Source organism: Aquaspirillum soli, assembly GCF_054781915.1.
This window is the reverse complement of the sequence record NZ_BAAGTM010000016.1, coordinates 1-40,556: the sequence shown is the minus strand read 5'-3', so window position 1 is coordinate 40,556 and position 40,556 is coordinate 1. Positions and strand designations below refer to the sequence as shown.

The window sequence follows — 40,556 nt, the reverse complement described above, 5'->3', positions numbered from 1 at the left end:
ACAAGCGCTCGAACAACCGGCGCAAGGCAGTGAAAGCGCTGGCGGCGGAACACCGCCGAATTGCCAATCGGCGCAAAGATTTCTTGCATCAGACCAGCGCAAAGCTGGTAAGCCAATGCGGCCTGATCGCCACTGAGCAATTGAACGTCAAGGGTATGACCGCCAGCGGTGGCGAATACAAGAAGGGATTGAACCGCAGCATTCTGGACACCGCACCGTCCACCTTTTTAACCCTGCTAAAGAGCAAAGCGGAAGAAGCTGGCTTGCAGTGGTGTGAAGTGCCGACCCGTCAGGTTAAACCAAGCCAGACGTGTCACCGGTGCGGTGTCCAGCGTAAAAAAACGCTCGCGGAGCGCATTCATCGTTGTAGTTGCGGGGCTGAATGCAGCCGCGACGAAAATGCGGCGCGAGTGATGTTGAATTGGGCGCTGACAGGTAGCGCCTCCGGTCAGGAACTGGCCGAGGTGGGGAGCGGTGGACGTTTCGCCGTGCTGAACCACGAAACTCACGCTGTACCGGCGCTAGCCGGTCAGCGGGAGTAGTTCATCAACTGTAAGAGTATTTAATGTCTAGCTTGAGGCAATGCTAGTGGCTGTCATAGGACGCCCTAGTAAATACCCCTGCAAAAAATCACATCCCTCGGTGGTGAGTAGGGCTTGTTGAGTTGCTGTCTCGACTCCCTCGGCAACGACCTTCAAACCCAAACTGTGACCCATTGCGATGATGGCTTTGACCAGTGAACGGCTGCGGTCGTTCCCTTCTATTTGTGAAACAAAGCTGCGGTCGATTTTCACGGTGCTGAGTTTGAAACGAGAAAGGTAGCTAAGAGAGGAATAACCGGTGCCAAAGTCATCTAGTGCTAACCCAACGCCAATATCATGTAGTCGCTGTAGCAAAGCCGGCATGTCAAATCCCTCACTAGCAAACAGTGTTTCGGTAAGTTCCAGTTCAATTTGATTCGCGGCAACACCAAACCGGTTAAGGATAGCGACCAAATGCTGATCAAAGTCCTTTTGCATAAATTGACGTACGGATACGTTAATACTGACGACTGGCGGTGATTGCATTTCGTTTGACCATCGGGCTGCTTGTTGGATGGCTTCATTGAGTACCCAATCCCCTAAGTCGAGAATCAAAGCCGATTGTTCTGCAATGGGAATAAATCGTGCAGGAGAAACTGCCCCTAATGTTGGGCTATTCCATCGTAATAAAGCCTCAACCTTGACCAGTTTGCCACTGTGTGCATCAACAATCGGCTGGTAAGCAAGCTGTAATTGCTCTGGTTGGTGTAATGCTAAACGCAGTTCGGATTCTAAGCGCAAGGCAGATGCCAGTTTTTCATCCATATCTGGCTCAAAGAAACACCATCCCCCTCTTCCACGCGCTTTGGCTTCATACATCGCCATTTCCGCGTGTTGTAATAAATTAGTAGGAGAATCCCCTTCCGAACCGGATAAGGCAATGCCAATACTGGCGCCAATCATCACTTGCAATGTGCCTTGTCGAATTTCTCGACTCAATTGTTGGCACATGCTCCGTGCGCGTTCTTCAATTGCTAAGATGTCGCTGTTTGATTGTATGTCTGAAATGACTAATGCAAATTCATCGCTATTGATACGGCCAAGTACATCACGATCTTGAGACATTGTCCGCAGCAAGTTAGCCGTTTTCTTGATGACTTTATCACCCTGTGCGCGCCCCATCATATCATTGACATGTTTAAGGTGATCCAGATCAATTAATAGAACGGCACATTGTGTTTTTTGGCGTTCACATTCCCATAAGATGGTTGCAAGCTTGTGTTCTAGGTGCTGTCGATTGGGTAGACCGGTCATGTCATCCGTGGTGGATAGACGCAGTCGTTCTTGTTCTGCCTGTCTGCGTTCTGTGAGATCGCGAATTTGTCCAATGAGTATCGTTTGGCCAAAGTTCTTAAATGCTGAAACGCTAATTTCTGCTGGAAAGGCAGCGAGAGCAGACATGGGTTGAATCATTCTCTCTAATGCGATGGGTTTGGTTAACGCATCGGCTTGCGCCAATTTTTTCATTTCATGCAACATCGACAACGCTTCATCATGATCGTTGGCCAGCAAGGGGAGGGGTTGCCCAACTAATTTTTCCGGCTTGGAAAAACCTGCCATTTTGGCAAAGTGATCATTGCAAAATAACACCTTGCCTTGAAGATTGCTTGCAACTAAGGCATCGGGTAAGTGATGCAATACCTGTTGTAACCAACGATGAGACTGTCGTGCCGCGATAAAAACCAATCCTAAGGCTAAAACTAAACTCATACTCCAATTGAACACGGTATAAAAGAGGGGTTGGGCTAGGGTGGAACTGGTCGTGGGATCGACAATTGCTGGTACGATCAACACCATCGCTTTAAGAATAAAAATGATGCCTATCCAATATTCTTTTTGTTGTCGAGCGAAGGTAAATCCCGCCCAGAGATAAATCATCATCATCAATAAGCTCACCAAAAACCGAGCAATATCTTGGCTCATGCCAAAGCCGATGATGCCAATTGTTATTGTCATCAAGATGGTTTGTTGCCCGATGAAACGCCATTTTTGTATGCGACCGATGAGGGCTTGAGTACCTGCCAGCAGTAGGACGAGAAATAGCGCTGTACTGACCAGCGATACTAAGGCTAAAGGAAACCACTGTGAGTGTTGGTATTGATAGCCGGTCAAGCTGGCCACACCGAGGTTGAGATGTGCAATACCCCACAACAAGGCTGCGCGATTGAGACGATCACCGATCCAAACCATGAAAAATGCCAAGCCTAGAATACCGAATAAGATCGAGGCTAAGTAATAGTAATAAGGCATGGTTAGATCATCCCAATGGTTTGAAGAATCAAAATTCTCTTCCTGTTTGGTTGCTTTTACGATCAAAAAATCAATCTTTGTTAATTTTGTTATTGATTTCATTTTTTATCAATAAAAATTTCCATTACCTCTTTTAAGTTTTTGAGATGAAATGATTTTCCTTTTGAAATTTTTTGCTTTGTGGCCATCATCATCTGCTCTGTGACAAGAGGTGTGATTTTGGTTTAACTAATTTTAAATACTTGCCTTATATTAAATAGTTTTTTTGGTGTTTTTTTGCGATATTTCGCCCACTTTTGTTGTGAGACGTGGCCGAAAAATATCGACCTGTCAATCTGATGCACAATTTGCGGTTATTGTGAGCGGTTAGAGGCGAGTGCTTCGCCTCAAATAGTGCCGTCTCTATTCTTGTTTGAACGCTCTTTTTAAATAAAATTTCTTTTTATTTTCAAGTGTTTATTTTTAATACTGCCTCTCTCGCACCTAATTGGTGCCAGCAATTTTGCGACATTTAATAAACTTCTATAGAATGTCAAAAACAACAAATCTCTTTGACGGGCTTGCGCTGTGACTAAGAAAAGTTTTTTTCTTGACAAAGTGGCGTGAGTTTTTTGTCTAACTGCTCTATTCTTCCTCCGACGCACTCCCGTTCGTTTGCTAAAAGGATACCCCGCATCATGGCGCTTGTTAAAAAAACCCTGACTTCTTCCGCTCCCTCTTCTTCCTCCGACCGTCGCACCAGCCCGCTTGCCAGCCGTGAAGCAGATGCCCAGCGCAAACGTGCTCGTACCTTGGCGAAACAACAACAAGCGGCAGAACGAATTTCCTCTGCCACGACTCAGCTTGCCTCGGGCATTAACGAAGCTGCTTCGGCTGCAGAAGAGCTCAAACGGGCCGCTGACCAAATTGCGACAGGGGCAGAAGAAGCCTCGGGCGCTGCGCAAGAATCTCTTGCTGCTTTCCGCCAAGTTGGTGTGGCATTAGGCCGACAGTTAGAAAGCGCCAATCTGTCACAAACCAAAGTTGATGCCACACAAAATTTAATCGGTAAGGTATCGGGTGAAATTACCACCTTGATTGGCAATGTGGGGGTGGCGGCGCAACGCCAAGCAGCCTCGGTGGACATGGTTGGAGAGTTGGAAAAACAAGCAGCAAATATCGGTGATATTGTCAAAGCCGTGGCGCGGATTGCTGACCAAACCAATTTATTGGCGCTAAATGCAGCCATTGAAGCGGCCCGCGCAGGGAAACATGGCAAAGGCTTTGCCGTGGTTGCGGATGAGGTTCGTACCTTGGCCGAAACCTCCGAGAAAAGTGCCAAACAAATTCAAGATTTAGTGGCGCAGATTCAAACTGAAGTCAAAGTGATTTCCGAGGGAATCAATACTTCGGCCAAAGATGTGCAGCAGGAAATGGAGAATGGCCGTGTGATTACCAGCCAGCTTGAGCAGATTCGCGCCGATACCACGGAGATGGCACGCGGTATTCAAGAAACTGCCGCAGGTGCTCAACAATCGAACGCCGCAGCCCTGCAAGCGCTAAAAGGTACTGAAAGTATTGCAGCAGCGGCTGAAGAACAATCAGCAGCCACAGAAGAAGCAGCAAAAACCATCGAAGAACAAACCCAAGCCTTGTCCGAATGTGAACAAGCGGCACAAAACTTGTCCGAGTTGGCAGAAGAGTTGAAAAACTCGACCGACATCAGCAAGAGCGCAGAAGAAGTGGCTTCTGCTGCAGAAGAATTATCCTCGGCTGTGCAAGAAATCAATCGTTCTAGCACGCAAATCATGGCTGCTATCGACCAAATTCGTAAGAGTGCACAAATCCAAGGCACCGCCACTGAAGAATCTGCTGCTGCCATTGGTCAAATTGAAAAAGGTTTGGAAATCGGTCAACAACGTGCACGCAATGCCAACGAAAAAGTGGAATTGATGATGCAAATGCTGACCAACAATAAAAACAGCATTGATCGCTTGGTCGAAGGCATCCATCGTTCGGTCGGTTCTTCTCGCACCAGCCTGAAACAAATCAAAGAGTTAGAATTGGTGTCGCGTCGGATTGATAAAATTGTCGATGCCATTACCACCGTCTCGATTCAAACCAATATGTTAGCCGTGAATGGTTCGATTGAAGCGGCGCGGGCGGGTGAGTTTGGTAAAGGCTTTGTGGTGGTAGCAACAGACATCCGTAACTTAGCGCATGACTCAGCAGAAAATGCAGATCGGATTAAAGATTTAGTCAAAGCGGTACAAGATCAAATTGGTATCGTGTGGCGTGATTTAGAAGAAATTATCAGCGCGGCCAGTTCCGAAGCAGAAAAAGCGAAAACCGTGACATCGGCTTTGGTATCGATTGAAAGTGATCTATCTGAAGTGGGCCGGAGTTCGCGTGACATTCTGAGTGCTGCGACTGAAATTGCTGCTGCCATTACCCAAGTTAAAACCGGTGTTGATCAAATTGCCGCCGCCGCACAAGAAGCCGAACGTGCTTCCGATGAAGCCGCTGCCGCTGCTAAACAACAGGCACAAGGCGCAGAAGAATTGGCTGCTGCGATTGAGGAAATTGCATCTTTGGCTGACGAGCTGCAAAGCGCGTAATGCCTCGGTGTGATCTGACTCAAGGAGCAGCAAAGTATGAACCATGATGAAAACGCCGTCCTCGCGCCGCCGCTGGCGGATGGCGAGGATGTAGACAATCATGATGCCGAACATGATATTCGGCAGTTTGTGATTTTTTTGTGCGGCAATGAAGTCTTTGCTGTCGATATGACGCCGGTACAAGAAATTATTCGAGTGCCGGATGTGGTGCGGGTGCCTTTGGCTCCACCAACCTTAGATGGGTTGGCGAATCTGCGGGGCAAGGTATTACCCATTATCAGCCTCCGGCGCATTTTTGGCTTTGAGGAATGCGAACGCGATGATTCCAGCCGTGCTGTGGTGATCGATCAGGGTCAACCACTCGGTTTTGTGGTGGATCGCGTGAGCAGTGTGATTGGCGTAGAGCCTGCTCGGGTCGAGCATGTTGGTGCGCTAAGCACCACCATTAACACCGATCTCCTCGCTGGTTTGCTGAAAGATGTCGGTGGCTATCCGATGGTGATGGTGTTGAATTTTGAACGCCTGATCAGTAAAGAGTTTGCTGATATTGCCAACTTATCGCGTTCGATGGGACATGCTGCGTTCAGTGCTGCACAAGAAGACGCTGACGAAGAAGAAAATAGCGATGAACTGCAGCTGGTCAGTTTTGAGGCCGCCCATCAGGAATATGCAATCCCAATTGAGCATGTGCAAGAAATTGTGCAAGTGCCTGAACATATTGTGCATGTGCCTCGTTCTGATGCCTATGTCCTCGGTGTGATGACCTTACGCAATCGCTTATTGCCCTTGGTGTCATTGCGTCGCATGTTCCATCTACCTAATCAAGACATGGATGAGCACAGTCGGATTGTGGTGGTGGGGATTGCTGGGATGTCGGTTGGTGTGGTGATGGATAGTGTCAACGAAGTTTTGCGCGTGCCGCGTGACCGTGTTGATACCATGCCCAAGCTGTTGGCAAAAGAAGGTCAACTCTCTGATATTTCAGCGATTTGCCGTTTGGAAGGGGGCAAGCGTTTGGTGTCGATTATTGCCACCGATCATCTTTTCCGCCATTCCGCCATTCAAGAGGCTTTGAATAACGTGAACAGTAAACAAGACGCTTATCTGCAACAACATCACGAGCAAGACGAAGAGCTGGCTGATGATGAAGAGCAAGTGGTGGTGTTCCGCTTGGATAAGGAAGAATTTGGGGTACCGATTGAAAGTGTGCAAGAAATTGTGCGGGTGCCTGATGAATTAACCCATATTCCAAAAGCGCCTCCTTTTGTCGAAGGGGTGATCAATCTGCGCGGTTCCGTGCTACCAGTGATTGACCAACGCCGCCGTTTAGGTCTGTCTACCATCGAGCGCAGTGATCGTCAGCGCATTATGGTGTTTTTACTTGATGGCGTACGCACAGGCTTTATTGTCGATTCTGTCGCGGAAGTTTTGAAAATCCATAAATCGGCGATTGAACCAGCACCAAGTCTGTCGAGTGAACAAGCACATTTGATTGGTCGTATCGCCAATTTGGAAACCCAAAAACGCCTGATTCAGCTGATTGAGCCCAACCGTTTAATCAGTGGCGAAGACCGCGCACAACTGGTTTCCTTGTCCTAGCTTTGCCTCCCCCGCTTTGCCGCTGTGAAGTGGGGGATATCAACACACTATAACGACTATTTCGTCTCTGACCCAATGCGACAGAGGCGGCAACCACTTGGATATTTTTCATGATTAAGCTGCTCATCGTTGATGACTCGGCCCTGATGCGGCGTCAGCTCACCCGTTTGTTTGAATCTGAAGGCGATTTCATCGTGCGCGTGGCCCGTAATGGCCGTGAAGCAATTGAAGAAAACCTGTCTTTTCAACCAGATGTAATCAGTCTTGATATCAATATGCCAGAAATGGATGGCCTCACTGCCTTATCGTTATTGATGGCGCAGCGGCCCGTGCCGGTGGTGATGGTGTCGTCGTTAACCGAAAAAGGCGCGTTGGCAACATTCGAGGCATTGAATCTAGGTGCTGTCGATTTTGTGACAAAACCCGGCGGCACCATCTCTTTGTCATTGCAAGAAGTGGAAGCGGAGATTGTCGCCAAAATTCGCTCGGCAGCAAAAGCGCGGCTGAAAAAAGGCCGTGGGCGTACTGTTGTCGCTGCGCCACCCCCCGAACCTGCGCCAACGACCCGCACTTTCCCATCACGGTTGGTGCGGAATGGTGTGGTGTTGATTGGTGTATCAACCGGCGGCCCGCGCACCTTAGAAGATATTTTGCCCTTATTGCCAGCCGAATTTCCGTGGCCGGTGGTGGTGGCACAGCACATGCCGCCCAGCTTTACCCGTCCCTTTGCCGAGCGCATGAATAATTTGTGCGAATTAGAGGTGAGCGAATTAAACCGCCCCACCACGTTGCAAGCAGGACAGGTGTATATCGCCAAGGGTGGGGCAGATGTGGTGTTGAGTGATCGTACTGGCCGCTTAATGGCCAATCCACGCCCAGAAAATCCACAATTGCTATGGCACCCTTCGGTTGAGCTATTAGGTCGTTCAGCGTTAGAGCATTGCAATCCAGAGCATGTGATTGCAGTGATGCTAACCGGCATGGGTGATGATGGGGCGGAGTCGTTCGCCGAACTTAAACGGCGTGGGGCACGCACTATCGCTGAATCAGAACAAAGTGCTGTGGTATTTGGGATGCCGGCGGCGTTGATTGCGCGTGACGGGGCATCCATCGTGTTGCCATCCGATCAAATTGCGAAACAACTGCTGTCTTGGTTGAGCTGAGAATAAGAGGGGATAAGAATGGCACTGATTAAAGCACAAATCATATCGGATGCTGGCGCTGAGGCTGGCTATACCTTAGAACAACTCCTGCAAGCGTTACAACACGATGAGGCAAGCTGTCGCCGGCAAGCTGCACGCGATTTGGTTGCCTATCCTGCTGCCAGTGCCGCCTTATTCAATCAACTGGCTCAAGAACAAGATACCAGTGTGCGCGAGGTGATTTTTACCTCGCTGACGCGAATTGGCAATGAAGAGGCCGTTGCTGGCCTGATTACCTGTTTGCGTTCTGAAGATGCCATGTTACGTAACGAAGCCATTGAAGCAATGAAGCAATTACCGCAGGAAATGGCACCGATTATGAGCCAACTATTACACGATCCTGATTCCGATGTGCGTATTTTCGCGGTCAATGTGTTGGAGTCGTTATGCCATCCCGAGGTGGAAAATTGGCTCATTGAAGTGATTAGCCAAGATTGTCATGTCAATGTCTGTGCGACTGCGGTTGACTTATTAGGTGAAGTCGGTTCGCCTCGTGCCCATGATGCGCTGCAGGCATTGAAACAACGCTTTGCTGGTGAGCCGTATATTCAATTTGCTGCTGATATTGCGCTCAAACGCATTGCCCACGTTTAAGGACGACATGCACGATGGCTGATTTGACCTTAAGCGACGATGATTTCTTTAAGTTTCGCGAATTTTTTTATCGCAAAACTGGCATTTTATTTGAAGATTCAAAACGTTATTTTGTTGACAAGCGTTTATTAGAACGTATCGCTGCCACCGGCAACGATAGTTTCCGCAGCTATTTTATTATGTTGCGTTTTCAAGCCTCTGGCGAAGAGTTACAGGCGCTGGTCAATGCCATGACCGTCAACGAAACCTATTTCTTCCGTGAAGACTATCAATTTGATTGTCTGACTCGCTCGATGCTGACTGATATTATCACCCACCGTGATCATAACGAGCCGATCCGCATTTGGTCGGTGCCGTCGTCTTCGGGTGAAGAGGCTTATACCATTGCCATGTATCTGCTTGAAGCATGGCCGTATTTGTCGGAGTGGGATGTCGAGATTATCTCATCAGATATTGATACCGACATTATCAACAAGGCAAAACAAGGTCTGTATTCGGCACGCTCGGTGCAGCATGTACCGGCGGATTTGCTACAAAAATATTTCCGCCGCAAGGGGGATTTCTATCAAATCAATGACGCTTTACGCGAAGTGGTCGAATTCACGCGAGTGAATGTGATGGACCCAGCGGATATGCGTTCTTATCGCAACTTTGATGTGATTTTCTGCCGTAATTTATTGATTTATTTTGATGACTTGTCCAGAAAGCAAGCGGCAGAGGCGTTTTATGATGCGCTCCGACCGGGTGGTTTTATTTGTTTAGGGCATTCTGAATCGATGAGCCGAATTTCATCGCTGTTTCGTGTGCGGAAATTCCCCGAGGCCATCGTCTATCAAAAACCACATGAGGGTAAGCGATGAAACAAATCTTGGTGATTGATGATGCTGCCACGGTGCGGATGTATCACCGCAGTATTTTGGAACAAGCCGGCTATCAGGTCGAAGAGGCAGTGAACGGTGTCGAGGCACTTGAAAAAGTCGCCCGCCACACCTTTGATTTGTATTTGGTCGATATCAATATGCCCAAACTCGATGGCTATGGCTTTCTGCGTGAATTGCGTAGCAAGCCGATGCCACAGGCACCCGCCATCATGGTCTCAACCGAAGCGGCGGCCAACGATCAAAAACTGGCCTATATCACCGGTGCCAATCTATATCTGATTAAACCGGTGCGCCCTGATCGTTTGCTTGCTCATGTCCATACCCTGTTGGGAGTGCCTCAGTCATGACGCCCTTGCTCGAACAATTCTTATCCGAAGCCCGTGATTTTTTACAGGGAATCGGGGAAAAACTGCTGCAACTAGAAGACCGTCCCGACGATAACAGCATCATGGGTGAACTGTTTCGCTTGGTGCATACCCTGAAGGGCAATAGCGGTTTATTTGAATTTCCTGAAATGACCCGCGTGCTGCATGCGGCAGAAGATTTAATGGATGCGGTGCGCGACCAACAAGTGCCCTATTCCGCGCCATTGGCCGATCAATTGCTTGAAGCGATGGATTTCGTCACAGAATTATTAGATGAAATTGAACAAGCAGAGGCCATTTCTTCTCATCGAATGCCACAAGCGCAGCATTTTGCCGAAGCCTTGCGCAAACTGCTCCATGCCGCCAGCGAGGAAGCCCCTGCGGTTCCCGAACCTGCCGCCGCACCGACGACAAATGCCGTGGTGGATAGTGTGTTGCAACATCAGCAACAACGTTGCAGTGTGATGCCAGATGACATACGGCTGGCGCTTTATCAGCGAATGATGGCGGGGGAAACACCGCTGTGGGTGTGTTATCAACCCGAGGAAGAATCGTTCTATAAAGGCGAAGACCCTTTCTTCCAAGTGTTACAACTTCCGCAACAAGAATGGCAATGGGTGACCTCTCGCGAGCCGTGGCCAGCGGTGGAAGAACTCGATGCCTATCGTTGTATCCTGAGCTTTGAGTGGATCAGTGGTCAAAATGAACTCGAATTGCGTGAACATTTCCGCTATGTCCCCGAACAGCTGACATGTACGCCGTTGCTGGCAGAGGCTTTGTTGCAAGTCAGTGGTGAAAGCGAATTGCGCCCAGAATTGGCCGAATTTATTGGTCAGTTACAGCCACTGTTGGTACAAAAACAGTTTGCTGAAGCGGTGGCTGCGATTGAACGCGCCTTACAGCTTTGTGCCCAAGATTTGCGGATTAGCTCGGCTTTGCGTTGGTTGGCCGTGGTATTGACACATCAACCCCAACGGCACGATTTAATTGAACAGCTGTTGGCTGTGTTGGCAGAGGAAAGCGGCAGTGTATTAGAAACCGTGTTGGCGGTGACACCACCGACCCCTGTACCAACGCCCACCCCCACCGCGTTGGAACAACACGCCGAAGACAGTGCTTGGTCTTTCCATGTGGTGTTGGAAGCACAACGCGAAATTTTAACGTTGCCCGACCGTCCTGCTTGGTTGGCGGGTCGCTTGCAATCGGTTGCCCAGAGTTTGGCAGCCGCCTTGCAAAGTATGAATCTGCAGGAACAACTGCCGGCTTTAGAACAGGCTTTACAAGCAGCATTAGCCCAGCAATCCCCTGCCCCATTGCTGTATTGTGTTGACCACGTCTTGCAAGGGCAAGAGCCGCATAGCCTTGAACCCACTGCCGCCGTTATATCACCACCGGCGTTGCCATCCGCTGCCGTGGTACCACAACAAGCCCTTCCTGTAACTGCAAAGCCAGGGTCAGAAGACGACAATAAGCCGTTGGCACGGCGCAATGAAGAAACGCCCTATACCACACCGCGTACACTCAAAGTCGAACAAAGCAAAATTGATCGCCTAATGAATTTAATCGGTGAGATGGTCGTGGCAAAAAATGCGCTGCCTTATTTGGCAGGGCGAGCAGAAAGTGTGTTTGGCAGTCGCGAGTTGTCACGCGAGATTAAAGCGCAATACTCGGTGATTAACCGCATTGCTGAAGAAATGCAAGACGCCATCATGCAAGTGCGGATGATGCCGGTTTCGTTTGTCTTCCAGCGGTTTCCGCGTTTGGTGCGGGATACTGCCCACCGCCTTGGTAAAGAAGTGCATTTGGTGATGGAAGGCGAAAACACCGAAGCCGATAAAAACATTATCGAGAGCTTGGCCGACCCGTTAATTCACATTGTGCGTAACAGTCTCGACCACGGTATTGAAATGCCTGCTGAACGGCAAGCGGCAGGTAAGCCAGCCGAAGGCCGGTTAAGTATCCGTGCCAGCCAAGAAAGCGACCGTGTCATTATTGAAATCGCCGATGATGGGCGCGGTATTGATCCACAGGTTATCCGTCGTAAAGCCTATGAACGTGGCTTGATTGATGAAAACGATTTGGAACGCTTAACCGATCAACAAGCGATTGAGCTGATTTTTGCCGCTGGATTCTCCACTGCTGAAACGGTGACCGACCTATCGGGTCGTGGAGTCGGCATGGATGTGGTGCGTACGGCGTTGGCGCGGGTGAAAGGGGGCGTCGAATTATCGAGCGAAGCCGGCAAAGGCACCCGTTTGCGCTTATCGTTACCGCTGTCGATGGCGGTGACCAATGTGATGATTGTTGAATCGGATCAGCAAGTGTTTGGTGTGCCGATGGATGCGGTGGTCGAAACCGTGCGCGTGCCGCGTGAGCAAATTCGTTGGATTAAACAACGGCAAACGACTGTATTGCGTGGGCGAATTGTGCCATTGGTGTCGTTGAATGAACTATTGGCTTTGCCAACGCCGCAACGCATGAATGCCGATGGTGAATACGCCGCGCTGGTGGTGCGAATTGATAAAGACCATCTCGGCATTTTAGTGGATGATTTCCGTGAGACCGTTGACATTATCCTCAAGCCTTTAAGTGGGGTATTAAGTGGGTTGGCCGGTTATGCCGGTTCTGCGTTGTTGGGGGATGGTTCGGTGTTGATGGTGCTCGATCCGAAGGAGCTCGTGTAATGGCGATCAGTTTTCGTAAAAACCTTGCTGTGGTCAGCGATACTCTGGGTGTAGAAGACGCTGATGCTTTATTAGAATGGCTACAAAAGCAGGCAAAAGGTAAAATCGATCTTTCCGCCTGCACCCATCTACACTGTGCCAATTTGCAAGTTTTGATGGCACTGCGCCCGAGCATTCATGCTTGGCCTACCTATCCACCTTTGGCGCGTTGGTTACAAGCCGCCCTACTGTAAGGAGAATGTTTCCATGACAAAAACGATTATGATCGTTGACGACTCTGCAACCATGATTATGAGTTTGCGTAACAACCTAGAAATTGCTGGTTTTAAGGTGGAAAGCGCCCAAGACGGTTCACAAGCCTTAGCACGTTTAAAAGCAGGGGTGAAGCCAGACCTGATTATCACTGACATCAATATGCCGAATATGGGGGGGCTGGAGTTTATTCGTGCCGCCCGTGCCCTGCCAGGGTTCCGCTTCATACCCATTTTGGCCTTGACCACCGAAAGCCAACAAACCAAACGCGATGAAGCGAAGAAGTTGGGGGCAACGGGTTGGTTGGTCAAACCTGTTGGTGGTGCAGACTTGTTAAAAGTCATTCGCCAAGTGTTGCCGGGAGCCTAAACACGGTGAGGGCTGATACAGCAAATTCATTCTCAAACTCGCCAGAGCCGCAGACCTCTTTCGAAAAAACCCGCCGTTTGCGTCGCAATATGGCCGTGATGACCTCTGGCGTGAGTCTTTTCATTGGCGTTTTATTTTATCTGACCCACGATATATTCAGCCGGCTGGCGCTTGATGTTGGGATGGATCCCACCTTGCTGTTATCAATCATGGTGGTTATCGCGGTGCTGGCAACAAACTTTGTTGCCGCTAGGGTGTTTTTGCGGCGCAATTTTCGCTTGGCAGGCGGGTTGGGAGAAACGCTAGATTTACTGGAAACAAAACAAACGGCGCTTGAGAAAAAAGAACAGCTATCACACGAGTTGATTCAACAAACCACTCAACTGGACAGTATGTTTCATGCCAATTTACAGCGCGCTATTGATGACAGTGAATCTTCAGCGCTACAAATTATGTCCGATGTGCGACAGCTGAATGATATGGCAGTGCAACTGGTGAATTATCTACAAACCTCGAATCTGAACGCCCATAATATGGAGGACGAGATTCAGACTGGGGTGGACTATATTCGCGATATTGGCCGCTTTGTGGAAGAGTTACCGGACAAAATTCGCCACGATATGTCGGCTATCCATACTGCCTTACAGGATATTAAACGGCTAGAAGGCTTGGCCGGTAGTATCAAAGAAATCAGTGATCAAACCAATTTATTGGCGCTGAATGCGTCGATTGAAGCGGCACGTGCCGGTGAAGCCGGACGTGGCTTTGCCGTGGTGGCGGATGAGGTACGCAAATTGGCGGTGCGTTCGACCACCGCAGCCAATACCATCGAAGCCGGTTTAAATCAGGCATTATCTGGGGTTGAACGTAGCCTATCCTTAAATTTGCTAGGTGACTCAAATAAACAGCTGATGCAAGCGTCGAATGCGGTGTCAATTATTAACCGCTTGCAAGAAAACTACGATGACATGCGGCAGTTCTATAAGACCTTGTTCACAGTGGTGAATCGCCACAATGTCAATATTGCTGAGCAAATTGGCGAGGTGATGGGGCTGTTGCAATATCAGGATGTGATCAGTCAACGCCTGGGGCGGATGCAATCGGTGTTGCAAGCCAGATTAACCAGCTGTGAACAAGCCGAAGACTATGATCATCACTTCGATCATGCGCAACTGCTTGAACAGTGGCAACAACTGATTACCGACTATCGAGAATATGAGTCACATCATACTCACCCGAAAGATCAGCCAACACGCGGTGGGGCTGCGGCCTCAACACCGAATATTGAGCTGTTCTAACTGATTTGCCTTTTTGGATGGCTGCTAATGGATACCTCTTCTTTGCTGAAACAAGCACTCGATTATCGTGCGGATAGTCTGTTACAAGACTGGACATCGCATGTAATCGCACATTGGCACAGCCAGCATAGCCTAAACGACTATGAACAACATAATCTGCAACAGCGGATGACGGTGATTGTTCAAGCGCTGACGCCGATTTTGCTGCGTACACCGGTTGAGCGTTTTGAATTTGACCCCGAGTGTGCCTTAGCCGAAGAAGTGCGGTTGTTGGTCGGGGAACAAGCCCGATCAGGCATTCAACCAGCACAAACCTCGTATTTAATCATTGCCTTAAAACAAGTGCTGACACAGCGGTTGATTGCTGTGGCCCCCTCGGTTGCTGAACTCTCCGCTGCTTTGCTGTGGCTCGAACAAGTATTAGATCGTTTGGCGATGTTTAGCTTTGAGGCCTTTGTTGAAACCCGAGAGCGGATTATTGTGCAGCAGAGCCTATCACTGATGGAGCTCTCGACGCCGGTATTACGTTTGTGGCACCAAGTGTTACTGCTGCCCTTGGTTGGGGTGTTGGATACAGCGCGCGCGCGCCAACTTACCGAGCGTTTGCTTGAAGCGGTCACTCGACATGAAGCCTTGGTGACCATTATTGATGTCACCGGCGTACCGGTGCTTGATACCAGCGTGGCACGTCATCTGATGAAAACCATTGATGCCGCCCGTTTATTGGGCACCAGTATTGTGATGACCGGTATCAGTCCTGAAGGGGCACAAACTTTAACTAAGTTAGGGATTAGCTTTTCGGATGTTACCAGCCGCGCTTCGTTACGGGCAGGGATTGCCGAGGCGTTATATCTGGTAGGCCGACGTATTTCACCGATTGGGCAAAATGGGGATGTGAAACCATGAAAATCCCCATCCTGCGCCTTGGGCGCATTTTGTTGGTGTCGATACAAATCGACCTAACCGACAATGATGCCATGCAGTTTCAGTCCGACTTGGTCAATTTGGTGGCGGAAACCGAGGCGTTAGGGGTGGCGATTGATATCACTGCCCTCGATGTTGTGGATTCTTATATGGCACGAGTGATTAACGATACCGCGAGTATGGTGCGTTTGCTTGGGGCCGAAGTGGTTATCTGTGGCATTCAACCGTTTGTGGCGTTGACTCTCGTTGAGATGGGGCGCGACTTATTCGGTGCCGATTGTACTTTTAACCTCAGCCAAGGCATGGATAAGCTTCATGCCAAGATTGCGTTACGGGCTGATGCACGTTATCTCGAGGAAGACGATGCTTGGCCCTCAGCTCAGTGAAACCCTGCCCATCAATAATGCGATGGATATTGTGAGTGCGCGCCGCACAGCGCGTTCTTTGTGTCAACAACTGGGTTTTAGCAATGCCGATCAAACGCGGCTTGCCACCGCTGTCTCAGAACTCACCCGCAATGTCATTCAATACGCAGGTCATGGGGAATGTCTTATTGAAGACTGCTCGGATGAACTTTCGCGCCGGATTCGAGTCTGTGTTCGAGATTGGGGCCCCGGTATTGCTGATGTAGAACAAGCATTGCAAGATGGTTTTAGCACCAGCGGTGGACTGGGCGCTGGCTTGCCCGGGACACGGCGTTTGGTCGATGAATTTACCATTCTCTCTGATCATGAAGGTACACGTGTTACTATCGTATTGACCCGTCCTTATCGTATGCGTTAAGGATGACGTTGATTGCACTGCCAGCATTAAGAAGTTTATCCATGTGTTTTTATGCACCTGTCTCTGTCGAAGACCCCCATCTTGTGAAAGTGCCTGTGAGCAGTGAAATTCATATTATGGAGGCCTCTCGCCGCGCGCGGTGGTTAGCCGAAGAAATGGGGTTTAATCGCATTGCGGCCTATCATATTGCAACGGCAGCATCTGAATTGGCGGCCAACTTATTTTTTCATGGTCGGGGTGGCACGCTATCAGCCTTTATGATTCAAGACCCTGCGGTTGGTTTGGTGTTGTTGGCAGAAGACCAAGGGCCCGGTATCGCTGATTTAGCATTAGCACTGACCGATGGTTACAGTACAACAGGCAGTTTAGGCTGCGGCTTGCCGGGGGTGAGGCGGTTGATGGATCAATTTGATATTTGCAGCGAGCTTGGTGCAGGATGCCAAGTACAGGCAGTGAAATGGTTAATTCGACAATAACCACACCTCCATTAAACGGCCAATTTGCGTGGGCCTGTCGTCCCCAATACGGTGAAACCGTGTGTGGCGATGGCGTCGGCTGGTGGCCATCGGCACAGGGCTGGGTGTTTGCTTTAGTCGATGGCTTAGGGCATGGTGAAGAGGCTCGCATTGCGGCTGAATCGGCATTGCTTACGGTACAACAACAACTGACACAGCCACTCACCACATTATTCACTGAATGCGATCAGGCGTTGTTTTCGACCCGTGGCGCTGCGTTGGCGGTGGGCCGTATTCAATGCCACGGCAGCCAATGTGAATTTGAACATGCGGCAGTGGGTAATATCCGAACCGTACTATGGCGTGATGGAAAAGTACGGCGTTTTGGCGCGGCACGCGGCATTGTCGGGGCGGGGTTTTTCTCGCTGTATACCGAAAAAATGGGGCTGCAACGTGGTGATTGGTTGCTGTTTTACAGCGATGGTATTGCTGAGGCAGCGCCATTGACGCAAACCTTACCCGACCGTGTGCCAGACCAGCCATTGGCTGAGCAATTGCTGGCGCAATGGGCTGATGGTAAAGATGACGCTGCTTTATTGTTGTATCGGCATGAATAAAACCTTATTAGCACAACAATACAGTCACATTGTGCAGCGCGTGGTGCTGCAACAGGATCCGTTGGCGATTGAGATGGCGTTGGCGGATGCCGCCGAACTTGGGCGGGTGTTGGTGCAACAAGACATCCCACCAGAAGAACTGACCGAGTTTCACCATCTCGCCCTACTTGAATTGACCAAACGCTTTCCTGCTTTGACCTTGGCCGAGGCGGCACAGCAACTGACGGCACCGTTAATGGAAGCGTTGATGGCTTACAGTTTGGCGTTCCGGCAACAGTTAGAACACCGTGCTCAAGAAATGGTCAATGCGCGTTTAGAACAGTCCCGCCGGTTAGAAGCGGTGGGCACATTGGCCGCTGGGATTGCCCATGATTTTAATAATATCGTGGGCGCGATTTCTGGTTTTGCTGAGTTCTTGGCAGAAGATCTACCCGAAACCACCCCCCAACACGGCTATTGCCAACGTATTTTGCAGGGCAGTGCCCGCGCCCGTGATTTAATCAACCGCCTGTTGACGTTTGCCCGCACCATGCCGAATCAAAAACAGCCGGTTGACGTGGTGCGTGCGGTGCATGATGCCGTGATGTTGTTGCAGGCCTCGTTGCCGCCCAATGTCGAGTTGCGTTGGCATACCACACTGCCTGCTGCGTGGGTGATGGCGGAACCGTCACAAATTCAACAGTTGATTCTTAATTTGACTATTAACGCGGCGGATGCGATGGCGGGGCAACAGGGCCTGATTGACATTCAGCTAGATGTCGCCTCTCCAACCGCAGATGACGCTTCTCTACCCACTTTGCGTTTAACGGTACGCGATAATGGGGAGGGGATGAGCCAAGAAGTGCAACAGCGGGTGTTCGATCCCTTTTTCACCACCAAAGCCCCCGGCAAAGGCAGTGGTTTGGGGCTGTCGGTTGTGCATGGCATCGTCAGCCAGCTCGGTGGTATGATTCAACTCCAAAGCCGCCTTGGAGATGGCAGTGAGTTTATCTTAGATCTGCCTCAAATCGCTGCACCGGCGGCTCACTCGGAAGGCGGCGAGTTTTAATGAAAGAAGGCATGATGGCACGCGTGTTGGTAGTGGATGATGATGAGCTGTTTCGTAGCATGTTGACGGAAATGGTCGGGCGCGAAGGACACCAAGTGTCCACCGCCACCAACGGTCATGAAGCCCTAAAAGCTGTCTCTTTACAACGCCCGGATGTGGTGATTACCGATATTTTAATGCCAGAAAAAGATGGTATTGAGCTGATTATGGAATTGGCCCAGCTCGGTGCTTCTATTCCGGTGATTGCGGTGTCTGGCGGACGACGGGCGATTAGCACCGACTTTAACCTCGAGTCGGCGCGGCTGTTGGGGGTGTGTGCCACCTTGGGTAAGCCTTTTTCTCGTGAAGCGCTGCGCCAAGCGTTGCAGCAGGCTTTAATGCACTGATGTCAGCCCAAGTTTTAGTGGTCAGCAACCGCAAAGGGGGGTCGGGTAAAAGCACCACCTCGGTCAACCTTGCCGCGCATTGGGCCACCTTGGGGCTGCGGGTGTTGTTGATCGATTTAGATACCCAAGGCCATTGTGCAGTGGGTTTAGGGCTAAAAAACATCCCACCCCACCACACCATCCATCATATCCTCACTGAAAACAACGCCGATTTATCAACGGCTATCCTGAGCACGGGCCGCGAACGGTTGTGGTTGGCCCCTGCCGATCCAATGTTTGAACACAGTCGGGTGGCAGGTGATCAATTATTGTTGAAGCGGTTGTTAAGTGCCGAGGCGGTGCAGCAACACTATGATTTCATTATTCTCGATACGCCGCCTTCTCTCGATTTTCTGCTACTCAATGCCCTGTCTGCTGCAGATTGGGCGTTAATTCCTTTTCTTCCCCATGCCCTCGCCGCCGAAGGCGTGCGACAGCTCTCGCGTATTTTGTTTAAAGTCGCGATGCAGCAAAATGCCAATCTGCGTCTTGTCGGCTTATTGCCGGTCATGTTGGACAGTCGCATTGGCCTACATCGTACTATTTGTGACGAGATGGCTAAGCAATTCGGCAGTCAGCGGCTGTTGGCCGGCATTCGCAATGACATCAAGTTGGCTGAGGCGTTTGCGTGTGGTAAGCCGGTGTTAGAACATGCGCCGGCTAGCCGAGGGAATGCCGACTATCGACAGTTGGCCGAGCAGTTATTGTTGTTGTTTGAGGCGCAAGGACGGGGCCGTTAATGCGCGATGCTGGTCGCTAATAGACAGCTCCGTTAGAATCACCGCTTTATCTCTCATCTTGATGGCGTAATTCCTTCTTATGTTAACTTTCCAAGACATCATTCAAACCTTGCAGGCCTATTGGGCGCGGCAAGGGTGTGCATTGTTACAGCCCTATGATATGGAAATGGGGGCGGGTACTAGCCATACCGCAACGTTCTTGCGCGCCATTGGCCCAGAACCGTGGCATGCCGCTTATGTGCAGCCTTCACGCCGCCCGAAAGATGGCCGTTACGGTGAAAACCCCAACCGCTTGCAGCATTACTACCAATATCAAGTAGTACTCAAACCCAGCCCGAGCAATATCCAAGACTTATACCTCGATAGCTTGCGCGAATTGGGGATTGATCCTTGTGTGCACGATATTCGTTTTGTCGAAGATGATTGGGAAAACCCGACCTTGGGCGCATGGGGATTGGGTTGGGAAGTGTGGCTGAACGGTATGGAAGTCACCCAATTTACCTATTTCCAACAGGTTGGCGGCTTAGACTGCAAACCGGTGTTAGGTGAAATTACCTACGGTATTGAACGTTTGGCGATGTATTTGCAAGGCGTAGAAAACGTCTATGACTTGGTGTGGGTGGTGCGTCCTGATGGCAGCAAACTGACCTATGGCGATGTGTATCACCAAAACGAAGTCGAACAATCGCGCTACAACTTTGAACACAGCAATGTCGAGTTTTTATTCGCCCAGTTCACTCAGTTTGAAGGCGAAGCCAAGCGGTTGTTAGAAACCGGTTTGGCCATTCCCGGCTATGAGATGATTTTAAAAGCAGCACACACCTTTAACCTGTTGGATGCCCGTGGCGCCATTTCGGTTACCGAGCGTGCTGCTTATATTGGCCGCATCCGTGCCTTAGCACGTTTAGTGGCACAAGCCTATTACGATAGCCGCGAAGCATTGGGTTTCCCCATGTTGGCGACGGCCAAAACGGAGTAAGCCCATCATGAAGGCACGCACTCTTTCTGCTCTTGGTTTAGGTTTGGGTCTGATGATGGCCAGCTTGCCGCTGTTAGCGGCAGAAAACTGGTTGGTTTACCAACGTGGGCCGCGTCTGTCCTTGGCGATTGATCGTGCCTCGTTAGCCACTCAAGCGGATGGTTTACTGCATTTTGTACATGAAGAGCGTTATGCGCGAGAAATGTACGAAAAGAAAATGGATGTGCGGTTTTTTATCCGCCGCACCCGTGTCGCGGTGGACTGCAACAAAGACATTTATGCTTTCACGCGCTCTGACTATTTGGACAAGGAACGCAAGCCGGTATTTTCTGGCATGTTTGATATCCAACGCCATGCGTGGCAGTTCCTCGAAGTCAGTGCTGATTCAATGGGGGAAGCCATGGTCACCACCGCCTGCACGCTCATTAACCATCCAGCCTATTCTCTTTCGACCAAGCCCTAAGCCATGCCAACTCTACTCGTTGAATTATTTACCGAAGAACTTCCGCCAAAAGCGCTGCCCCGTTTAGCTGCCGTTTTTGCCGATACCATCCACCAAGAACTGGCAAATAAACAACTGTGCAGTGATAGCAGCGTTGTCCATCGTTATGCCAGTCCGCGCCGTTTGGCCGTCACCATCAGCGATGTGGCTGCGGTCGGGCCAGCCCAAATCGTGTCAGAAAAACTGATGCCGGTGACTGTCGCACTCGACCAAGAAGGGCAACCCACCCCCGCTTTATTGAAAAAGTTACAAGCGAAAAACCTCAGTGCCGACATCGTGTCGCAGTGTGAACGCCGTCCCGATGGGAAAAGCGAAAGCTTGTTCTACACCTATACCGCCGAAGGTGCACAACTCAATCAAGTCTTGAGCGCAGCGATTGATAGTGCAGTGAAAAAGCTGCCAATTCCTAAGGTCATGCGTTGGGGTGATTCTGAAGTGACCTTTGTGCGCCCAGTACATCGTTTGGTCTGCTTGCATGGCGAAGCGATTGTGCCGGCACAAGTGTTGGGTCTGCAATCTGGCCGCATCACCGGTGGTCATCGTTTCTTGTCCAAGGGGGAGATCAGCATTCCTTCGGCAGAACAATATGCCCGCACCTTGCACGATCAAGGCCGCGTGATTGCCAGTTTTGAAGCCCGTCGTGAACTGATTCGTCACAAATTGCAAGAACGCAGCCAAGCCTTGCAAGCGACATTGGCAGCGGACGATGCGCTGTTAGATGAAGTCACCGCTTTGGTCGAATGGCCGGTGGTACTCGAAGCGGGTTTTGAAGCCGATTTCCTGAAAGTGCCACAGGAATGTCTGATTTTGACCATGCAGCAAAATCAGAAATACTTCCCCTTGCTCGATCAACAACAAAAATTGATCAATCGCTTCCTATTGGTGTCCAACTTAGAAAGCGACCAACCGCAACACATTATTCACGGCAATGAACGGGTGTTGCGTGCGCGGTTGTCTGATGCCCGTTTCTTCTTTGAACAAGATCAAAAAGCCAAACTCGATTCACGTTTACCGCGCTTGGCCGAAGTGGTGTACCACAACAAAATTGGCAACCAGCTGCAACGTATCGAGCGCATTGAAGCGTTGGCCGGTGAGATTGCTGGTCTGTTGGGGGCGGATGTGGCGCTGGCGCGGCGCGCCGGTCGCTTGGCAAAAGCCGATTTGGTCAGCGAAATGGTCGGTGAATTCCCCGAACTGCAAGGCATTATGGGGATGTATTACGCCCGTTTAGATGGTGAAGATGAGGCTGTTGCTGCTGCGATTGAAGCCCATTACCACCCTCGCTTTGCTGGTGATACCCTGCCACAGGGCCCGATTGCCCTGTCGGTGGCGTTGGCCGATAAACTAGAAACCTTGGCAGGTATTTGGGGTATTGGCTTAATCCCGACCGGTGATAAAGACCCGTTTGGCCTGCGTCGGCAAGCGCTGGGTGTGTTGCGGATGTTGGTTGAGGCACAATTGCCTTTAGACTTATCCGACCTGTTGCAGCGTGCAGTGCAGCAATTCCCTGCGGGTCTGTTGGCAGCTGACACCGCATCTGCACTCTACGGTTTTGCCTTGGAGCGATTGAAAAATCTATTGGCGGCGGAACACCGCGCGGATGAGATTGATGCCGTGTTAGCGTTGTCGCCGCGTCGTCTCGATCAATTGACCTCGGTATTGGCGGCGGTGTCTGCATTCCGTTCTCTGCCAGAAGCCAGCACTTTAGCTGCGGCAAATAAGCGGGTGAAAAATATCCTCAAGAAAGTGGAGGGTGAGGTCAGCGCAACCGTCGATGCTGCTTTACTGAGCGAAGCGGCAGAACAAGCGTTGGCTGCCGCAGTTACCGCGATTCGCCCTGAAGTTGAGGCGGCTTTTGCTGCGGGTAACTACCAAACGGCCTTAAGTCGTCTAGCTGCCCTGAAAGCGCCCGTCGATAGCTTCTTTGAACAGGTGATGGTGATGGCCGATGACGAATCGGTTCGCCGCAATCGGTTGGCGTTGTTGGCGCAGTTGTCGGGTTTGTTTAACCAAGTGGCGGATATTTCTCTGTTAGCAGAGTAATTCCATCGCGTGGGTTCACTTTCCGCTGGCGCAGAGACTCAGAGGGTCTCTGCGCTTGCTTGGCATCGCACGGCACAGGAAAAAAACAATGAAACTGGTGATTTTAGACCGCGATGGCGTGATCAATCACGACCGTGACGACTTTGTCAAAAACAGCATGGAATGGGTTGCCCTCGACCGTGCACCCGAAGCGATTGCCTTGTTGTCACAAGCCGGCTGGAAGGTGGTCATTGCCACCAATCAATCCGGTCTAGGACGAGGTCTATTCGACATGCATGCGTTGAATGCGATGCACGAGAAAATGCACCGTATGGTGCAACGGGCCGGCGGCAGAATTGATGCGATTTTCTTCTGTCCTCACACCCCCGATGCCGGCTGTCAATGCCGTAAACCGAAACCCGGTATGGTGATTGATATTGCCGAGCGGTATGGGGTCAAACCCGATAGCTTAATCATGATTGGTGATAGCCTGCGTGATTTGGAGTCGGTGGCGGCGGTGGGGGGGCGTTCTATCTTAGTCAAAACAGGCAAAGGCAGTGCAACCTTAGAAAAAGGCGGCCTACCGGCTGGAACCTTAGTTTTTGATGATTTGTTTGCTGCGGCTGAGTTCTTACTTAGTCAGATTTGAGAGCCATAATGCTGGTTTGGATACGTTCTTGTTTGTATTGGTTGGGGTTGGCCGTGATTACTCCATTGTTCTTTACCTTGGGTTTACTGGCTTTTCCACTGCCGGCCATGCAGCGTCATCGTGTGATTACCTTATGGACACCGGTGATGATGTGGTGGCTACGTCTGACCTGTGGTTTGCGCTACAAAGTGATTGGTGCCGAGAATATTCCGACCACGCCATCGATTATTGCGTGTAAACATCAATCTGGTTGGGAAACGATGGCGTTGCAGCTGATTTTTCCTCAACAAGTGTGGGTGTTAAAACGCGAATTGTTATGGATCCCGTTTTTTGGTTGGGGCTTGGCCATGACCAGCCCGATTGCGATTGATCGCGGTGACCGTGTTCGCGCAGCCCAACGTTTGATCGATCAAGGCCGTGAGCGCTTGAAAACCGGATTTTGGATTGTCATTTTCCCAGAAGGGACACGCATTTCTCCGGGACAACGTGGCAAATATAAACAAGGGGCGGCGCGTTTGGCCCGCGACTTGGAGACACCAATGGTGCCGGTGGCATTAAATGCAGGTGAGTTTTGGCCGCGTAATTCCTTCCGCAAATATCCGGGAGAAATTACCGTGGTGGTGGGTAAACCGATTGTCCCTGCTGGTCAAACCCCAGACCAAATGACCAAAGAATTAGAAAATTGGATTGAAGCACGGCAAAGCGAAATCAGTGGCGTTGGCCCTTGTGCCAAAGCGACACCACGGGCAAAACCATCACATTAACTCTTTTATCGTCGAGGATTTTATGCGTTTATTACACACGATGTTGCGGGTGGGTGATTTAGAGCGTTCCATCGCTTTTTACACTGAGGTATTAGGGATGCAATTACTCCGGCGCCAAGACTATCCCGAAGGTCGTTTCACCTTGGCATTTGTTGGCTATGGTGAAGAACATGCTCAAACTGTGATTGAACTGACGCATAACTGGGACACCTCAGCCTATGATCTAGGCAATGGCTTTGGTCATATCGCCGTGGAAGTGGCAGACGCAGCAGCAGCCTGTGATGCGGTGCGTGCTAAAGGTGGCAAGGTAACCCGTGAAGCAGGGCCGATGAAACATGGCACCACTGTCATCGCTTTTGTCGAAGACCCCGATGGTTACAAGATTGAATTTATTCAAAAATCTCACTAGGTACATGGCGTTTTTGCGCTGGGTGACCCCAAGAGAGCTAACCACATAGAAAAGCGAACATCATGAATCGTGCACAGCCATTTTCGTATTCCCAAACACAATTAGAAGCGTTAAGTCAACGGGTGTTGACCTTAGCCCAGCAAGAAGGCGCAACAGCGGCAGAGGTCGAGGTCTCGGAAAGTCAGGGGCAAAATGTCAGTGTGCGACTGAGTGAAGTGGAAACGCTGGAGTACACCCGTGACAAGGGCTTAGGCGTGACGGTGTATATCGGGCAAAGTAAAGGCCATGCTAACACGTCCGACTTTAGCGAAGAGGCCATGCTCGCTACCGTGCGCGCTGCGCGTGACATTGCGCGTTTCACGGCGGCCGATCCTTGCGCGGGTCTGGCCGACAGTGCTTTATTGGCACAAGGGCGTGGTGATAACCTCGATTTATTCCACCCTTGGCATGTCCCCGTTGAACAAGCTATTGATTTGGCCAAAGAGATGGAAGCGGCGGGTCAGGCATTAGATCCACGCATTCGCAATTCGGAAGGGGCAAATGTCTCTACCCACACCAGCCAATTTATTTATGCCAATAGCGCAGGGTTTAGTGGTGGCTACCAAACCAGCCGCCATGCGCTTTCGGCGTCGTTGATTGCCGAGGATGATTCGGGAATGCAGCGTGATTATTGGTATGCTGTGGCGCGTTGTGCGGATGATTTACCCCCTGTGGCGCAAATTGGTCGCCGCGCTGCCGAGCGCAGTTTGCGCCGCCTGGGGGCAAAACGGGTAAAAACCTGTCAAGTACCCGTGTTATTTGAACCTGCATTGGCGGCGGGTTTATTAGGGAGTTTTGTCGCAGCGGTGTCGGGCGGTAGTCTCTACCGCAATACCACCTTTTTAGCCGATAGTTTAGGCACACAAGTTTTTGCTCCTTGCGTGCAGTTATATGAAGACCCGTTTATTAAACGGGGCTTGGCCTCGGGATGTTTCGACGCTGAGGGGGTTGCCACTCATGCCCGTGATGTGGTGAAAGAGGGTGTATTGCAGGGGTATTTCCTGTCGTCTTACTCTGCCCGCAAATTGGGGATGCAAACCACTGGCAATGCTGGCGGTGCTCACAATCTGTTATTGGCTTCCACCGGCCAAGATTTTGCCGCATTGTTAAAGCTGATGGGCACTGGCTTAGTGGTGACCGAATTACTGGGGCATGGGGTCAATCCGGTGACTGGAGACTATTCGCGTGGCGCGGCGGGTTTCTGGGTAGAAAATGGCGAATTGGCCTACCCCGTTGAAGAAATTACCATTGCCGGCAATCTGAAACAGATGTTCCGCGATATTGTGGCGATTGGTTCGGATATTGAAATTCGTGGTGGCAAACAAACTGGTTCTATTTTGCTACAAAACATGACGGTGGCTGGTGTATGACCCTTTCTTTCCACCGCCGGTCGATTTGGCCTCAAGGCCGTTCGGCCCATTTCTTGTTGTTTGTGGCCTGTGCAGCAGGTTTTGTCTTCGCTTTATATGCCCAGCATGTATGGGGTTTAGAACCTTGTCCTCTGTGTGTTTTCCAACGGGTGGCGTTGCTCGCCGTCGGTGGCTGGGCTTTTCTCGGGATGTTAGTGCCTGCTGGTGGTTGGCGGCGTAGCATGGCAGCCGGTGCGCTGTTATCGGCACTGGCTGGCACCGGTGTTGCTGGCTGGCATGTCCGTTTGCAGCTATTGCCAGCTGAACAAGTGCCAGCCTGCGGCCCGGGGCTGGAGTTCATGTTAGAAACCATGCCGCTGACCAGTTTACTGAAAAAGGTGTTTCAAGGTAGTGGCGAGTGTGCTGCTATTGATTGGACTTTTTTAGGCGCTTCGATGCCGATGTGGACAGCGGCCTTGTTTGTGTTGTTGGCGGTGTATAGCCTGTATCTGCTATTACAACGCCAACCCCGCCGCCGTTTATTTTAATCGTTATCCCCCTGCCAACCGGAACTGTCCCATTTGTTGCTGTAGGCTATGCGACAATCGGTGCAGTTCATCGGTCGCCACGGTGGCCTGTGTGGTGGCCTGACTGGTTTCTTCTGCCATGCTGGCAATGTGTTCAATATTTTTTGCCAACACAATGCTTGCATGGCTTTGTTCTTCCAATGCTTGAAAAATCCCCTGTGCTTGTACACCAACGCTGCTAATGGTGTGCTGCAACGCTTGGATGTCCTGACATACCGCATCGGTTTGGCTACGGCCCTGTTCAAGCTTGCTGCTTGTCTCTGCCAAGGTTTGGGCGATGCTGGCAATATCATGGCGAATATCCTGCATCACGCCACTGATTTGATGGGTTGATGAAGCTGTCCGCTCGGCTAATTTACGCACTTCGTCCGCCACTACCGCGAATCCCCGCCCCTGTTCCCCTGCTCTGGCAGCTTCAATCGCTGCGTTCAAAGCCAATAAATTAGTTTGATCGGCAATATCGCGAATCAGCGTTAAGGTATGGTCGATAGCTTGTGAGCGTTGATCGAGTTGTTGGGCGCGCGTCAGTGATGTGCTCATGCTCGTTGTCACTGTCTGCATATAATGGGCGGTGGTGTTGAGCTGTTGCTGACTGTTATCGCTAATGGTTTGAATATGGGCAATCGCATGGTGAGTAGCATGGGCGCGTTCTTTGACTGCTTCAATACTGGCGCTTAATTCCTCAATCGCCGCTGCCGCTTGGCTGGCCGCCTCGCTTTGTTGTTGGCTCGCTGCGTGAATTTGTGTGCTACCACTGTGCAGTTGTTGAGCAGCTTGTGCCAGTTGTTGGCTGCCATATTGGCTATGGGATAACAGCTGGCGCAGGGTATTTTGCATTAAATGAATCGCCCCTGTGATGCTATCTGGCCGATGTGTACCTTGGACAGCTTGAGTTAAATCACCTTCAGCAATGCGCTGTGCAATATGTGCCACGGTATGCGGTTCACCTCCCAGTCGATGTAATAAACGCCGAATCAACACATAAGCAAATATTGAGCTAGCCAAAGCAGCTAAGCACAGTAAAAGCAAAGACAACTGGGCGTAGTGTTGGGCACTTTGTTGTGCTTGCTGAAATTCGCGTTCTGCTTCGCTGAGTTGTAAATCGACTAATTGGCTGACGATGGCAGAGACCGGTTCAATGGCGGGGTAAAGTTCATGTTCAGCAAATTGCTGTAAGCCAGCCTGATCTTGTTGCCGAATAATGTGTTGTAAACGGGTGACTGCAAGGTTGGCCCGTTGCATGGCAACAGCTAATTCACCGGCTAATCGTGCTTCTTCGGGTGTCAGTTTGGTGGCTTGGTAGTGTTGCCAATGTTCGCGAATTGCACTTTGCGCGTGTTCAATGCCACGCAGGGTATCGGCTGCGCTGAGCGTGTTGGCACGAAGTTTGTGCGTGCTGTCCACAATATCCACTGCATAGCGGTCCGCAATGACTTTGAGTTGTTTGAGTGGAATGACTCGGTCTTGGTAGGTTGAGGAAAAATCTTGCAAGATGTTTTGTTGGCTAATCCGACCGGAAATGCCAATTAACATCATAAAACCCAGCAGTAACATCACCAAACAGGCTAATTTTTGCCCGGTGGAAAACTTGCCTTGCAACATACCCATGCGCTCCCTGCAACGAAACAAATCCGTCATAAAGCAATATGTATGCCCAAAGCAATAAATATGACTTTTGTTTATTTGATTTGTTGGAGAGGAAGTTGGGTGTCTACAACATCGACAAAAAACGGCAAACACCGCCGTATGTAACACAAACCGGCACAAATTCAGGGCAGGTACAGAAGCCTGCCCCTGCATACGGCAACGGCGCTGATCAACCCTCGAAAATATCCTCTAACCGCTGCGCCTGCGTTAACGATATACCCCATTGCTGCAACTGCTCCGGCGTCGCTGCCCGTAACCGCGACAACACCCAATCCGGTAATGGCTGACCAAACCGCGCCTCGATTAACGTCCGGAGGAGGGTTTGCATGGCTTGTATGCCTTTCTCTAGACCTTTTTGCATACCTTCTTCTAAACCCTCTTCCCGCGCAGTGATGATGTCGGTGTTGTAATCCCACACCGCCCTCTGCCGTGCAATGGCACGCAGTTGTTCTTCTTTGGTTTGGCTGAGAGTTTCTAAAGAGCGTAGTGCAGTCACCACTGGGGTATGTGTCAGCTGTGCCATGATGTGTTGCTCCTGCCAGTGTTCAAACAGATCGACCCAATTCTTTAACGCAGTGGGTGCAAGTTGTAGGCGGTCGGCTTTGTCTAATTCCAGAATATCAATTTGCTGTGCTTTGGTGAGGACAACATCAGGAATATGTTGATCGCGCAGTTCAAACCGCCATGAAGCTTGTTCTGGGTGTTCAGGGAATAAATCAAAATCCAGTAGATGAATACAAATCACATGCTTCATCTCACGATAGGATTGACCGCTTTCTAACTGTTCGCTGATAAGACGCGAACTGTAATACAAGCTTCGCTCTCCCCAATACGTCTGTTTCCGCACCTGAATTTCAATATTGTATTGCACCCCAAATCCATCTTTGGCCAAGACATCTAACACGATTTCTTTGGCGTGGAGGTCTTCACCGGAGATATTAGGGTTGAGAATATCCGTAATGGTAATCGGCGGTTGATCATAGCGGATGCTGTTGATGAGATCAGACAGTAATTCAGGTGACTGGGCAAAGAGACGTTTGAAGATGTAATCGTTCTTTGGATCGAGCAACGGCAGCATGATAGGGGTGGGGGCTTAGGGTAACAGCTGATTGTAGCTTGTGAACAATAAGCCGAATACACCAAACCGCCTCATTCTGACTGAATTGGGTGGACAAAATATCCTGTGGAGTGTCCATAACATCGACAAAAAACGGCAAAACACCGCCGTATGTAATACGAACCGACACAGTAGGGTGCTGTCACCCCGAAGGGGCGACGCACCATTAGTTTCTGCCTTGCTAAATTTCATTTTGTTTTTAAATATAATGAACAACAGTTCATTTAATGATTGTCATCAATCGTTCAGCAGCGTACATTTCACACCTTCCTGAACAACCATTCAGTAATAATCTATGCTTTGTTGCCCTCAACGTTGGTCACGACGCAAACAAGCACGGCCGGAGGAAATTCTGGCAGCGGCTTTAGAGTGCTTTGTCAAACACGGTTATAGCGCCACTCGCATGGAAGACATCGCCAAACACGCCGGTGTCACCAAAGGGACGGTGTATCTGTATTACGCCAATAAAGAAGAACTACTCAAGGCGGTGGTTCGTGAAACGCTTTTGCCTCGTGTGGCGGAGTTAGAGCAGGTGCTAAACGACACTGACTGTGCGGCGCCTGAACTCCTGCGCCGTTTGCTACAGCAATGGGGCACACTGGTTCGTGACAATGATTTGGTGGCAGGTTTACCCAAGCTGATGATTGGTGAGGTGTCGAATTTTCCTGAGCTGGCTCGCTTTTATTATGAAGAAGTGATTTGTCGTGGCCGCCGCTTGGTCGCCAATGTACTGGCTCATGGCATTGCACGCGGGGAATTTCGTTCACTGAATATCAACCAAGCTGTTGAGGTGATGATTGCTCCCGTCATCATGGGCATGATTTGGCAACATTCGTTTGCCCACTTCGAAGCTAAACCGATGGATTTTCCGCATTATCTGGATGCGGTGTACGACATTCTGCTGTGTGGCTTATCGGCCCCAGTGCCTTCTGGAAACTCACAATGAACTCATGTCATTTTCGCTATGCACTGCTGGCAGGAAGTGTTTTGCTTGCTGCCTGCAATGCCACACCCTCTGAGTATCAAGATATTCGTCCTGTTCGTACCACAGTGCTACACAATGCACAGGCCGCATCTCTACAAGTCTATGCAGGAGAAATTCGTGCCCGTTATGAAATTCCATTGAGTTTCCGAGTGGCAGGAAAAATCAGCGCCCGTTTAGTGGAAGTCGGTCAGCAGGTACAAGCAGGACAAGACATCGCCCGTCTCGAACCGAGTGACTATGGTTTAGAGGCCAGCGCAAAACGTGCACAATTGGCGGGGGCGGAAAGTGATTTGCGGCAACAAGAGCTCGACCTCAATCGTTACCGCGAATTGCTGCAACAGCAATTTATTAGCCAAGCCGAGTTTGATCGCCGTCAAAATGGCGTCAACGTAGCACGAGAAAAAGTGAAGCAGGCACAAGCAGATCTCGGTGTCAGCAGCAACCGTACACAATACACTCGCCTCACTGCTGAACAAGCAGGGATTATCAGCGAAGTGTATGCCGAGGCTGGGCAAGTGGTACAAGCTGGGCAAGCCGTGGCACGGTTAGCCATCCCCAGTGAGAAAGAAGTCAAAATCTCGATCCCCGAATCACGCCTTGCCCATTTTAAGCAAGCCACTGCATTTCAAGTGCGGCTGTGGTCGCGTGATAAGGTTTATCAGGGCAAATTGCGTGAACTTGCGCCACAAGCCGATCCACAAGCCCGAACCTATAGCGCCCGTATCCAAATTCTTAACCCCGATCAAGAGATTGCGTTGGGCATGAGTGCCAGCGTTGCCCATGTCTCTTCTAGCACAGAAAAAACCGCCTTTGCCATTCCACTGACTGCGCTTTTAGCAGAGAAACAACAACAATCGGTTTGGGTGCTGGATGGCAAAACCCTCACTGTTAAAAAACGTGCGGTGCAAGTGCAACGGCTCGAACAACAGCAAGTGTGGATTAGCCAAGGACTACAAGCGGGGGAGGAAATCGTCACCGCTGGGGTGCATTTATTACGAGAGGGTCAAAAGGTGGCACGGGTGGATGCTAACCCCGCCCCCGGTAAACCTGCCTTGCTGGCACCGCAACCGGTGACGGAGAAAGCCGCATCATGAACAAAAAATCCGGCATCAATTTGTCAGAGTGGGCGATTCGCCATGCTGCTTTAGTGCAATACCTGATGGTGGTATTGATGGTGGCGGGGGTGTTTGCGTATGGCAAATTAGGACAAAAAGAAGACCCCGAATTCACCTTTAAAGCGATGTTGGTCAAAGTCACTTGGCCCGGGGCCAGTGCCGAAGAGGTTGAACGGCAAGTGACCGATCGTGTTGAAAAAAAGCTGCAAGAGATTGCCGAGATTGATTTCGTCAAAAGCTTTAGCAAAAGCGGCGAAACACAAATGGTGATTAGCTTGCGCGAAGAACTACGGGCGAAAGAAGTATCCGATGTGTGGTATCGGGTACGTAAAAAACTGGGGGATTTAAAAGCCGAAGGCAAACTACCCGCCGAAGCACGCGGTCCCTTTTTTAATGATGAGTTTGGCGATACCTTTGGCAATATCTATGCCTTTACTGCCGATGGTTTTAGCCAAGAAGAGTTACGACGCTATATCGATTATGCACGGCAACAAGCCTTGCTGATTCAAGATGTGGCAAAAGTCGATATTGTTGGCGAGCAAGAAGAAAAAATTTACGTCAAACTCGATTCGGCGCGCCTTGCCGCATTGGGCATTGATATTCAAACCGTTTGGGCGGCACTGCGTGAACAAAATGCCGTCGATCCGGCAGGGGAATATCAAACCGACAGTGAACGAATCCCGGTACGGGTGAGCGGTGAATATGATTCGGTCACCACAATTAGCAACACCCCGATTAAGGCGGGTGATCGAACCTTCCGCTTGGGCGATTTAGCCAAAGTAGAGCGTGATTTCGCCAATCCCCCGGGGTTCCGCATGCGCTTTGATGGTAAGCCAGCCTTGGGTTTAGCCATCTCGATGCGAAAAGGCGGTGATGTTATTCGCTTAGGCAAAGAGCTGAATCAATTTGTGGATCGATTGCATGCACAAATGCCGATTGGGGTAGAAATTCATGCGGTCTCCGACCAGCCCAAGGTGGTGAAATCCTCCGTCAATGAGTTTATGCGTTCGTTGATTGAAGCGGTGGTCATCGTGTTGGCGGTCAGTTTATTTAGCCTTGGTCTGAAAACCGGCATTGTGGTGGCATTGTCGATTCCGTTGGTGTTGGCGATGACCTTCCTCGCCATGTGGATTTTTGGCATTGAATTACAACGCATTTCACTCGGCTCGCTGATTATTGCGCTGGGCTTGCTGGTGGATGATGCGATTATTGCGGTTGAAATGATGGCCTTAAAGCTAGAACAGGGCTGGAATCGACTGCGCGCGGCCACCTTTGCCTATACCAGTACCGCTTTCCCCATGCTCACGGGTACCTTGATTACTGCCGCCACCTTTCTACCCGTTGGTTTAGCCAAATCCAATGCTGGCGAATACACCTTTAGTTTATTTGCCGTGGTAGCGATTGCCTTGGTGTTGTCGTGGGTGGTGGCCGTGGTATTTACCCCTTTCATCGGTTACAAACTGTTGAAAGAGCATAAAGTGGCTGCCGACAGCCATCACGATGACGTCTATCACAAGCCGTTTTACCAACGCTTCCGCCATGTCTTAACATGGTGTTTACATCATCGTAAGTTCGTTATTGTTGCCACGTTTTTAGCTTTTATCGGTTCGTTGGTTGCCTTTAAGTTATTTGTGCAACAGCAGTTCTTTCCGGCCTCCAGTCGAGTGGAATTGTTGGTTGATATGTGGTTACCACAGGGCGCAACTTTCCATGCCACAGAAGCCGAAGTGAAAAAACTCGAACAAAAGCTGGCAGGTGATGAACGGATTGTGTCATTGACCAGCTATGTTGGCGGCGGCAGCCCACGTTTTTATTTGCCATTAGATCAACAACAGCCACATCTGAACTATGCACAGTTGATGATTATGACGCGAGATGAAGAGGTACGCGATCAGGTCAAAGACAAAATCAGCCAGCTGTTTGAAACCGATTTCCCGATGGTACGCGGGCGGGTTATTCGCCTAGAAAACGGGCCGCCCGTTGGCTATCCGGTGCAATTCCGTGTGTCGGGTGACGATGTGGCTAAATTGCGTGCCAGTGCCGCGAAAGTGGAAGCGATGATGCGTGATGATCCGCGCACTCGTCATGTCAATATCGACTGGGGTGAAAATATCAAAGTCTTGCGGTTAGAGATCGACCAAGATCGCGCCCGCAGCCTTGGTATTTCCACGCAAGGGCTATCACGGCAACTCAATATGTTGATTTCGGGAGCGGCTGTCACCGAATTACGCGAAAACGACCGCAGTATTGAGGTGGTGGCACGGTTAGATGAAGGAGAGCGCCACGCAGTCGAACAAATCGGCGCGTTAATGGTACAAACGGCCTCCGGCAAGTTTATCCCTGTGGCACAAATTGCCAGCGTGCAATACGCTTCGGAAGAAAGCATTATTTGGCGGCGCAATCGGATGCCGACTATTACCGTGCGGGCGGATGTTGCCGAGGGCGTACAAGCGGCAGATGTGTCGATTGCCCTGTGGCCCAAAATGCAGGCATTAGAAAAAGAACTGCCTACCGGATTCCGCATTGAGTTAGGTGGGTCGCTGGAGGCCAGTAAGAAGTCGCAAGATGCGATTGCCGCGGTGCAACCGTTAATGCTATTGGTGGTGGTCACCTTGTTGATGTTGCAGTTGCAAAGCTTCCAACGCACCTTGTTGGTATTGCTCACCGCACCCTTGGGCATGATCGGCGTTACCTTAACCTTGATTTTGTTCCATGCGCCGTTTGGTTTTGTGGCGATGTTGGGCGTGATTGCATTGGCAGGGATGATTATGCGTAACTCGGTGATTTTGGTCGATCAGATCGAACATGATATCCGTGATGGCATTCATCCGTGGGAGGCCATTTTAGGCAGTACCATTCGCCGCTTCCGTCCGATTATGTTGACCGCAGCAGCGGCAATTTTGGCGATGGTGCCGTTAACGCGCAGTATTTTCTGGGGCCCGATGGCAGTGGCCATCATGGGCGGCTTGTTAGTGGCAACGGTGCTTACTTTGTTATTCCTCCCTGCCTTGTATGCCCAATGGTTTAAGATTCGTCCCCCAGCGACGACCTAAATGGTGTACTATTTTAGTCGGCTATTCCTTCCTGAGTTGGGGGCTTGCTTTTTGCCATGCTCCCCTCATGTAAGCCGCCGCAGGCTGTTACTGATGTTTTTTATTTCATAACGAGAGGTTTTTTCATGGAACACACACTGCCCACTTTGCCCTATGCCCTCGATGCTTTGGCACCGCATATCTCCAAAGAAACCTTGGAGTTTCACTACGGCAAACATCATCAAACTTATGTCACAAACTTGAACAACCTGATTAAAGGGACCGAGTTTGAAAATGCCACTCTGGAAGAGATTGTCAAAAAATCCTCCGGCGGTATCTTCAACAATGCAGCACAAGTGTGGAACCACACTTTCTATTGGCTGAGCTTGGCACCAAACGCCGGTGGCGAACCCACTGGTGCATTGGCTGAAGCCATCAACGCGAAATGGGGTTCGTTTGACGAGTTCAAAAAAGCTTTTAATGCCGTTGCTGCTGGAACCTTCGGTTCTGGTTGGGCATGGTTGGTAAAAGCCGCCGATGGCTCGTTAGAGTTAGTCTCCACCAGCAATGCCGCTACCCCATTGACCAGCGACAAAACCGCTTTGTTGACCTGTGATGTGTGGGAACATGCTTATTACATCGACTATCGCAACAGCCGTCCTAACTATCTGGAAGGTTTCTGGAAGTTGGTAAACTGGAATGCCGTCGCCGAACGCTTCGCTGCCTAATTTCAGCGCTGCCGCTTCGCAAAACCCCGTGCTAACGGGGTTTTTTGTTATTTCGCCTGAGGTTCAGATAAGGCTTCTTTAAGCGTCAAATACTTTTTACGCTCTTGGCTGTTGCTAAAAGCGATCCGCCCCATTTTGTAATGTTCCGTGATTCTTTCCTGAGCGTACAAGATCAACATCACTGCTGCCATGCCTCCATCTGCATTTGGTTGATTAAGCGCATCAATCCCTCGTTGATACAGTGATAAAGCAAGGTCCACATTTTGCACACCTGTACTGCCACGCTCCATTAAATCGCCTAAATATACCATCGCTGAGCCATCACCCTTTTCAGCCTGTTGGCGATAAGAGACTAAAACTTTCTCCCAATCCTTTGCACCCACCTCCAGACGTTGTTGGCGTTCAAACAACCGCACCCAGTTAGTTCCTGCCGCTAAGTTTTGTGCAGCACGGCCTTTCTCGTAAAAAAATAAAGCCTGTTGCCATTGTTGTGCGTGTTCTGCCGCCACACCAAGTGCATTAAACATATCACCAGATAGGGGCTTATCCGCAGATAACGCAGCCCTAAATAAAGGAGTGGGGTCAGGGCTATTGGTCAGATTGCGACACACGACTTCCTTTTGATGAATCATTGTTGCCTGTTCTTGCTCATCTTCTGGCAAAGTTTTCAGCGCAGCCCATGCTGCTTTCTCTTCAGGACTTAAGGCACGTTTGCGATCTATTTTTTCTGCGGCAGACAGAATCCATTGTTGAACGATGTCGTGAATCTGCTCTGCTTTTTGATGGGTTGTCAGCGTTATGTTTGACGATGTTGTCGCTAACTTTGCATCCGCTAATTTAAATGCCAAACACAGTGCATCTTGACTTGGCGTATCACCTTTGACAGCGGCTTTTAACCACCATGTCCGTGCCTTTTCAGGTTGACCAATTGCGTGCTGATATAGGCCTTGCTGCCAAGAGCTCCATACCTTTGTACCAAAAGTATTCACCCACGGTTGCCATGTTTTTTTCTGCTCGAGTGTGAAGGGATTTACCACTGGGATTTCAAGCAACTCAGCACGAGAAGGGGTTGCATGGACTGTGGCCGGGTTGACTAATAGCAACAGAAGTAAACCGAATAAAAAGCTGGCGTAAGCTTTGATACGAAACATGGCCGACCTCAAGGCAAAAGGGGATACAAAAATTGTGGTGTAACTATATGTTGGTGGAGTTATCTACTCTACCTTTTTCTTAACCCGTTACATCATCTTACTCCGCCGTTTAAACCATGCTGCTCGGCCAGAAGGAAGACATTTTCTGTCATAAAGTGGTCGGGCAGTTTTGCGACACGGTGTGAAGCAAAGCGCCAAAACATACTACAATCAGCCGTTACCCTAAGCCCCCACCTCCATCATGCTGCCGCTGCTCGATCCAAAGAACGATTACATTTTCAAACGTCTCTTTGCCCAATCACCTGAATTACTGTCTGATCTCATCAACAGCATCCGCTATGATCAACCGCCGATTACCATTACGGATATTCTCAATCCCAATATCTCCGGTGAAGACCTCCACGCTAAAGAAATCGTGTTAGATGTCTTAGCCAAAGATGGATTTGGCGTGCAATACAATATTGAAATTCAGGTGCGGAAACAGACGTATTGGGGAGAGCGAAGCTTGTATTACAGTTCGCGTCTTATCAGCGAACAGTTAGAAAGTGGTCAATCCTATCGCGAGATGAAGCATGTGATTTGTATTCATCTACTGGATTTTGATTTATTCCCTGAACACCCAGAACAAGCCTCATGGCGGTTTGAACTGCGCGATCAACATATTCCTGATGTTGTCCTCACCAAAGCACAGCAAATTGATATTCTGGAATTAGACAAAGCCGACCGCCTCCAACTTGCGCCAACAGCGTTAAAGAACTGGGTCGATCTGTTTGAACACTGGCAGGAGCAACACATCATGGCACAGCTGACACACACACCGGTAATGACTGTTTTGCAATCCCTAGAGCAAATGAGCCAGACCAAAGAAGAACGGTTACGGGCATTGGCGCGTGAACGGGCAGTGTGGGATTACAACACTGAGATTCAAGTGGCAGAAGAACGTGGTGAGCAGCGAGGGTTGGAAAAGGGTATGCAAAAAGGCCTTCAACAAGGCATGCAGAAAGGCATACAGGCCATGCAAACCCTCCTCCGAACATTGATCGAGGCGCGGTTTGGTCAGCCATTGCCGGATTGGGTATTGTCGCGGTTGCGGGCGGCGACGCCGGAGCAGTTGCAGCAATGGGGGGTATCGTTAACGCAGGCGCAGCGGTTAGAGGATATTTTCGAGGGTTGAGATCATAGAATCGTCGGGCAGTTTTGCGACACGGTGTGAAGCAAACCGCCAAAACATACTACAATCAGCCGTTACCCTCAGCCCCCACCCCCATCATGCTGCCGCTGCTCGATCCAAAGAACGATTACATTTTCAAACGTCTCTTTGCCCAATCACCCGAATTGCTATCCGATTTGATCAATAGCATCCGCTACGATCAACCGCCGATTACCATCACCGATATTCTCAATCCGAATATCTCCGGTGAAGACCTCCACGCCAAAGAAATCGTGTTGGATGTCTTGGCCAAAGATGGTTTTGGCGTGCAATACAATATTGAAATTCAGGTGCGGAAACAGACGTATTGGGGAGAGCGAAGCTTGTATTACAGTTCGCGTCTTATCAGCGAACAGTTAGAAAGCGGTCAATCCTATCGCGAGATGAAGCATGTGATTTGTATTCATCTACTGGATTTTGATTTATTCCTTGACCATCCAGAACAAGCTTCATGGCGGTTTGAACTGCGCGATCAACATATTCCCGATGTTGTCCTCACCAAAGCACAGCAAATTGATATTCTGGAATTAGACAAAGCCGACCGCCTCCAACTGGCCCCAACGGCATTAAAGAATTGGGTCGATCTGTTTGAACACTGGCAGGAGCAACACATCATGGCACAGCTGACACACACACCGGTAATGACTGTTTTGCAATCTCTAGAGCAAATGAGCCAAACCAAGGAAGAACGGTTACGGGCATTGGCACGCGAACGGGCGGTGTGGGATTACAACACTGACATCATTACTGCACGGGAAGAAGGCAGAGAAGAAGGTCGTGAAGAAGGCATACAAGCCATGCGAAGCCTACTTCGGACGTTGATCGAGGCACGGTTTGGTCAGCCGTTACCGGATTGGGTGTTGTCGCGGTTACGGGCGGCGACGCCGGAGCAGTTGCAACAGTGGGGGGTATCGTTAACGCAGGCGCAGCGGTTAGAGGATATTTTCGAGGTTTGACCCGTTTCGTAGTGTGGATAAGCATAGCGCATCCACCAAATCTAGTAGCATATCCACCAAATCTGGTAATTGGGTTGCCGGTTGTTTGGCAACCCAACACCAACCTGAACCACAATTAGCTGTTACCCTCAGCCCCACTCCCATCATGCTGCCGCTGCTCGATCCAAAGAACGATTACATTTTCAAACGTCTCTTTGCCCAATCACCCGAATTGCTGTCTGATCTCATCAACAGCATCCGCTACGATCAACCGCCAATTACCATCACCGATATTCTCAATCCCAATATCTCCGGTGAAGACCTCCACGCTAAAGAAATCGTGTTAGATGTCTTGGCCAAAGATGGTTTTGGCGTGCAATACAATATTGAAATTCAGGTGCGGAAACAGACGTATTGGGGAGAGCGAAGCTTGTATTACAGTTCGCGTCTTATCAGCGAACAGTTAGAAAGTGGTCAATCCTATCGCGAGATGAAGCATGTGATTTGTATTCATCTACTGGATTTTGATTTATTTCCTGAACATCCAGAACAAGCCTCATGGCGGTTTGAATTACGTGATCAACATATTCCTGATGTTGTCCTCACCAAAGCACAGCAAATTGATATTCTGGAATTAGACAAAGCCGACCGCCTCCAACTGGCCCCAACAGCGTTAAAGAACTGGGTCGATCTGTTTGAACACTGGCAGGAGCAACACATCATGGCACAGCTGACACACACACCAGTAATGACTGTCTTGCAATCCCTAGAGCAAATGAGCCAAACCAAGGAAGAACGGTTACGGGCATTGGCACGCGAACGGGCGGTCTGGGATTACAACACCGATATCATCACTGCACGGGAAGAAGGCATGCAAGTTGGGATGGAAAAAGGCATTGAGAAAGGCCTTCAACAAGGCATGCAAAAAGGTATTCAAAAAGGCCGAGAAGATGGCATGCAAACCCTCCTCCGAACATTGATTGAGGCGCGGTTTGGACAGCCGTTGCCGGATTGGGTGTTGTCGCGGTTACGTGCGGCGACGCCGGAGCAGTTGCAGCAATGGGGGGTATCGTTAACGCAGGCGCAGCGGTTAGAGGATATTTTCGAGGGTTGACCAGCGCTGTTGCCGTATGCGGTTTCGTAGCATCCCCCAAATCTGGTAATTGGGTTGCCGGTTGTTTGGCAACCCAACACCAACCTGAACTACAATTAGCTGTTACCCTCAGCCCCACTCCCATCATGCTGCCGCTGCTCGATCCAAAGAACGATTACATTTTCAAACGTCTCTTTGCCCAATCACCCGAATTGCTGTCTGATTTGATCAATAGCATTCGCTACGATCAACCACCGATTACCATCACCGATATTCTCAATCCGAATATCTCCGGTGAAGACCTCCACGCCAAAGAAATCGTGTTGGATGTCTTGGCCAAAGATGGTTTTGGGGTGCAATACAATATTGAAATTCAGGTGCGGAAACAGACGTATTGGGGAGAGCGAAGTTTGTATTACAGTTCGCGTCTTATCAGCGAACAGTTAGAAAGTGGTCAATCCTATCGTGAGATGAAGCATGTGATTTGTATTCATCTACTGGATTTTGATTTATTCCCTGAACACCCAGAACAAGCTTCATGGCGGTTTGAACTGCGCGATCAACATATTCCTGATGTTG

The 40,556-nt window shown here is 50.0% G+C and carries 39 protein-coding genes; 35 read left to right on the top strand and 4 right to left on the bottom strand.

All coding sequences use genetic code 11. The features are described 5' to 3' along the window. Window positions 1–542: RNA-guided endonuclease InsQ/TnpB family protein (locus ACYVJG_RS11285; protein WP_460431141.1), on the top strand; the 542-nt coding region annotated here is incomplete at its 5' end. Window positions 543–569: 27 nt separating this feature from the next. On the opposite strand, the gene ACYVJG_RS11280 is transcribed toward ACYVJG_RS11285, so the two are convergent. Beyond that, window positions 570–2,831, bottom strand: a complete 2,262-nt coding sequence (locus ACYVJG_RS11280) for a putative bifunctional diguanylate cyclase/phosphodiesterase (protein WP_460431140.1) — start codon at window positions 2,829–2,831, stop codon at window positions 570–572. A gap of 677 nt (window positions 2,832–3,508) precedes the next feature. On the opposite strand from ACYVJG_RS11280, the gene ACYVJG_RS11275 reads away from it, so the two are divergent. The 26 genes from ACYVJG_RS11275 (at window position 3,509) to ACYVJG_RS11150 (ending at window position 26,925) form a co-directional block, all read left to right on the top strand. Beyond that, on the top strand, window positions 3,509–5,428 hold the full coding sequence (locus tag ACYVJG_RS11275) for a methyl-accepting chemotaxis protein (RefSeq protein WP_460431139.1): 1,920 nt from the start codon (window positions 3,509–3,511) through the stop codon (window positions 5,426–5,428). 36 nt (window positions 5,429–5,464) lie between these two features. After that, window positions 5,465–7,027, top strand: coding sequence for a chemotaxis protein CheW (locus ACYVJG_RS11270; RefSeq protein ID WP_460431138.1), 1,563 nt, complete (start codon window positions 5,465–5,467; stop codon window positions 7,025–7,027). 110 nt (window positions 7,028–7,137) lie between these two features. Then, window positions 7,138–8,190, top strand: coding sequence for a chemotaxis-specific protein-glutamate methyltransferase CheB (cheB, locus tag ACYVJG_RS11265; protein ID WP_460431137.1), 1,053 nt, complete (start codon window positions 7,138–7,140; stop codon window positions 8,188–8,190). Window positions 8,191–8,208: 18 nt separating this feature from the next. Then, a complete protein-coding gene (locus ACYVJG_RS11260; RefSeq protein ID WP_460431136.1) occupies window positions 8,209–8,823 on the top strand; it encodes a HEAT repeat domain-containing protein in 615 nt (204 codons plus the stop codon). 14 nt (window positions 8,824–8,837) lie between these two features. Further along, entirely contained in the window at window positions 8,838–9,683 is an 846-nt protein-coding gene (locus tag ACYVJG_RS11255) for a CheR family methyltransferase (RefSeq protein WP_460431135.1), read from the top strand. Next, window positions 9,680–10,051 carry a response regulator gene (locus tag ACYVJG_RS11250; RefSeq protein ID WP_460431134.1) on the top strand — a complete coding sequence of 124 codons (372 nt, stop codon included), beginning with the start codon at window positions 9,680–9,682 and terminating at the stop codon, window positions 10,049–10,051. The genes ACYVJG_RS11255 and ACYVJG_RS11250 overlap by 4 nt, the downstream gene beginning before the upstream one ends. Then, window positions 10,048–12,753: a chemotaxis protein CheA gene (locus ACYVJG_RS11245; RefSeq protein ID WP_460431133.1), complete on the top strand. Its 2,706-nt coding sequence runs from the start codon at window positions 10,048–10,050 to the stop codon at window positions 12,751–12,753. The genes ACYVJG_RS11250 and ACYVJG_RS11245 overlap by 4 nt, the downstream gene beginning before the upstream one ends. After that, entirely contained in the window at window positions 12,753–12,986 is a 234-nt protein-coding gene (locus ACYVJG_RS11240; RefSeq protein WP_460431132.1) for a hypothetical protein, read from the top strand. The genes ACYVJG_RS11245 and ACYVJG_RS11240 overlap by 1 nt, the downstream gene beginning before the upstream one ends. A 13-nt stretch (window positions 12,987–12,999) precedes the next feature. After that, window positions 13,000–13,374, top strand: a complete 375-nt coding sequence (locus tag ACYVJG_RS11235) for a response regulator (RefSeq protein ID WP_460431131.1) — start codon at window positions 13,000–13,002, stop codon at window positions 13,372–13,374. Between the two features lie 89 nt (window positions 13,375–13,463). After that, a complete protein-coding gene (locus ACYVJG_RS11230) occupies window positions 13,464–14,672 on the top strand; it encodes a methyl-accepting chemotaxis protein (RefSeq protein ID WP_460431130.1) in 1,209 nt (402 codons plus the stop codon). 27 nt (window positions 14,673–14,699) lie between these two features. Continuing rightward, on the top strand, window positions 14,700–15,578 hold the full coding sequence (locus ACYVJG_RS11225; RefSeq protein ID WP_460431129.1) for an STAS domain-containing protein: 879 nt from the start codon (window positions 14,700–14,702) through the stop codon (window positions 15,576–15,578). Further along, entirely contained in the window at window positions 15,575–15,982 is a 408-nt protein-coding gene (locus tag ACYVJG_RS11220) for an STAS domain-containing protein (RefSeq protein WP_460431128.1), read from the top strand. Before ACYVJG_RS11225 ends, ACYVJG_RS11220 begins: the two co-directional genes overlap by 4 nt. Beyond that, window positions 15,960–16,379, top strand: coding sequence for an anti-sigma regulatory factor (locus ACYVJG_RS11215; RefSeq protein WP_460431127.1), 420 nt, complete (start codon window positions 15,960–15,962; stop codon window positions 16,377–16,379). The genes ACYVJG_RS11220 and ACYVJG_RS11215 overlap by 23 nt, the downstream gene beginning before the upstream one ends. A gap of 41 nt (window positions 16,380–16,420) precedes the next feature. After that, window positions 16,421–16,855 (top strand): anti-sigma regulatory factor, encoded by a 435-nt coding sequence (locus ACYVJG_RS11210; RefSeq protein ID WP_460431126.1) that lies wholly within the window; start codon window positions 16,421–16,423, stop codon window positions 16,853–16,855. Continuing rightward, window positions 16,837–17,451 (top strand): SpoIIE family protein phosphatase, encoded by a 615-nt coding sequence (locus ACYVJG_RS11205; protein ID WP_460431125.1) that lies wholly within the window; start codon window positions 16,837–16,839, stop codon window positions 17,449–17,451. The genes ACYVJG_RS11210 and ACYVJG_RS11205 overlap by 19 nt, the downstream gene beginning before the upstream one ends. Beyond that, the gene (locus tag ACYVJG_RS11200; protein WP_460431124.1) at window positions 17,417–18,499 is read left to right on the top strand and encodes a sensor histidine kinase; all 1,083 of its coding nucleotides are present in this window, start codon (window positions 17,417–17,419) and stop codon (window positions 18,497–18,499) included. Before ACYVJG_RS11205 ends, ACYVJG_RS11200 begins: the two co-directional genes overlap by 35 nt. Further along, window positions 18,499–18,885, top strand: a complete 387-nt coding sequence (locus ACYVJG_RS11195) for a response regulator (protein ID WP_460431123.1) — start codon at window positions 18,499–18,501, stop codon at window positions 18,883–18,885. Before ACYVJG_RS11200 ends, ACYVJG_RS11195 begins: the two co-directional genes overlap by 1 nt. Further along, window positions 18,885–19,664 carry a ParA family protein gene (locus tag ACYVJG_RS11190; protein ID WP_460431122.1) on the top strand — a complete coding sequence of 260 codons (780 nt, stop codon included), beginning with the start codon at window positions 18,885–18,887 and terminating at the stop codon, window positions 19,662–19,664. The genes ACYVJG_RS11195 and ACYVJG_RS11190 overlap by 1 nt, the downstream gene beginning before the upstream one ends. Window positions 19,665–19,743: 79 nt before the next feature. After that, on the top strand, window positions 19,744–20,643 hold the full coding sequence (gene glyQ / locus ACYVJG_RS11185) for a glycine--tRNA ligase subunit alpha (RefSeq protein ID WP_460431121.1): 900 nt from the start codon (window positions 19,744–19,746) through the stop codon (window positions 20,641–20,643). A 7-nt stretch (window positions 20,644–20,650) separates the two neighbouring features. Beyond that, the gene (locus ACYVJG_RS11180; protein WP_460431120.1) at window positions 20,651–21,106 is read left to right on the top strand and encodes a surface-adhesin E family protein; all 456 of its coding nucleotides are present in this window, start codon (window positions 20,651–20,653) and stop codon (window positions 21,104–21,106) included. Window positions 21,107–21,109: 3 nt separating this feature from the next. Further along, window positions 21,110–23,188 (top strand): glycine--tRNA ligase subunit beta, encoded by a 2,079-nt coding sequence (glyS, locus tag ACYVJG_RS11175; protein ID WP_460431119.1) that lies wholly within the window; start codon window positions 21,110–21,112, stop codon window positions 23,186–23,188. Window positions 23,189–23,276: 88 nt separating this feature from the next. Beyond that, a complete protein-coding gene (gene gmhB / locus ACYVJG_RS11170) occupies window positions 23,277–23,816 on the top strand; it encodes a D-glycero-beta-D-manno-heptose 1,7-bisphosphate 7-phosphatase (protein WP_022654000.1) in 540 nt (179 codons plus the stop codon). 8 nt (window positions 23,817–23,824) lie between these two features. Continuing rightward, complete coding sequence (locus ACYVJG_RS11165; RefSeq protein ID WP_460431118.1) at window positions 23,825–24,580, top strand: lysophospholipid acyltransferase family protein; 756 nt, start codon at window positions 23,825–23,827, stop codon at window positions 24,578–24,580. Window positions 24,581–24,602: 22 nt separating this feature from the next. After that, entirely contained in the window at window positions 24,603–24,989 is a 387-nt protein-coding gene (gloA, locus tag ACYVJG_RS11160; RefSeq protein ID WP_460431117.1) for a lactoylglutathione lyase, read from the top strand. A 62-nt stretch (window positions 24,990–25,051) separates the two neighbouring features. Continuing rightward, window positions 25,052–26,398, top strand: coding sequence for a metalloprotease PmbA (pmbA, locus tag ACYVJG_RS11155; protein ID WP_460431116.1), 1,347 nt, complete (start codon window positions 25,052–25,054; stop codon window positions 26,396–26,398). Next, on the top strand, window positions 26,395–26,925 hold the full coding sequence (locus tag ACYVJG_RS11150; RefSeq protein ID WP_460431115.1) for a disulfide bond formation protein B: 531 nt from the start codon (window positions 26,395–26,397) through the stop codon (window positions 26,923–26,925). The genes pmbA and ACYVJG_RS11150 overlap by 4 nt, the downstream gene beginning before the upstream one ends. A 3-nt stretch (window positions 26,926–26,928) precedes the next feature. Here ACYVJG_RS11150 and ACYVJG_RS11145 read toward each other — a convergent pair whose 3' ends face one another. Together ACYVJG_RS11145 and ACYVJG_RS11140 are read right to left on the bottom strand one after the other, a co-directional pair. Then, window positions 26,929–28,572 carry a methyl-accepting chemotaxis protein gene (locus tag ACYVJG_RS11145; protein WP_460431114.1) on the bottom strand — a complete coding sequence of 548 codons (1,644 nt, stop codon included), beginning with the start codon at window positions 28,570–28,572 and terminating at the stop codon, window positions 26,929–26,931. 208 nt (window positions 28,573–28,780) lie between these two features. Further along, complete coding sequence (locus ACYVJG_RS11140; RefSeq protein WP_460431113.1) at window positions 28,781–29,689, bottom strand: Rpn family recombination-promoting nuclease/putative transposase; 909 nt, start codon at window positions 29,687–29,689, stop codon at window positions 28,781–28,783. A gap of 334 nt (window positions 29,690–30,023) precedes the next feature. Here ACYVJG_RS11140 and ACYVJG_RS11135 point away from each other — a divergent pair, with 334 nt between their 5' ends. The 4 genes from ACYVJG_RS11135 (at window position 30,024) to sodB (ending at window position 35,588) form a co-directional block, all read left to right on the top strand. Continuing rightward, window positions 30,024–30,674 carry a TetR/AcrR family transcriptional regulator gene (locus tag ACYVJG_RS11135; RefSeq protein WP_460431112.1) on the top strand — a complete coding sequence of 217 codons (651 nt, stop codon included), beginning with the start codon at window positions 30,024–30,026 and terminating at the stop codon, window positions 30,672–30,674. After that, window positions 30,671–31,807, top strand: coding sequence for an efflux RND transporter periplasmic adaptor subunit (locus tag ACYVJG_RS11130; RefSeq protein WP_460431111.1), 1,137 nt, complete (start codon window positions 30,671–30,673; stop codon window positions 31,805–31,807). The genes ACYVJG_RS11135 and ACYVJG_RS11130 overlap by 4 nt, the downstream gene beginning before the upstream one ends. Next, the gene (locus ACYVJG_RS11125; RefSeq protein ID WP_460431110.1) at window positions 31,804–34,881 is read left to right on the top strand and encodes an efflux RND transporter permease subunit; all 3,078 of its coding nucleotides are present in this window, start codon (window positions 31,804–31,806) and stop codon (window positions 34,879–34,881) included. Before ACYVJG_RS11130 ends, ACYVJG_RS11125 begins: the two co-directional genes overlap by 4 nt. 125 nt (window positions 34,882–35,006) lie before the next feature. Then, the gene (sodB, locus tag ACYVJG_RS11120) at window positions 35,007–35,588 is read left to right on the top strand and encodes a superoxide dismutase [Fe] (RefSeq protein WP_022653528.1); all 582 of its coding nucleotides are present in this window, start codon (window positions 35,007–35,009) and stop codon (window positions 35,586–35,588) included. 47 nt (window positions 35,589–35,635) lie between these two features. Here sodB and ACYVJG_RS11115 read toward each other — a convergent pair whose 3' ends face one another. Then, window positions 35,636–36,739 carry an SEL1-like repeat protein gene (locus ACYVJG_RS11115; RefSeq protein WP_460431109.1) on the bottom strand — a complete coding sequence of 368 codons (1,104 nt, stop codon included), beginning with the start codon at window positions 36,737–36,739 and terminating at the stop codon, window positions 35,636–35,638. Window positions 36,740–36,980: 241 nt separating this feature from the next. Here ACYVJG_RS11115 and ACYVJG_RS11110 point away from each other — a divergent pair, with 241 nt between their 5' ends. The 4 genes from ACYVJG_RS11110 to ACYVJG_RS11095 all read left to right on the top strand — a co-directional run. Next, window positions 36,981–37,913, top strand: coding sequence for an Rpn family recombination-promoting nuclease/putative transposase (locus ACYVJG_RS11110; RefSeq protein WP_460431108.1), 933 nt, complete (start codon window positions 36,981–36,983; stop codon window positions 37,911–37,913). A gap of 95 nt (window positions 37,914–38,008) precedes the next feature. Next, window positions 38,009–38,905 carry an Rpn family recombination-promoting nuclease/putative transposase gene (locus ACYVJG_RS11105; protein ID WP_460431107.1) on the top strand — a complete coding sequence of 299 codons (897 nt, stop codon included), beginning with the start codon at window positions 38,009–38,011 and terminating at the stop codon, window positions 38,903–38,905. 85 nt (window positions 38,906–38,990) lie between these two features. Next, the gene (locus ACYVJG_RS11100) at window positions 38,991–39,998 is read left to right on the top strand and encodes an Rpn family recombination-promoting nuclease/putative transposase (RefSeq protein WP_460431106.1); all 1,008 of its coding nucleotides are present in this window, start codon (window positions 38,991–38,993) and stop codon (window positions 39,996–39,998) included. A 65-nt stretch (window positions 39,999–40,063) separates the two neighbouring features. Further along, window positions 40,064–40,556, top strand: a 493-nt coding sequence (locus tag ACYVJG_RS11095; protein WP_460431105.1) for an Rpn family recombination-promoting nuclease/putative transposase, incomplete at its 3' end; no start/stop codon positions are given.

What these genes read in the sequence shown, in the direction of transcription:
- ACYVJG_RS11280 (WP_460431140.1), bottom strand. Translation starts at nt 2,831, where the DNA reads ATGCCTTATTACTATTACTTAGCCTCGATCTTATTCGGTATTCTAGGC.
- ACYVJG_RS11275 (WP_460431139.1), top strand. Translation starts at nt 3,509, where the DNA reads ATGGCGCTTGTTAAAAAAACCCTGACTTCTTCCGCTCCCTCTTCTTCC.
- ACYVJG_RS11270 (WP_460431138.1), top strand. Translation starts at nt 5,465, where the DNA reads ATGAACCATGATGAAAACGCCGTCCTCGCGCCGCCGCTGGCGGATGGC.
- cheB (WP_460431137.1), top strand. Translation starts at nt 7,138, where the DNA reads ATGATTAAGCTGCTCATCGTTGATGACTCGGCCCTGATGCGGCGTCAG.
- ACYVJG_RS11260 (WP_460431136.1), top strand. Translation starts at nt 8,209, where the DNA reads ATGGCACTGATTAAAGCACAAATCATATCGGATGCTGGCGCTGAGGCT.
- ACYVJG_RS11255 (WP_460431135.1), top strand. Translation starts at nt 8,838, where the DNA reads ATGGCTGATTTGACCTTAAGCGACGATGATTTCTTTAAGTTTCGCGAA.
- ACYVJG_RS11250 (WP_460431134.1), top strand. Translation starts at nt 9,680, where the DNA reads ATGAAACAAATCTTGGTGATTGATGATGCTGCCACGGTGCGGATGTAT.
- ACYVJG_RS11245 (WP_460431133.1), top strand. Translation starts at nt 10,048, where the DNA reads ATGACGCCCTTGCTCGAACAATTCTTATCCGAAGCCCGTGATTTTTTA.
- ACYVJG_RS11240 (WP_460431132.1), top strand. Translation starts at nt 12,753, where the DNA reads ATGGCGATCAGTTTTCGTAAAAACCTTGCTGTGGTCAGCGATACTCTG.
- ACYVJG_RS11235 (WP_460431131.1), top strand. Translation starts at nt 13,000, where the DNA reads ATGACAAAAACGATTATGATCGTTGACGACTCTGCAACCATGATTATG.
- ACYVJG_RS11230 (WP_460431130.1), top strand. Translation starts at nt 13,464, where the DNA reads ATGGCCGTGATGACCTCTGGCGTGAGTCTTTTCATTGGCGTTTTATTT.
- ACYVJG_RS11225 (WP_460431129.1), top strand. Translation starts at nt 14,700, where the DNA reads ATGGATACCTCTTCTTTGCTGAAACAAGCACTCGATTATCGTGCGGAT.
- ACYVJG_RS11220 (WP_460431128.1), top strand. Translation starts at nt 15,575, where the DNA reads ATGAAAATCCCCATCCTGCGCCTTGGGCGCATTTTGTTGGTGTCGATA.
- ACYVJG_RS11215 (WP_460431127.1), top strand. Translation starts at nt 15,960, where the DNA reads ATGCTTGGCCCTCAGCTCAGTGAAACCCTGCCCATCAATAATGCGATG.
- ACYVJG_RS11210 (WP_460431126.1), top strand. Translation starts at nt 16,421, where the DNA reads ATGTGTTTTTATGCACCTGTCTCTGTCGAAGACCCCCATCTTGTGAAA.
- ACYVJG_RS11205 (WP_460431125.1), top strand. Translation starts at nt 16,837, where the DNA reads ATGGTTAATTCGACAATAACCACACCTCCATTAAACGGCCAATTTGCG.
- ACYVJG_RS11200 (WP_460431124.1), top strand. Translation starts at nt 17,417, where the DNA reads ATGACGCTGCTTTATTGTTGTATCGGCATGAATAAAACCTTATTAGCA.
- ACYVJG_RS11195 (WP_460431123.1), top strand. Translation starts at nt 18,499, where the DNA reads ATGAAAGAAGGCATGATGGCACGCGTGTTGGTAGTGGATGATGATGAG.
- ACYVJG_RS11190 (WP_460431122.1), top strand. Translation starts at nt 18,885, where the DNA reads ATGTCAGCCCAAGTTTTAGTGGTCAGCAACCGCAAAGGGGGGTCGGGT.
- glyQ (WP_460431121.1), top strand. Translation starts at nt 19,744, where the DNA reads ATGTTAACTTTCCAAGACATCATTCAAACCTTGCAGGCCTATTGGGCG.
- ACYVJG_RS11180 (WP_460431120.1), top strand. Translation starts at nt 20,651, where the DNA reads ATGAAGGCACGCACTCTTTCTGCTCTTGGTTTAGGTTTGGGTCTGATG.
- glyS (WP_460431119.1), top strand. Translation starts at nt 21,110, where the DNA reads ATGCCAACTCTACTCGTTGAATTATTTACCGAAGAACTTCCGCCAAAA.
- gmhB (WP_022654000.1), top strand. Translation starts at nt 23,277, where the DNA reads ATGAAACTGGTGATTTTAGACCGCGATGGCGTGATCAATCACGACCGT.
- ACYVJG_RS11165 (WP_460431118.1), top strand. Translation starts at nt 23,825, where the DNA reads ATGCTGGTTTGGATACGTTCTTGTTTGTATTGGTTGGGGTTGGCCGTG.
- gloA (WP_460431117.1), top strand. Translation starts at nt 24,603, where the DNA reads ATGCGTTTATTACACACGATGTTGCGGGTGGGTGATTTAGAGCGTTCC.
- pmbA (WP_460431116.1), top strand. Translation starts at nt 25,052, where the DNA reads ATGAATCGTGCACAGCCATTTTCGTATTCCCAAACACAATTAGAAGCG.
- ACYVJG_RS11150 (WP_460431115.1), top strand. Translation starts at nt 26,395, where the DNA reads ATGACCCTTTCTTTCCACCGCCGGTCGATTTGGCCTCAAGGCCGTTCG.
- ACYVJG_RS11145 (WP_460431114.1), bottom strand. Translation starts at nt 28,572, where the DNA reads ATGGGTATGTTGCAAGGCAAGTTTTCCACCGGGCAAAAATTAGCCTGT.
- ACYVJG_RS11140 (WP_460431113.1), bottom strand. Translation starts at nt 29,689, where the DNA reads ATGCTGCCGTTGCTCGATCCAAAGAACGATTACATCTTCAAACGTCTC.
- ACYVJG_RS11135 (WP_460431112.1), top strand. Translation starts at nt 30,024, where the DNA reads ATGCTTTGTTGCCCTCAACGTTGGTCACGACGCAAACAAGCACGGCCG.
- ACYVJG_RS11130 (WP_460431111.1), top strand. Translation starts at nt 30,671, where the DNA reads ATGAACTCATGTCATTTTCGCTATGCACTGCTGGCAGGAAGTGTTTTG.
- ACYVJG_RS11125 (WP_460431110.1), top strand. Translation starts at nt 31,804, where the DNA reads ATGAACAAAAAATCCGGCATCAATTTGTCAGAGTGGGCGATTCGCCAT.
- sodB (WP_022653528.1), top strand. Translation starts at nt 35,007, where the DNA reads ATGGAACACACACTGCCCACTTTGCCCTATGCCCTCGATGCTTTGGCA.
- ACYVJG_RS11115 (WP_460431109.1), bottom strand. Translation starts at nt 36,739, where the DNA reads ATGTTTCGTATCAAAGCTTACGCCAGCTTTTTATTCGGTTTACTTCTG.
- ACYVJG_RS11110 (WP_460431108.1), top strand. Translation starts at nt 36,981, where the DNA reads ATGCTGCCGCTGCTCGATCCAAAGAACGATTACATTTTCAAACGTCTC.
- ACYVJG_RS11105 (WP_460431107.1), top strand. Translation starts at nt 38,009, where the DNA reads ATGCTGCCGCTGCTCGATCCAAAGAACGATTACATTTTCAAACGTCTC.